Origin of the sequence: Natranaerobius trueperi (genome assembly GCF_002216005.1) — a bacterium.
Classification (GTDB): Bacteria; Bacillota; Natranaerobiia; order Natranaerobiales; family Natranaerobiaceae; genus Natranaerobius_A; species Natranaerobius_A trueperi.
The window spans coordinates 57,672-115,342 of record NZ_NIQC01000003.1 but is presented as its reverse complement, the minus strand read 5'-3'; the positions used below and the strand labels follow the sequence as shown (position 1 = coordinate 115,342).

The following is a 57,671-nucleotide window of genomic DNA, read 5'->3' as shown; positions in this document are numbered from 1 at the left end:
ACTCTTCCATAACCATATAAGCTGTTCTTCCTCTATGGTCTTCTAAATTATCTACTTCTTTACCATTTAAATAGATATCAAAGTTATCATAGGATTCACGTAATCTATTGTTAATTTGATGCCACTTACCATTTCTAAATACCTCTAAGTTAACTAGATTTACTCTGCTACCAAAATTTCTAGCTATCCCGATCTCCCCTCGGTATAAATCGGTAACTTTAGCCCCATGGCCTTGAACATTTATTTCACTGATGACATTATCATTAATACTATCAAAATGAAGTCTTAACCGGTCTCCAACATAAATATCATTCATTTCTCCTACTCTACCACTAATATTTACTGTTGTATTAAAAGAAGTAAAATACGTTTTAGTTTCTCCTATATCATTAATTATTTCAATCTCATCTCCGTCAATATCAACAACAGTACCAAATTCTACTCTACTACCAGGGGGGATATATCCCGGATCTTCTGTAGAATATCCTTCTAGTTCACTAATATAGTTATCTACACCTACAGAAGCAGTGATCTCCATACCGTTATTAAACTCTTGTCTTTCTACATGATAACCATCTATTAGAAAATTTGTATCATTATCATATGAAAAACTATATTCTTCTCCTTCATAGGTTTCGATTACTAATTCTTCATCATCTAACTGTTGTAAATAACCTTCTATAGTGTTTCCAAAATAACTATCAACTGCGTAGGTTTGTCCAATTACTACAGTCATTAAAAATAATAAAGTAAACAAAAACATTAACCTTTTATTCATTAAAATCCTCCCCCCCTAGAGCCAATTACAGAGTATGTGCCTAACCTGTCAATTCTTATTTCTATATCACTTGTATATCTATCACTATCTAAAGTCTTCCATTCATCATTTTGTTTATCATATTTCTTTAGCTTATAGTCATCTAATCCTCTAAAGTTTGCTTTCTGTTGATCTACTTCTAATGATAAATCCATATCGTTAGATAAATAATCTATAGAGTTAGTTTCACTTCCTAAAAACTCTTTAGCTTTTAGATCATAGCCATTTAATATATCACTATCATTAGAATCAGTTTCTGTTATTTCAAATTTGATACCGACATCTTCTCTCATTCTATTTCTGTGTAATCTATGACTTCTAAAAACACTAGGGTCTAATGACATATAGAAATCTTGTCCTATAATATCTATCTCTACTGGGTCAACACGTGAAAGTAATTTAGCCGGTAAGCTAAGTTCTACCTCTTCACTTCCTGCTAGGTTTCCTCTAGTAAGGTCTATAGTAAGATCATCTCTTTCTCTAAGCCCTACATGTACTTTAGCTGTATTACCTGATCGATCTTTTGTAGTTTTATCAACAACCCTACCTTCATCAACTTTATCTAACCTACTTCCGGTACTAACTTCATCTGTTTCCATAGAGGGTTTTGACTCACCATATTCTCCTACTGCTTTAACTTCGAACGAATAATTTTTTCTTGGTTCAATAGCACTAAAATAAAAACTTTCAAGTTCTGTTGAGCCAATAAATTCTCTAGGCCCTCCATCTTCTTTAGCATAAATTATATATTCAGTTGCATCAGAGACCTCATCCCAGCTAATTCTAATAAACCTATTGTCAACTAAGAAAGCCTCTACACCTTTAGGTGTTTTAATTTCCGGTAGGCCAAAGGTTAGATCTTCATAAATGGCACTTGCACCACCATCAGGATTAACAACTATCACACCACTAGTATCACGCTTTCCTTCTGGAGTGGTAACAACTAACCTTTTAGAGTCAATATATTCTACATTAGCTGCTTCATTACCATCTTCTAAATAATAAGTCTCTTCTTTGATATATAGTTCTTCACCATTTTCTTCTTCTGTTAGAGCAGGGTCAAAAAAGACTTGTGTCCCCTCTTCAAAATTATCACCCTGTAGTTTTATTTCTTCGTCACCTTCCATACTAATAGTGTTTATACGATCATTAGTATTGTCAGGATCTACTATTGACATAATATCTGGTGCACTAATATAGGTAAAGACTCCTCTAGGATCTGAAAACGCTCCATCTGGGTTTTCAATTGAGATTATAGTCTCACCAGTGTCACCAGGTGGAGTAGTAACTTCTATCGTTTGATCATCTATATAATCTACATTGTCAACTGAAACTTTCTCTTCATCAAAGAATACTCTTAGACCTTCTAAAAACTCTTCACCATAAATTGTTATATGAGTTCCACCAAATACAGGACCTAAATCTGGTTCTACTTCAAATATTCCTGGATTAGAATCTGGACTTAAAACTTCTATATAGATAGAAGGAGCTGCATCTACAGAAGAAGCATGTCCTCCGTCCTCATTTATAACCCTTAATTCATGTAAACCTTCTTCATCCATAACTTCTGGCATTTCAAAAGTTAAGCTATCTGGTGCATCATAGTCTATATCTTCAGGTTGAATTTTTGCTATATTAGAAATTTCTACAGTAGCACCTTCTCTTAGGTCCTCTCCTTCAACACTTATAATATGACCTCCAGACTCATCAACTTTAACTACTTCAATTACTTCATCATCCCGTTCACTGATCTCTGGATCTTCACCTTGACTAGTAATATTATCAATAACTGGATTACTATCTGGTCTTAAGTATTCAAACTCAATTGAATCCATACCACCATCAGGATTAATATACTGAAGTAACGCTTCTTCTGCTGTATGATATGAAGGGATATAAATATCTACTTCTCCGTCTCCTACAATTTCAGTTTCAGGTGCATATCCTCGTTCAACAAATAAACGTCTATCTTGAACTTCAACTCTTATTAATTCAAAACCATCATAGTTATTTGAATTTTGTAAAAGGTCTACTGGAATATATTTATCCCCTCCACTATAAGGAAATGTTTTTTCATAAGTATTATCATCTTCAATACTCAAAGTGAGTTCTTCACTTTCTGCATTGTATTCGACTCTTAGACCACCCTTTAGCTCCACTGTGGTTCTTCTACCTTCAATCCTTCCACTATTATCTTCACCAATTGGAATATCTCTATTAGTTATATCACCAAAGCGTACCATCGGCATCTCTTTAGTTTCAACTTCTAGATCTTCATTATAAATATCCATTTCAGTTGGATAAAAGTTTTCACCAAATAATGTTATCCGGTCTCTTCCATCAATGTGTCCAACTGATGGAAGAAGGTCCTCTATAGTTGGATCTGATTCTTCAAATATAAAGAAGTCAGGATCTGTAATACCTCCATCATTATTTAATACTTGTACCCGAACCTCTTCTGCAGGATGGTCTGGAGTTTCAACCTGTAAATACCCTCCTTCAAAATCTATAATCTCTGCAGACTCTCTACCAAAAAACACTTGAGGTAGAACTGGTTTTACTAGTTCATCAAATTTTTTAGTTGTAATATCTTCAGTTACTTCATCTGGTAATTCATCTTCTATATCTTTATCTATATTCTCTTTTGCTTCATTTAATAGCTCTTTTTGAGTAATTTCATCGCCCTGAGCTCCGTCTTTGTCTTCTAGGATATCTAGCCATTCAGTAATTGTATAGTCTCTATATTCTCGATCTTCTGACTCTACTTCTTTCATGTAATTATAATAAATTAAATAGTCTTCAAACTTGTTAACTAAATTCTTTTCTGTTTCTTTTACTATATCTTGATATTTAACTTCATCTAGGTCTTTCCATTCATTAGTAGTATAATCTTTCGTGTATTTATCCTCATCAATATCATCTTCATCAAGATGATCGATGTAAAATTGATGTATTAAGTAGTTATCTAATTGATTAAGTGAAAAATCTCTGAAATCATCCCATCTACCGCTATTATTTAGATCACTAAACTCTTCACCTTCTGACCATGTACCTGTTCTATCTTCATCTTCAAAAGGTTCATAAAATCTAAAATCAGATCCTATAATTTCTACTATCTCTCCACCTGCTGCGTTTCCACTTCCAGGTGCTATATCTAAGATTTGTGGGTTACTTCTAGGGATTATATACGTAAATCCATCTTTTTTATAATCACTTCCACCAATTTCTGTATTAGAAACAATCACAGATACAGAAAGCCTTGTAACGCCATAATCTCCAACTAAGTCCCCAGGAAATGGAGGTACATCAACATTTATTTCTGTTTCATTAGGGTTAATATCAATATTTTCAGAAGGTACCTTGGTTCCATAGATGTAAACTTCAGTTCCATATTGAAAATCTTCACCTTCAATAACAATATCATAACCACCATCTACAGATCCTTCAGAAGGTACTATATTATGAATTACTGGGTTAGCACCCGGATCATAAATATATTCAAACCCATCTTCTACAATGTATTGACTAGTATCAGGATTTTCTACACCTACATCATAATAGCCTGGTTGTTCTTCTGATACATTAAATGAAATCTGTCCTTGATGATTAACATAGACTCTATCCCCAATAATCTCACCATCTTCAGTTTTATAAGGGGTTTTTACATCAAGTTCTGTTATATAATCATCATTATCATTTAGTATTAGCACCCTATCTTTAGAACTAGACTCTTCTAAAGCAATTCTTACTTCTCCATGTATAGCTGAACTTACATTAAACTTCTTTAGATAATCGTCAGATTCTATATGTTCTTCTATTTCATAGCTATTCCCAGAACCGTCATGTAGGCTGATTGTACCATCTTGTTCACTTTCAAGTATATAAAAATTATTTTCATTATCTTGTAACACTACACTTTGATAATAATCAGCTAGCTGGATCCTACCATTTTCATCTTGATAGAGTAACTTAGTAAGATCTTCATTTGCTTTATATGGTTCTAGTTCAATATTTCCTCGTCCATCACGATTGTAATCATTAATATCTTCTCCATCAAAGGTAACTCTAGTTCCTAGTAAATAGTTAATACTACTTCTACCTTCTCCCCCACTCATCGGAACAGGTGATAAGAAGTTTTCACCTTTCATTACTACTAAATCACCTTGACTTCCCTTTTTTGGGGATATATCTGTTATTTGAGGTTCAGTATATGTTTCTACATACATAAAAGACTCAGTATCTATTCCACCATCAGGGTTCATAACCTGTATTTGAGTTTCACCATCCCTATTAGGTGGTGCTGTAAAGGTAATCTCATTACCTGCCCCTGATAGTTCAATGTTGTTCATTTCTTCTCCATCTAGAAAGACCCTAACGCCTGGTTGAAAGTGTCGTCCTTCTATAGTAATTTCACTTCCACCTTCTGTTGTTATTACATCTGGTTCAACATTTGTTATACTTGGTTCTTGATCATCATCTATATCACGAATGAAGTTTATAATATCTCGTGCTGTGGTACTTCTTGGGTAAAAACTAGTACCTTCTTCAGGGTTATAAATAGTCATATCTTGATGATTTTCATCACCAGCAATACCAACAGCTGATTCTGAAATAGTATACTCAATATCTTCAGTATCTTCTATCCAAACTAAGATTTTACAACCTAGTTCATTTCCATCTGTTCCGTCAACTACTTCTCCATCATCATTTAATACTTCAAAATGTAAATCTGTATTTGATTTATTAACTATTTTCTCTATTGTAGATTCATTGACATCTGTTTCATCTCCATTGTCACCGTCATCTACTTCAATATCTTCAGTATTGGGGTTTAAAATAAATTCTTCATCTTCTGTAGAAAGTTGAATAACTGGATACCTTGTCACAGTATTACCTTCGTCATCAGAAAAACGAGTTACAAAAAAGTCTTCACCATGTACAGAAAATAATAGCTCATCTTCTGTTGGAGTATATGTACCCACTTCTTCTGTCTCTTCAACTTGGATCCTATCAGGATATATTTCGTAAATCTCAGGATAAAAAGTAGCCGGTTCAATAGTATAAGCATCTTCCTTTGTTACAACCTCGTGAAGTTCTACTTCTTCTTTGTCTCCTTCATCATCTTCTAGAGTAATTATAGTCTCAAAATCTAATCTAAAGTTCACAGTGGTTTCTTCTTCAACAAGATAATACGGAATTCTAACATCTAAATTTCCTGTTCCATATTCCGCACCATTAAACCTTAATCTATCTGTACTCTTACTTTCAAACCCTTCTTCATTGATATTACCAGAAATTACTCTTTTAACTTTTTTAACTTCTTTCCCACGATAATAGGTATCTTCAAAGTCTTCGAAATTTAGTACTAGCTCAGTACTATCTTCTATATTAACTTCAGGTTCTCCACTATCAAAAAATGGATCATCAGGATGTAGGTTTATAAGGTGATTTCCTTGAAGGGTAACATCCTGCCCAGTGTGTGGCCCACTATCATCCTCAACTCTATCAATTACACCAAGATGTCTTTCTTCTAAAATCAAAAAGTTTTCATCAAGGTCAATACTTTCAAATATCTCACCAGATGGATCACCTTCTTCACCTACTTCATTTGTGATAATCACATCATAATAGTTACCTGTCTCTAAATTTGGTACTTCGAAGATCAAAAAGTATTTCTCTTCATCTTCGTCATAACCATGGTCTAATATTTCAGCTCTATTATCCTGAGAAAACTCTGGAATATCAGCATCTTCTCTTTGTAAAAATACACTATGTCCTGAAAGAGAATCCTCTGAAGTAGCTCTTACAAAAGTTTCTGTTGTTCCTATATTAGGAGTTATATTTACATCTTCTAATTCTAAATCGTCGTGAATTTGAAATGCATTTGAATACTCAGATTCTATTTTAAAATCAACACTATTGTTATCAAAACCATCTATATCATTTTCATCTTTTTTTAAATTAATTTCAAAACTATTACTTCCTTTAGTATCAAAATCATAAAGTTCAATATCATAATCATCAATATTTGATCTGATTTCAGCATCAACATCTATATTATCTTCTGGCTTTTCTTGATCTAACATATCAAAGTTGTTTATATCAATTTTTAGGTCATCATCTTGAGCTAGTATTTCTGAAGGAGATGGGTTCATAGTGTTAATAGTAGGCATATCTGTCTCTATCTCAGCTAACCTTTCTCCTTCAGAGTAGATAATAACACTATCATTTATATCTTCTTTACTTAACTTATATCTTGAAAATGGATCATTAGGCCTTGTATCATCTATCTCTACATCATCAGAATCATAAACTCGTATCGACCCTTCTATCCCTTCTATTCTTAAGATATATTCATGCCCATCAGTATCTAAATGTGAATCTGCATTCTTTTGTAGTTTTATCTCGATTTTATCATCTGCATATACAGAGCTAGATTCACTAAATGATACTGTCATTACTAGAATTAATATTACAGTTAATATAAGATACTTTTTCATTATTGATTCCTCCCTTCAGATACAACCACAAAAGTTCCCAATTCATCAGCTATTATTTTTACTAGTTGATCTCTTTTGTGAATTTGTGGAAAATAGATACCATCTTCAGTCCATTGTCTATTATCTTCATCAAACCTTAGTACCTTTAATTCATCACTTTCATAACTTTCGAAAGGTATTTCTAAAGTTACAAAATCTATTAGTAAGTTCTCTTTGGATAACTCATAAAAATCAGATTTTATAACATAATCATTTAACCTGTTTTTTAAATAAGATTTTCTATGGGAACCAACTTTCTCGATAGTTAACTGAACATCATCACGTTTATAATCACTATCTAGGTCTAGTCCAATAAAAGAGTATTCAAATCCTTGATATATTAAATCTATCAAATCTAATCTATCATCTTCCCTTTTAATCCAAGATAGAACACGTTCCCTAGTATTTGGAGACATAAAATCATCAAGATTAAAATTCAATGAATGCCAATTACTATAGTATCTACTAACTTCAAGGGTTTTCTTGCTTTTTCCTACTTCCTCTACAATCTTACCCTGGCGAACACGATCAGTAACTCTTGTATCTTCCTTAGGAATAAAATCATTATGTTTCGATTCTATGATACTTACAGCTCCATATATTTTTGTCTTATGATCATCTGAATTTTTTATTAAAACATCATATATCCCGGGCTCTAATCGATTATATCGAGGTAACAAAACCTCTAAATAACGGTTATCATCGTCATCTGTATCAACTTCAACTTCATGGGCTTTTCTATTATTAAAGTAAACATCAACATCTTGTCCTAAAATCTTATCTGCATCTATCCTTAGCCTCTCAGAATAGCTATAGTCTTCAGAAAAATTACGCTTTGAAAAGTCTTCAGTTGTCACTCTAGGGTAATGAATAGTTTCAAACTCCCATTTGATTTCCTCATTTGTAACATTTTCTAAAGAATTCATAACTACACCACTAGGAAAGATAACCTCATAGGTAGTATCAGGGACTAAGTTAGTAACAGGAATCTTTATATGTAATTTATCATCTGAACTATCTTTAACTACAAATTTTTCTTCTAATTTATCTGGATCATTTAATAACTCTAAATCAACACGATTCGATCCAATTGTTTCAGGTATAACTTGTACATCTCGTAAATCAGCTATACCTAAAAACTCTAAATTTTCCTTTTCATCATCAAAAGTAATTTTAATATAGTCAATATTATCTTCATTATAGTACTCATCCCCATACGGCCATCTATCAACTACTTCTGGTCTTTTTTCTTCAACTGCAAACAAGATATTAGAAGTACCTAATAATAAAAAACTAATAACTATAATTATTGCCTTATTCATCCATATCACCCCGATTATTCCTGTTTGATATTATTATACCATCCAACTTATATTTGTACATGATTCTATGGTGAAAAGACAGACAATTTGACAAGGTTAGACAATAGTTCTTTGGTCCTACCTAATGGAATTGTCTTTAGATCTGTTTATTTATTCACGATTTCATGATTTACATATAAAAAAAGGTGCCTTAAGCACTTTAATAAACATTATTTTTGTTTTTAAATTTATACATACTGAAATAAACTATTGCTATTACACCTACAGCTAAAATAATTAATAATAAAATGATATTATTAAGGTTCCACACTTCATACTCTACTTCTATGTGATTCTACAGAGTCAGGAAGATCTAATATAAAATCAACCATCTGTAAAAACATCATCTCCCCAAATTCAGTACTCGGTGAATCAATATTATCTATTTATAAATTTATTGGTTAAAAACCTTCTTAATAAATTATTTTACTTTAATGTATTAAATTTTTAAATTTGTAGTCTAGTTTACAGAATTAATTTTTAAACATTGGTAATATAACGTTAGAAAAAAGTATAAGGAGGGATTTTTGTGATCAGGTTGATTGGAGTACTAATTATAGTTTTAGGGTTTTATTTTAGACTAGACATTTTAGGAGTAGTCTTAACAGCTGGAATAGTAACAGGACTGGTAGCCGGCATTGAAATTAGTGAAGTTTTAATTATCCTAGGTGAAGCTTTTGTAGAAAATAGGTATATGTCAGTATTTTTAGTTACATTACCGGCAATTGGAATCTTAGAGAGGTATGGTCTTAGACAACGCGCAGCATATCTCATAGGTAGAATCAAAGGAATTACTACAGGTAAGGTCTTAGCTATTTATACTGTATTTAGAACTTTAGCATCTGCTTTTTCCGTTAGAGTAGGAGGACACCCACAATTTATACGACCTCTTATCTTACCAATGGCAGAAGGGGCAGCCCGTGAAAAGTATCCTAATTTAAGTAATGCTAGCCTTCAAGAAATTAAAGGATTAAGTGGAGCAGTAGAGAATTATGGTAACTTTTATGGTCAAAATGTTTTTGTAGCCTCTGGTGGTACTTTATTAATTGTTGGAACACTTCAAGACTTAGGATATGATGTTAGTGCAATAGAAATTGCTATGGCCTCAATTCCTATCGCAATAATAGCTACTATAATTGGTGTTATACAGTGCTTTATGTTAGATAGAAAATTGCAAAAAAACGAACGGGGGGATAGCTAATGGAAGACATTTTATTAGAAGTTTTGTACTTTTTATGTGGATTAGTTGCATTAATTACTGCATTTATGTCACTGCAGGATAAAAACAATCAGGCTCGTGTTGGTACCGGAATATTTTGGGTAATAGTTGCTATAACTTTTATGTTTGGAAAGGTTCTTCCTCCGATGATCGTTGGGTTATTAGTAGTAATGCTTGGAATATTAACTGTAACTAAACAAGTTAGTTTTTCAAGTTTAGCTGAATCATCTGAAAAGTTTAAAGAACAAAAATCACAAGAAATAGGTAGTATTTTGTTTGTACCTGCTGTTTCAATAGCACTACTTGCATTTGGTATAGCACAGTTTACTGGTTTAAATGGGTTAATAGGACTTGGAATCGGAGCAATTGTAGCTACTTTAATGGGTGTTTTTTTAACTAAGGCAAAACCAAGCGAACTTAGCCATGAAGGGAGTAGACTATTACAGTTAATAGGTGCTGTTAGTATCTTACCTCAATTATTAGCAGCACTTGGGTCTCTTTTCAATGAAGCACAAGTTGGAAAAGTGATTTCACAGGGAATTTACACAGTTGTACCTGAAGGTAATTTATTATTCGGTGTTATCGCATACTGTATAGGAATGGCTGTCTTTACTATGATTATGGGAAATGCTTTTGCAGCTTTTGCTGTTATAACAGCTGGAATTGGAGTACCTTTTGTACTTGAACTTGGTGCAGATCCTATAGTTGTTGGAGCACTTGGTATGACAGCTGGTTTTTGTGGTACTCTTTTAACACCTATGGCTGCAAACTTTAACATTGTACCTGTAGCTATTTTAGAGATGGATGATAAAAATAAAGTAATAAAAACTCAAATGGCAGTAGCTTTTATATTACTAGCAATTCATATAGCATTAATGATGTTTTGGGCTTTTTAATTTTACATTAGGAGGAATCAAATATGAAAAAGGTATTATTAACAGGATTTGACCCTTTTGGAGAGGATAGTATCAACCCTTCTTGGGAGGCAGTTAAAGAACTCCCTGATAAAATTAGTAATGGCACTATTAAGATTTGTCAAGTACCTACAGTATTTGACAAATCTATAGAAGAAGTAACTAAAATGATTGATAAGTGGGATCCAGATATTATTATTTGTATAGGACAAGCTGGGGGAAGATTTGATATAACTATAGAAAGAGTAGCTATCAATATTGACGATGCTAGAATTGCAGACAATGAAGGCAAACAACCAATAGATCGAACAATTAAAAAAGATGGTGAACCAGCTTATTTTTCTAATTTACCTATAAAAGCTATGTCAAAAAATATTAAAGATAATGGTCTCCCGGCTTCTGTCTCAAATACTGCTGGTACTTTTGTTTGTAACCATATAATGTATGGAGTGCTTCACTATATAAAGCAAACTAATTCAACTAAAAAAGGTGGATTTATCCATGTACCATTCATCCCCTCACAAGTTGTTACAAAACCAAATAAGCCAAGTATGTCTTTAAAAGATATCACAGACGCACTTTACTACGCAATAGAAGCTTGTATAAAGAACGAAGATGATATTAAAACAACAGAAGGTAAAATATTCTAATCAATCGAATAGTCGGTAGATAATTAATTTATCTACCGACCTCACACACCACTCAAGCGTATCGTTCGGTACTTGGCGGTTCAATGATTTGAGTGCAATGCCTCGTATCTTTTGGATATGTCATCATATCCAACTGATGCGAGGTATTTATTTGTTAATGACCTTGATAATATCCAGCTATTGGCTATTCGCCAACACCCTTTCCGAGTGTTCGCCCCTTCCCAGGCTTTACCTTTAGTTATTCCAAGTCGTCTGAGGTTCTTAAACCTCGCACTTATTTTCTTCCACTGCTTCCACAAGTACATTCGAATTCTACGCCTAATCCATTCGTTAAGAGCAGTAATTCTTTTCTTCATATCTGCAATGGCAAAATAACCTAACCAGCCTGTAATGAACATTACTAAGTAATGGGGACAGGTTTCCACCTTGCGGAGTGCCTTTGGTAGTAGGACATCTGCTAACAGTTCCTACCACCAAGCCTGTAACGGACTTTCACCGCCTAGCTGCGGCTCATGCAGGGCAAACGCTTAATAACCCGCCTTTAGACTTGAGGCGGGTTATTTTCATGACTATTACGTATGTCATTTAGTCTATCTAAATCTTTAATTATAATCTTTTTCTTTTTTATTTCAATAATTCCTTCCTTGCAAAAATCATTTAACCCTCTTGTAACTGTAACTCTAGAGCATCCGATCAAATTAGCTAATTGTTGATGAGTTAAATGAATTGCTATTTCCCACTCTCCTGATCTGTTTTTTCCTTGTTGTGTTTTAAGGCGATAGAGGGTATCAGCTAACTGTTCAACAGCTGTATTAAAAGTCATATTTGACATTTGATACATCAAAATCCTAAATTTTCTAATAATGCTATGGAACACAAAACTATATCCCTCTGGGTCATTAACTAACATGGATTCTAAGTATTCTTTTTCTATAAAAGATACTCTACAGTTTTCTAGGCAAACAGTGTTAAGATAATCTTCTCCTTTTCCAAAATATGTTATTTCACCAAAAATTTCACCGGGTTGTAAGATATACAATATTTTTTCTTCACCATTTTGTCCATAAATAGATTCTTTAACCCTTCCATCAACTACTATCCCAAAAGTAGTACCTGAAGGTATATCAATATAGTTTCCTCTTTTAAAGCTTTTATTGGTACCTTTAGTACTTAAATCTAAAAAAAAGTTTCTCATAAGGTCCTGTCTCGTTTCATCAAACGATGATTTATAGTTATACACCACAGTTAGCCCCCCAATGTCCTTAACATGGGAGGATATTAAAATACCCCTTTTCTATTATATCTGACACATATCTTTAAGGGAAGAGTCAATAAATACTAATCTTGAACCCAATCCATAGTTCTATAAACAGCTTTTTTCCAGCCTTGATATTTATGTTCACGTTGTTCATTATTCATTTGTGGTCTAAATATTGCATCAATCTTTTGTAACTTTTCTATATCATCTCTTGTCCAAAAATCTACAGCTAGCCCGGCTAGAAAAGCAACCCCTCTTGCAGTAGATTCAATATTCTCTGGACGTTCAACATTGCTCCCTAATATATCTGATTGAAACTGCATCACTAAGTCATTTTTAGAGGCACCACCATCAACACGCAAAGATTTTAATTCTAACCCTGAATCTTTTTTCATTGCATCAACCACATCACGAGTCTGATAACCTAAAGATTCTAAGGTTGCACGAACAATTTCTGCTTTACCTACTTTACTAGTTAAGCCAAATATTCCACCCCTCGCATACATATCCCAATATGGTGCACCTAACCCTTGAAAAGCAGGGACCACATATACTCCTTCGCTATCTTCACTTTTTTTAGCAAAGTACTCAGAATCACAAGAAGAGTCTATTAATCTTAGATTATCCCTCAACCACTGCACAGCAGCACCAGCTATAAAAATACTACCTTCTAAAGCATAATAAACCCTTCCATTAATACCCCATGCAATAGTAGTTAATAACCCATTATCTGACACTACCGGTTGTCTACCTGTATTCATTAATAAAAAGCAACCAGTACCATAAGTGTTTTTTACCATTCCACGTTCTAAACATGATTGACCAAATAAAGCTGCTTGTTGGTCACCTGCAATACCCGAAATTGGTATTTCTGCTCCTCCTAGGGTATGTTCCTCTGTATATGCATAAATTTCACTTGATTGCTTTACTTCTGGGAGCATTTTTCTTGGAATATCCAGTGCATTTAGTAACTTATCATCCCAATCCAAAGTATATATATTAAACATCATAGTTCTAGAAGCATTAGAATAGTCAGTAACATGAACTTTACCACGAGTAAGGTTCCAAATAATCCAACTATCAATAGTACCAAATAGTAAGTCTCCATTTTCCGCTCTTTCTTTCGCGCCTTGTACATTATCTAGAATCCATTTCACCTTAGTAGCAGAAAAATATGAATCTATTACGAGCCCTGTATTTTCTCTGATATATTCTTCTAGACCCAGATCCTTAAGTTCTTCACATATATAAGCTGTTCTTCTATCTTGCCAAACTATTGCATTATAAATTGGTTTCCCTGTTTCTCTCTCCCAAACTACAGTAGTTTCTCTTTGATTTGCAATTCCAATAGCCTCTACCTGATTAGGTCTTATTCCTGCTGTTTCTAATACTTCCCTCAAAACACCACTTTGTGTTCCCCATATTTCACTCGCATCATGTTCAACCCAACCAGACTTAGGATAAAATTGTGAGAACTCTTTTTGTGCAATTTGTACCAATGTTCCATTTCTATCATATAAAATTGCTCTAGAACTAGTAGTCCCTTGATCTAATGAAAGAATATACTTGTTTGACATTAATAACTACTCTCCTTATAGTTTTATCTTCTAAGACGTTTTTTTATTAATCTTCTTTTTCTCCTCCTTCTTCTTTTAAAAGAGGGCTTTTCGTTCAGTTTTCGATACAATTGATATATTATGAAAATAAGATAAGTCCCTATAGGAGTAAATACTAAAGTTGCTACTATTATTGAAACTGATCCTACAATATTAACAATTATACTTGCAACAATTGTTAATAACCAAATAATAAGTAAATGTAATAGTACAACCCATAAATATCTTTTTACAGTTTTAAATGAAGTTACTATAGCTTTAATTGGTGGTAAATTATCATCAACAATTGCGTAAGGAGTAAATACCAATAAGATTGTTAAAATTAAAATCACTAATAAGATAAGTAACATAAATAGACCAAAACCTAAAACAAAGGACAAAATACTAGTAAAGTTTAATACATCAAAAAAACTTATAGATGTAAAAATTAAGATAATCATAAAAAGAATACCTAATAAAATAACACCAGTTAACATTAACTGATATTTTAATATATTCCAAAAATGAAGTTTAGCATTAACAGTAAATCTATTAAAGCTAGCTTTAGGAGCATTATTAAAACCATCTTTAATTGTTCCTAGAAATCCCGCTTTAACTAGTGAAGTAGCAACAAAACCTAATAGAATAAAAAATATCACAACAATAATAATTATAGCTCCAGATAATATAAACGAATCAAACATGTTCAGGTTATACTCACCCAAATTAAAATTAGTTATTTCATTTACAGAAAAGTTAATATCCATTACATCTGTTATTGAAGGTGGTATTGATACACTTGTAAATATCTTGAAATTAAAGGGATCCTTACCTATATCAATGTCCCTAACACCTTTAAATATTAGCGGTAAGTAAATAATCATTAGTAGTAATATATCAATTATGAGAGGTATAGCTATAACTTTATAGTTTTTTTGTAACTGTTTTAACGCATCTTTTAAAACCAAATTACTCTCCCCTTGTAATCCTGTTATTCTTACATTATTCTTAATATATTAAATAATTACCTGCAAACCATTGAACAAAAACTTTCAAATCCAATATGGATTTAAATAGAAAGTGAAAAAAACTAATGGTGTAAGATCATGAGAAGCTGACTATCATGGGTTCGTTTAAACAATGATTGAAACTTTTAGAAGGTTAGAGAAATCCCCTCCTAGTACTGTAGGAGGGGATTTCTCTGTTAATATTGAGATAAGTTTTTTAAAGTTTGAGTAAGAACATTAACTCCTTTTTCAAGATCTTCCCATCTACTCCACTCAAAAGGTGAATGACTAATACCATCAACACTGGGTACAAAAATCATAGCGGTTTTAACTTTTTTCGCAATATTTTGGGCGTCATGAGCTGCTCCACTACTCATTCTTCTAGTCTGAATGTTTAGTGTTTCTGAAGCCTTATAGATAGCTTCTACCACCTCTTTTGAACATGGACTTGGTGGTTTGTGAAAAAGAGTTTCTACTTGAGTCTTTACTTGATATTTTGATTCTAATCCATCTATAGTTTTAATAATATCATTTCGAATAAGCTTTATATTTTCATCCACCTTATCCCTGATATCTATACCTAACTCTACTTCTCCTGGTATAATATTTGTTGCTGATGGATATACCTCAAACTTACCAACAGTAGCAACTGTTTGCCCACCTTTTTTAGATAATAATTCCTTAACACGTTCATCAGTAAAAGATACTACATCAGAGGCAGCAACTAATGGATCCTTTCTAGAGTTCATAGGTGTTGTTCCTGAATGGTTTTCTTGACCATAAATAACTGCTTTCACCCATGTTATACCGGTAATTTCTTCTACAATACCGATGGGAGTGTTTTCATTATAGAGTACTGGTCCTTGTTCAGGGTGCAGTTCAATGAAGTACTCAACACTATTTATGTCAAATTCATAATCACTTCTATAATCTTTTAAAACTTCTTTTAAGGGTTTACCTTCATCGTTTTTTATCTTCTCAACTTCATCATATGTTTTATCTCCAACTAACACTTCACTACCAATTAATCCTTGATAAAAAGCTGAACCTTCTTCACCAACAAAAATGCTAAGTTCAATTGGTCGCTCGTTTTGAAAGCCTTCTTCGTTCATAATTCTTATAGCCTCTAATACACTTATAACTCCTAGTGGACCATCAAACTGACCACCATTTTTTACAGAGTCCAAATGAGAGCCAGACATGACAGCTCTTTTATTAGGGTCAGTCCCAACCTTTCTACCAAAAATGTTTCCTACACGATCAAACCTAACTTCTAAACCAGCTTCTTTCATTTTTGATATAATAAAGTCTTTAGAAACTTTGCTTTGTTCATTTCCCTCAAGTCGCCATAAACCTTTATCCATATCTAAATCTTCATAATTTCTAGTTTCTACTTGGTTTTTTCGACCAAGTCTACCTAGTTCAATTAAGTCTTCCTTTAAACGATTGATACTCATACAATCATCCGCTCAGAAGTATCAAATTGGATTCTTCTTAACATATCCTCTGCAGGGTCAAATATTTTAATTGTTGTCCTTTTAGTAAGTTCTTTTTTTATATAAGGAAAATGGGTACAACCTAATATCAATGTATCTACTTTAGATTTTTCATAAAACTTAAGTAGAGAAGCTATGCCTGTATCTTCTATTATTTGTACTGGTTTTTCCTTCTTTTCTATGGCCTTTACTAATTTTAAAGTTCCTGTACCTACAACATGTGCACCTTGGTTTACTTTTTTAATAATTTCTTCTATACCTTTAACCGCCTGACAGTTCGCTCCTAAAACACCAATATTATTATATCTAGTTGCGATATCATGATATGATCCGAGAGGAGTAACAATATTAAGCCGAGTCTTACTTGAGATAGTGTTACTATTTATAGCTGTACTTAAAGAATTAAAAAAGATGCAAATTGACTGGATTTTTTTTTGTTCTTTTAGGGTTTCAATTCTTTCTACAACCTTTTGTTCTAGTTGTTCTTGGTGTAAAACCTGTAAGGTAGTTGCTTCTTCTGGAGTTGTTGCAATTTCTTTACCTATAGTATTAACACCATGATTTTTGAAAAACTCATTCCCCATTTGTGTATCTATAGGGGTTCCCGCTATGATACCAATTGTTAGCTCCTCGTTTTTCATATCATGACACTCCTTTAAAATGTTGGAAGCACATTGCGCTCATATTCTTCTTCAATAAAGTCTCTAATTTCTTCAGAGTTTAATACACTAAATAACTTTTGTAGGTCTTCTCTATCTTCTTCATCTTCTCTAATTGCAACTATATTTCCATACGGACTATCTTCATCTTCAACGTACAGTCCATCTTCTGCTGGTGACAAGCCAGCTTCAAGAGCATAGTTAGTATTAATTAGAGCGAGCTCTACATCATCAAGTGCTCTTGGAATTTGGGCTGCATTTAGTTCAGTTATTTCAAAATCACTATTAACTACATCACTAATAGTTGCTTCAGTTTCTACACCCTCTTCTAACTCTAATAGTCCTGCATCTTCTAGTAACAGTAATGCTCTTCCACCATTAGTTGGATCATCAGGAATTGCTATTTCTTCATCACCTTCTAATTGGTGTAAATCATCAATTTTATCTGAGTAAATAGCCATTGGTTCTATGTGTACTACAATTTCATTTCTTAAATCTAGATCATTTTCTTCTATGAAATTTTCAAAATATGGAGCATGTTGAAAGAAGTTAGCATCAGCCTCACCTTGTGCAAGTGAGTTATTTGGAGTTACATAATCATCAACCACAACTATCTCTAAATTAATTCCTTTATCTTCTAGTAATAGTTTAGCTTCTTCTAATATCTCTGCATGCGGCATTGGAGTTGCTATAACCTCTAAAGTATCTTCATTATCAGAGTTTTGACATCCGACTAAACTAATAGAAACAATTAAAATTGTTAATATTATCAATCTTTTTTTCATTTTAAAAACCCCCTAATTTTATTTGTTAACTCTTTTATCTACCTTTTTAGCAGTAAAGTTTCCTATAGCTTGAATACCTTGAACTAGAATTATCAACACTACTACTGTTGCAATCATTACATCTGTTTGAAACCGATAATAACCGTAGTTTATAGCTAGAGTACCTATTCCACCTCCTCCCACAACACCTGCCATGGCAGAGTAACTAATTAAGTTAATAATGGTTATAGTTCCACCTAATATCAATCCAGGTAAAGCTTCTGGTATTAAAACTTTTAATATAATCTGCCAGGGACTTGCACCCATGGCTATAGCTGACTCTATTACACCTGAATCTATCTCTTTTAAAGAGCTTTCTACCATCCTAGCTGCAAAAGGTATACTAGCTACTGTTAATGGTACTATTGCTGCAGTTGTACCAATTGAACGACCGACTATTAATACTGTGAAAGGAATAATAGCTACCATCAAAATTATAAATGGTGTTGATCTAAAAATATTAACTATTGTTCCTGATATTTTTTGAACAGATTGACACTCAAGAATATGGCCTTTTTCAGTTACAACTAGAGTTATTCCTAACGGTAGACCTAAAAGATACGTTATAGTTATTGATACTCCAACCATATAAAAGGTTTCATATAAAGCTGGTAGTAATAAGTCTAGAAGTTCGTTAAGCTGTTGAAAAATGTCTACCATTTTTTAATACCTCCAAACCTAAATCTTTTTCAGTAAGATACTCCTTAGCTTTATTAATATCTGAATCACTTCCTATTAGTTCTAAGACAAGTGTTCCAAAGGGTGTTCCTTTGATATGGTCAATATTGCCGCTTATTATATTAGTATCTACATTAAAATTCTTAATAAGTGATGAAATAATGGGGTCTTTGGCTTTATTTCCTATAAAGGAAACTTTAACTATTTGAGTATCATATCCTGAATAGTCAATACTCGGTAGCTCTTTTTCAGTGACACTTTTTACAAAGTTTTTCGTAACATCTTCCTTTGGTTTAGTAAAAATATCTAAAGCTTTTCCTGATTCAATAACTTTCCCTGATTCCATGATAGCTACAGAATCACATATCTCTTTAATAACTTTTATTTCATGTGTGATGATTAAAATAGTTAAATTATATTTTTCATTAATATCTTGTAACAGGTTTAATATTGACTTTGTTGTGTCTGGATCAAGGGCTGATGTCGCTTCATCACATAGTAGTATCTTCGGGTCATTAGCAAGAGCCCTTGCAATCCCAACTCTTTGTTTTTGACCACCACTAAGCTGTGAAGGATAAGATTCAGCTTTATCTTCTAACCCCACCAGCTTTAATAATTCAGTCACTTTTTTATTAATTTCTCCTTTATCTACACCAGCAATTTCTAGTGGCAATGCAATATTTTCATAAGCTGTTCTTGAAGATAATAAATTAAAATGCTGAAATATCATTCCAATTTTCTGCCTAGTCTTTCTTAACTCTTTTCCAGTTAAGTTCGAGACCTCAATTCCATCAATTGTTACAGAACCTGATGTTGGTCTTTCAATTAAATTTACACACCTTATTAGAGTACTTTTACCTGCACCACTATAACCAGCTATCCCAAAGATTTCGCCTTTTTCTATATTTAAATTGACATTTTTCAATGCTTGAACCTTATTACTTTTATTTTTGTATAGCTTGGTTAGATTAGTAATTTTTATCAAGAAAACAACCCCCTTTATCATGATAATTAAATAAAACATTAAAATATAAAAAAGCCCCTTCTGACAAATGTAGAAGAGGCCTTAATAGCTAATAGCTATATTTAAGACATCTCCTTATCTGTCAGAAGCTTTAAGCTTCTGTTGGAATTGGCACCTTTGCAGCATTGCTGCCGGTTGCCGGGCTTCGTCGGGCCAGTCCCTCCACCTCTCTGGATAAGGAAATTCTATATTTTTTTATGTTATAACATATTCTATTATTAATAGTTTAAAGTGTCAATAGTTGATTTATCCATAACAACTTAATAAGTAAGTATTAAAACTGATGAAACTTGTTTCTTTTTGTTATAGACAACTAATAACAAAATAATAACCCTTTCTTGTTTATAATAATGACAGGTGAAGGTTGTCTAAAATCTGAAAGGAGGATCACCTGTGAAATTACATAATGATTCAAGTGATCTACTAATTTATACACTTGGAGGATTTACTGTTTATAAAAAAGGAGTTAACCTCACTCAAGAAAAGTCACAATCTATTAAGAGCTTTCAACTTTTAAAATATCTAATTGCCCATAGAGATAAAAGGCTAAAACCTGAGCAAATTGTATCACATCTATGGCCAGATAATAATTATTCAAACCCTAAAAGTACTATGTACTCACATATCTATCGTCTTAGAAATTTATTAGGTAAAGATAAATACAATAACCATTACATTCTTTCTGATAACGGTTTTTATAAATGGAATAAAAGTGCTAGTTACTGGTTAGACATTGAAGAATTAGAAAAATGTCTTAATATGGCAAAGCAAAAAATACCCACAAATCTTAACAAAGCAATTAAATACTATAGAACAGCTTCACATATTAACATCGGTAATTTCTTACCCGAAGACAAAAATGATTGGACAAGCTATGTAAGAAATTATTATTTAAATATGTATAAAAACACTACATTAGAACTAACTGACAGGTTACAGAATTTTAATAGAATAAAAGAAACAAAAGAATTCACCCAAAAAGCTATTGAAGTATTTCCTTTTGAAGAAAAGTTCTATTATCATCTAACGAAGTCACTAATTAAAGAAGGTAAGGTACAAAAAGCTAAGGATTATTTTGAAAATACTAAAAAATTTTTTGTAAACGAATTTGGAAGTCATCCATCGTTTAATTGGCATGAAATTGATAATAAATTTGAAGCTATTAACTAAACTATCCCTACCTACTTGGTAGGGATAGTTTATAAATCCAAAAAGCTCCCTTCCATATTAAATATAATTTATATTTAATGCACTACCGAGACATTTATAAAAAATGTGAGAATATAAAAAGAGGCTAAAACCTCAAAGTAACTCTTGGGTTTTAGCCTCTAATAAGTTTATAGAAAATTTTCTACATAATCTACTATACCATCTGAAATACCTTCTGCTGCATTTTGTCTAAACTGATCAGTTCTCATAAGTTCTTCTTCTTCGTAATTAGAGAGATAAGCTAACTCTACTAAAGCAGCTGGCATATGAGCATTTCTTAAAACAGAAAAGTTCCTATCAAAAATTCCTTTATCTTGTCGGTTTAAAGTATTTACCATTCCATCTTGTAAGCTTTGAGCTAGTTGATAATCATTAGGGTTTCTTAATGAAGAATAGTAAGTCTCAGTACCTTGAGCTTTTCTATTTAGTGCACCATTAGCATGAATACTTATAAATAGATCAGCACCCATTTGGTTAGCCATATTAGCCCGATTAAATAATGAGATGAATTCATCACCTTCTCTAGTTAAATGAACATCTGCACCAAGTTCCTCTAATTCCTCTTTAGTTCTATGACCTACATCAACAACTACTTCTTTTTCAGTTAATCCTGTAGGTCCCACAGCACCAGGGTCATGTCCACCATGACCAGGGTCTAGTACTATCTTAGCACCTTCAAGAGGAGTTTCTTGAACCTCTTTTGCTAGATTTCGTTGTTCTATTTCTTTTGTTTTGTTTTCTTGAGCTTTTTCCTCGTCTTTATCTAACTTATCTACCTCAGTCTCTTCATCATCTTCTATTTTATTAACAAAGTTAGCACTTACCCAGCCTTCCTTTTCAGTACTCTCAGAAAGACTAATCTTAACCCACTCACCATTATCATCATTGGTATGCTCGTCCACTACATAATAACTTTCTGATGCATTTACTTGATCAATTAACGAATGATCTATCCCTGGACCACTTCGTACATTTAGTGTATCAGCGAGTATTTCAGCTTTTTCTAAAGCTTGTGCACTATCCTCATCGTTAAACATTGGTCCACTAATCACAAGCAGTAGTGCGACAGCTACCAATGAAACTAATAACTTAATTTTTTTCATAAATAACTCCTTTCTAATTCTAAGTTTGGCTATTTTATGTCAACTAGAATTCCAACTACTATTATACTGTATTTATGAGAATATAAAAGTAGTTTCAGGAAAATACCTTTAATTACTACATATAGTAATTTGTTGTAAATTATTTTACTTTGTTTGTTGCTAAAAACAGTTTAACTTATGTAAATAAAATATCTATATTACAGTATTAGGGCAAAAAGCCCACGATTTCAATCGTGGGATGAAAGCCTATTTTTTTAATAAACTTAAGTTGTACTATAAATCAAAAACATATACAATTAAATCATATGAAACAAGAATACAGAAGAACAAAAACAACCGTATCTTTAATTAACTATCAGATGGATGAAAGACCAAGATCATAAAATTAGCCGTAAAGTGGTTGATTTTGCAATAGAAGGCTTGAAGTTCAATAGAAAAGTTGAAGTTGTTTTTTCAGAAAAAGATAAACAGATTTGAGCAAAACTTGCTTACCTGAATAATTTTCGATGTTTTTAAGTACGTTTTGTAGAGCGGATAGCTAAAGCAGAGGAAATTAATATTAGAAGTAATAGAGTTAAGAAGAATGACAGCAATTTATTAACAAGTTTTCAAGTATCTCTGTGGATAAAGTATGATTTAATTAACACTCTACACCGAAGCTAGCAAGTTATCTTTATTTACCAACTTTCTACACTCCGAGTCCGATTAATTAACAAAATTAAAAGATAAGAGGGAGGTTATGATGAATCACAAAGTTGAAGTTTTCATTACCGCTCTGTCAACAACAGGTTTTGATGCAATGACCATTTTTGCATAACTCGCCTATTCCTACAATGTATCAGTCTTAGAACTTTTAACAATTAGATTTATATTTGCATCATTATTATTTTATTATCGTTTGTTATTTTCAGATATGATTCTTATAAAATATCACTCTAGAATTTCCTGTTTATCAGACCGACCTTAATGCATCGTATTCTCCACAGGCGTTTATTCGGATAGTGCCTACCCTACATAATGTCCCTATCGTGATGGGTTCCACATTTATAGTAAAGTCCATTCTCTTATTATAAGTTTTTCAATTTCTGTATTCCAAACTAGAGCATAGTTGGCTTGATAAAAAGAACCTATCTATTTTGACATAAGTTCTAATACCAGTTAGCTTTATACTCTAATTGTCTTGAAAATTCTGACCAAGATACATCTAATATTGCTTTGGCTAGTTTATGGTTCTTTTTCATATCACTTACATTTAGGTCTTCACTGACTATAACTTGGTTTTCGTTTATAATTTGTGAAGACAATTTATGTAAAAAGTGTTTTCTGGCATCTAAGATCTTTTCGTGAAGTCAAGCAATTTAAATCCTCATTTTATTTCTGTTGTTTTAACTATACATCAACTAATTGGTAGAAGTTTAATACTACTAGCTATCATAATTCTTCAAAAAGCTAAAGAAAATAGAACTTCAATAAAAGATCCCACTTGGGAAAGTCAGGCATAAAAAAGAGCCCCACATATTGGGGCTCTTATCTTTATTCTAGTTCACTAGCAGCATTTTGTCCTGCAATTCTACCAAATACAGTAATATCAGTTAAAGCATTTCCACCAAGACGATTATTTCCATGAATGCCACCAGTACACTCACCAGCTGCATATAATCCTGGAATGATCTCACCGTCTTCACCAATTACTTGAGCTTCAGTATTAATATTTAATCCACCCATAGTATGGTGAGTAGCTGGAGTGATTTCAATTGCATAAAAACTTGCTTCATCAAGATTCATTGCCATATTTTCTCTTTCAAAGTCTGCATCATTTTCTTCTTCTACAAAAGAATTATATTTTTCAACTGTTTCCTCTAGCTCTTCTGCTGGAATTTCTAACTCGTTCGCTAGCTCTTCAATACTTTCACCTTTAGTTACAAGACCTTGATCAACATATCCTTCTATGGCTCCTAAAGAATCTCTCACTTTTTCATCAAAGAATAGAAAAGCACTTTCCCCTTCTTGGTTTAAGATAGCCTCAGAAACTACTGCTCGTGTTTCTAATTCATCAACAAATCTTTCTCCATCTTTATTAACTAAGATAGCTCCGTTACCTCGAACAGCTTCTGTGATCATGTTTCCGCCTTCTTCAACAACAGTTGGGTGAATTTGGATCATGTCCATATCAACTACATCAACACCAATTTCTTGTGCAATCTCAATTCCACTACCTGTAGCTCCCGGATGATTAGTAGTAGCATAACCTTCTAGTTCAGCATCATACTCAGTAATCATATCTTCGTTACCACCGAATCCACCAGTTGTAACTATTACACTCTCAGCATTTATTTCAAATGCGCCTTCTTCGTCTTCAACTTGTAACCCAGAAGCTTTTCCTTCATCATCAGTTAAAATCTCAGTAACTGTAGTTTCAAGTAAAACATCAACGCCTTGTTCCTCTGCAGCAGCATCTAAAGTTGTTACTACTTCTGGTCCTACCGGTTCACCACCAGCTGGTCTATGAGTTCTAGCATTACTTGCTCCACCCATACTTCCAACATCACTTAGATCAGCACCTAACTCAGTTAACCACTCTACAATAGAAGCAGAGTTTTCTGTCATCACTTCTACTAGTTCTGGATCATTTTCTTCTCCGCCACCTGTCATAGTATCTTCATAGAAAACATCTACACTATCTTCGATCCCCTCTTCATCTTGAAAAGTTGTTTCAGCAGCATTCAATCCACCTGTTGCTCTAAGGGTGTTTCCACCTAACATTGGCATTTTTTCAACAACTACTACTTCAGCACCCTCTTCAGCAGCTGAAACGGCTGCAGATAGGCCGGCTCCACCGCCTCCAACAACAGCTATATCATATTCTATTACTTCACCTGTATCTTGGACTTCTTCCCCTTCATCACAGGCAACCATTGAAACTAATAACATCCCTGAAAGTAAGGTCATGGTTAGTTTTTTAAACATTTTAATACCCCCTCAATATAATTTAAATTTACTCAATTATTTTTTTAATAAAAATCTTACGCTTACTATAAAAAAACCATCCCCCTCCTTATGTATGTTATTGATATAACATTTACCTAAATAATAGCACTAAGATACAGATTGCGCAATAATTCGACAAAGTTTCAGAAACTTTTAACAGAATTAACCTTTTTGAAGCTCAATTAACTATAATCTCGCCCTGGTCGTGTTAGGTAATTATATTCATAGTATATACCAGAACTTGCACCACTATCTAAAGCCATTGCTTCATTAAAGCCTAAATCTACACAAAACGCTGCTACATTAAAGTGTGTTACTCTGGGAAATCGTTCATTATCATCTTTAGTATAAGCATTAAAGTAGGTTCCGTTAACTGCTGAAATTCCACCTTGTCTATCAGTTACTAGCTAAAGATGAAACACTTCCCACAGATTCAAAAGTTGAAGTTAAATGATATGTACCATCTAATGTTATACGAAGTTTATTATTCCATCAAAAATTTTAGCTTGTACATCTATTTCATGGCTCGTACCATTCACTAATAATCTATTACTACCAACGAGTATTTCCACTACATCATCATCTATACCCGCGATAGGTTTTTATCACGAACAATACTTTTTAGCTGTCGGAAATGTTAAAATAAATTCTGTTTTAAATTTATTAGAATTTATTCTAATATGACCATGATAATTTCTAATGATTTTCTTTATATGTATAACCCATAACCCCTACCATTACCTTTTGTTGTATAACCAGATTCAAAAATCGCTTCTTTTTCTCTTTGTGTAATCATTGGACCATTATTTATAACATTAATCTGATTATGTCCATGTTCATTAACTAATAACTCAATACTCACATATTTTTCTCCATTATTTTTTAATACTGATTCAAACGAATTATTTAAAGGATTACCTACTATGGCGTTTAAATCCCATGATTTAAAGTACCATTCGTTTAGGTCATCTTTAATTCCAAAATTACAGTCAATCCCTTTTTCTTCAGCTATCTTTTTATGAGTATTTAAGGTTATATTCAAGGCAGGGTAATTATTCGATAAATCTGATGAACAATAACTGTAATAATTAAAGCATTACTTATAGTTAATGAAATTAAAGTTTTATCAGTTTTGTTCATCACTAAATTTTCCCTGCTCTTCTTTGCTATTAAAATATTTTATGCTATTAATATCAAATATATATAACCTGTTCTTTTTAAATAGCAGATAAATAAGTAACATCACACTTACAATCGCGATATTAAAAAGCATCAACAGACTTGGTGAGTCTAGTAATATATACATAACTAGTATATCATACTTTTATCGAATCTATCTTCCTTTTTAATTGGTTGTACATTTAGAGACCAGGTTAGAGATCAAATGAGGTGATTGTTTCTACTATGGAAATGGCCTTATTAAAAACTGAAGCTTTTGAAATTGGCTAAAATAATTCCCCTTAAGGGGAATTATTTTAGTTTTTCATTTGCAATTTTTGATAAAAACAGTCCTACTTCTTTATTGTTTTTCCACTCAACTTCCATGTAATCTAAATCTTGAGTATCTTCTCTACCTGTAAAAGGTACCAGCTCAAATATATATGCAGGTCTATCAAATTCTTGGATAAACCAATCATTAAAGTTAGCCCCTTTGTAATCTGAACGTGGGGGATACAATTGATATCCTGTCATTTCACTTAACTGCTCACCTATAGCTCTATCTCGTTCTAAATGTTTGTTATGATAATACCAAAATATCACTTGCCCCCTAGTATGATAAGATGCAGCTGTTAGGGGTTCTATTTGTTTAGTAAAATCATACATAGCCTGTGATTCAGGTTCTGATAAAGGCTCTTCTCCTTTATAGTTCATTGCATACCTAGTCCCGATACAGTCAGACTCTTCCCAGTCTGCTGGGTATTGTCTATTTAAATCAACTCCATTTATATTGGCCTTCCATAAATAAAAATCATCTTTTGCCCATCTTACATTATGTTCTTTAACTTGTTCACAATACTCTTCTGGAATTCCTTCTTTACCTTTTTGGTTTAATGTAACACCGTCTGGATTAACCATTGGTACAAACCATATCCCAACCTCATCTAAAATCTCACGTACATTATATTCACCAATTTTCTCACCTGTTACATAAGCATAGGCATACCGGTCAATTTTTGTCATGATTAGATTTGTTGAGAGCCATTCACGTCCATGATGACTACCTTCAATCAGTATATTATCCTCTTCATTTCCTAACCTAACTGCATATAACTCTTTTCCAGTAACAGACTCACCAATATTTTTTACTTCTAATAAGCCTTGATACTGTTTATCTAATTTTTTTAAATCTTTTTCTAAATCATCAAAAGAATAAGTTTGATAGGGATCAACTATTGTTTTTATCCTATCCGGATTAATTCGATCTAGAGGATCAGATTCAGGAGCTTTTTCAATGTCTTTTTCATTTGTTGGATTGTCACCTTGAAGAAAAGCAATACTAAATGCAAATACAAAAATAGCAATAAGTATAAGTAATGGCCGAAACTTCTCTGACACTAACTGATCACTCCCAACTAATTTAATTTCTCCTTCTTTCTAAGGATGAAAATCTTTCAATATAATTATACATATTTTTATTAAACTTTATTAAACAACTTTAAGCTAAAAGTAATATTAAATTAATATTAGGTAAAACTAACAATGAATAATTTTGGTTAGGAGGATTGGTAAATTGAATAGAACCTTACAATTAAATCAATACCAAATAACAGATCTGGTACTTGATAATAAAACAGAAATAAATGAGAATGAATTAAGTGTTAACAAAGAACTAGTAAAGGACTTAACAAATAAATATTCAGATTTACGCGATATCAAAGTCAGACTTATAACAAACGAAAATTTAGATACTGAAGTAAATACAATGATGGATGTAATACCAATTAGAACTAAAGATGAAAGCACCCTCGGAACTGGTACTACCTTAGAATTAGACGGTGTAGTAGTTCTTCTTACTGGTAAAGAATCTACTGGAAAACAAGTAGCCGAGTTTGGTAGTACGGCTGGTAAAGCATCTGAAAAGATAGCATTTAATCAACCCGGGTGCCCAGATGAGGATGATTTAATTTTAAATATTGATATGTCAATAGAAGAAGGTATCTCAATGACAAGAGATGGTCCAACAGCTTGTCATAGAGCTGTAGATGAATTTATACAGGATATCAGAAATGCTATGAAGCGTGATCTTTCTAATAAAAATCCAGATAATAGTTCTTTAATAAAAGAAGGAGAACAAGACCCAAATAAACCAAATGTCATACTCGTAAAAGAAATGATGGGACAGGGAGGAATGCATGATAATATCCTTTTACCTTTAGAACCTTGTGGTGTAACAGGGGGAAAAAGCGTAGTAGATTTAGGTAATATTCCAGTTGTTATGTCTCCAAACGAAATGAAAGATGGTGGTATTCATGCTATGACTTGTGTTGGGCCTTCTACCAAAGAAACCACCAGACATTACTCTAGAGATCCACTTTTGGACGTTTTGTATGAAGATCAAGATATATATTTAAGAGGAGTTGTAGCTGTTGGTTCTCCACAATCGAACCATGAAAAAGAGTATGTGGCTGAAAGAATAGGCATGATTATGGAAAACATCCAACCAGATGGCGTTATAGTTATGACAGAAGGGTTTGGTAATAACCATATTGACTTTGCAAAACACATTGAAGCTATTGGTAAGCGTGATTTTCCTGTTGTAGGTGTAACATATGCTGCTAAACAAGGAGCTTTAATAATTGGTAATAAATACATGGATGCATTAGTTGAGTTAAATAAAAGTGATAGCATGGTTGAAACAGAAGTCTTAGCACAAAATACTTTAGTGAAAGATGATGCAAGTAGAGCTCTTAACATGTTAAAAGATAAATTATTTAATCGCAGCTCGAATATCAAAACTGAAGTACCTGTACCAAAGGAACCAGAACCAGTTTTTATACCCCCAAATAAAGACTTGTCTGAATCTAATGTGGCACTAGTCTCTGCAGCCGGTATACACCTTAAAGACCAAGAACCCTTTGATGTAGCTGGCGATAATACATTTAGAAAAGTCCCAGCTGATGTTAGTTCAGATAAGTTAATGGTGACTCATGGGGGGTACGATCATAAGGATGTTAGAAAAGATATTAACTGTATGTTTCCTATAGATAGACTAAAGGACTTAAAAGAAAAAGGTATTATTAAAGGCACTAGTGACTACCATGTTGGTTTTATGGGTGGGGGCGGTGATTTTGATGTCTTAAATGATTCAGTTGGTCCTGAAATCGCTGAAGTTATTAAAAATGCTGGCGCTGATATAGCTGTACTAACTGCTGGATGAGGAACTTGTCACCGCTCTGCCGTGGTTGTGCAGAGAAAAATTGAAGAGGCTGGAATACCAACCATAATTATTGCAGCATTACATCCTGTTGCAAAACAACAAGGAGCGCCAAGAGCTGTCCATGCATTAGTACCGATGGGTGCTAATCTGGGACCTCCTAACGATGAAAAAGTACAAAGAGATATCTTACAAAGAGCTTTAGAAAAAGTCATGACTATTGAAAAACCCGGAGAATTTGTTAGGGTTCCGTATGAATATCAGGCTAAAATCTAAAGAATTAACCCGACCTTTATTGGTCGGGTTTTTTTAAAGGTCTTTTAAATATAATATTGAATATATTAATAAAAGATTATCTAGAAAAAAGCGAGGTGCAAAATTTGACTAGTCAAAATACAGTTAATTTCACATTACTATATACAACTGATGAACATTCTTCTTTAATACCACACACCCCTGCAATTGATTTTGATCCCAATCAAAAGGATGATACCATTGGTGGATTTGCAAGACTTCAAACAATTGTTTCAAAAATCAGAAACGAGAAACTGAAATCAAAAGAACCAGTGTTATTAGTTTCAGCCGGTGACTTTTTGAGTGGTAATCCTTATAGTTGGTTAGCTACGAAAGGAAAAACTCCTGAATTAAGCCTAATGAACAAGATTGGTTATGATGTTATAACACTCGGAAATCACGAGTATGATTTCGGTACAGATTTTATTAGTAACTATTTAAAATTAGCAGGTTATCCAAAGGATAATGGCCCTGTTTTATTAGGTACAAATACTGTCATTTATGATGATACTCCTTTAAAAGAGATAGGTCTTAATAAATACTTTATTAAAGAGCTAACTAATAATATTAAGGTTGGTTTTATTGGTATTATTGGAAAAGAGGCTCAGCATTATATTCGAAAAGCTAAAGACATCACATTTAACTCTCATCTTACATCAATTAAAAAATATGTTAAAACTTTAAAAGAAAATGGTGCTAATATTATTGTTGCCGTTAACCACTCAGGGGTTAATGAGAATATTAATATAGCTAGATATATTGATGATATAGACATTATAATTAGTGGTCATACCCATAAATTTTTAAAACATCCTACTATAACTAATAACACTTTCATAGTTCAACCAGGTAGTCACTTAAGACATCTAGGACAGCTAGATATAAGTTATAATATAGAAAGCAAAGAATTATCAATCTATCAAAAGAACATACCGATTGATGATATTATCAAAGAAGACCCAGAAATTGAAAGTGACATTTCAAATTACACAAACCTTTTAAATGAATGGCTAGAGGATTTAACTAATAAAAAAATTAATAATATCCTAGAACCTATAGCTATATCTAATGAAAATATCAAAAAAACCCCAACTTATTCAGAAACACCTCTTGGTAACTTGATAACAGACTCAATGAGGATATACGCTGAAGATACACTTGAAAAAACAGTAGATTTTGCCTTTCAAGTAAATGGACAAATTAGAGATGATATTCTTCCAGGTACTAGAGAAGATACAAAAGGTAAGATTTCATTCTATGATTTAGCACGTACAGCAGGAATGGGTAAAACTATTAACTCAACACCAGGATATCCAGTAGCAGAGGTTTATTTTACTAAAAGAGAAATTAAGATAATACTTGAATCCTTTATTTTCTTAAGTAAAGTTATGGGAAACCCCCTTTTTTTACAAGTATCTGGTATGAGATATAGTTATGATCCTGATAATGTTATTTTATCTGATTTACCTATTAAAAATTGGGCTATACCCAGCTTTCGAGCTATTAATAGTATTGAAAAATATGTAGGTGAAGGTGTTCAAACAGATAATAACAAAGATTTTATTGAACTAAAAAAAGATAAAAAAAAATTATATCGAGTGGCTATAGACCTTTATGTGTTAGAGTTTTTTCCTAAAAAAAGGTTAGTTTCACGTTTATTCGTAGTACCAAAAGATGAACATGGTAATCCAATAGAAGACTTTAAAAAAAGTATAATTAAGGAGAACTATAGACCACTTACAGTATGGAAAGCATTGGTAGGTTTTTCAAAGAATCGAGATTTAACCAGCTATAGCGAAGATAACAAAAGAATTATCACAAAAAATAGAAATTAACCTGTGATAATTCCTGTTATATTAATTACATTTTTGACACTCTATACACATGAATGCGTGGGATTTTCGGGTAGCTATGCGTCCTCACTTCATTTCTGCTTTAGACAGCTCCCCAAGCTAAGGGTATACCAGTACCCTTCTTCCCATACCAGTGCATATAGCAGTATAAGCTGATAGACTTTTGCTTACCCTACTCCATCTATCATAGGTGCATGGATGATGTTCATTCCTGCTACCCGATCTCGGTGGGTTTTAATACCTCGTAGTTTTGCTTTGCACTCAATAAATAATGCTAACCGGTAAAATGACCATGTATGTAGGTTCTTTTCGTTTTTACGGCTTGTTCTTGCCGTGTTTCGGGTATTTGACAGTTTTTAGATACCAAAGTATTGATAGTCTCAAAAAGTAAAGTTAATCGATTTTTAATTTCATTTATTGCAATTTTTCAAGGGATAACAAGGTCGTTTGTAGAAAATAACTAGACAATACATAAATTGCAACAGTCGTATTCTAGTTATTGAATTTATGTGAGATACACCTGCTATCAGAAATATGATCATAAAAGGTAAAGAACATCAATTTTATCCTACCATTCAGACAAGTAGTTAATCATGAATACAGACTATGAATCAAGAACTAAAAAATAACAAAAAAGCGACTCTCGATAATTGCATTGAATGATAAGAATTGAAAGACTTTTGAGTAATTTATAAGTGTAAAGTAATGAAGACATCAACAATTTTTACAAGAGAAGGTGATGGCAATAATTAAACTTAATCATTCAAATAACCCGAAGAACCCACGGAATATGGCTTCTAATAATATCAATAAAAGAACAATTATTTTAATATCAATTTTGTTATTACTAATAGTTATAGCTTTTGTTGTGAATTTTATCATCATGCCGGAATCACAGCCCTCTGAAGAGGTTGAAGTGCCAGTTTCGCAAGGTAATACACACAGAAAAGAGATTGACATGGAAGATATGGAGTTTGCAAGAAAAATAATGGAGAATATGGAATGGCGTGAAGAGACTGAACTGTATAGAGATCCATTCTTTGGTCCGATAGAATTATCAGGAGTTCTAGAAATTGCTATTGATGAAGGCGGGGAATTAGCTTTTCTAGAGAATCCGCCAGTAATACAAGATGGTCGTACTCTAGTTCCGTTACAGGAGATTATGGAAAATTTAGAGGATAGTGTACATTGGAATCCAAAAACAAAAGAGATCATTATTAAAAGAGAAGCAAACGTACTGCTTTATTTGGGAGAATATGAAGCTGAGATAAATGGCGAAATTTTCAAATTAGATGTACCACCACAGATCATTGATGACAAAATAATGGTACCACTACGATTTATATCTGAAAAATTAGGCTTAATTGTAAATTACGACGATGATGGTAGAAAGATTACTATTTCAGTTAATTAGTTTTACAGTTTTAATTACATTATGAATATAAATAAAATAAGAAAGGTTAGGAGGTGTAAGCCATAACAAGGATTTTTTACAAATTTCCTGTTATGGAATGCTTATGGCCTTATACAAATATGAAGCTGTTGATTTTTCTGGAAATCCTTATTCAGGTCAGATAAATGAAAATAGTGAACAATTAGCAGCCAAAAAATTAAATGATAGAGGATACATAGTAACAGATATAAAAGACGTGAACGATTTTAATTTTAAAAAGTTTTTAAATCTCGACCAAAAAGTTAAATTGGGGGATTTAAGTCTCTTTTCGCGCCAATTATCGTCCATGCTAGACGCAGGGATACCTTTAACCAGGTCCTTATTTACTTTAAGTGAACAAGTGACAAATCCAGTATTGAAAAAGGCCATTGGTAATATTGCTGAAAATGTAGAGGGTGGAATGAGTTTTTCTGAAGCTTTAAGTCAGCATTCAGAGGTTTTTTCTAACTTATACATTAGTATGGTTGAAGTGGGAGAAGAAAGTGGAAATCTTGGTGTTTCTTTAGCTAGACTATCTGATCAATTAGAAAAAGACAAAGCATTAAGAGATAATATCCAATCCGCTACTTTTTATCCTAGTTTAGTAACTTTATTTGCAATTGTAATACTCACTGTGATGATGATATTTATTGTTCCTGTTTTTGTCGATATGTTTCCTCGAGAGACTACGATTCCATTACCGACTCAAATAATTATTTCTTTTTCCGATTCTATCAGAAACTACTGGTATTTATGGGTATTGGCGAAATTAGCTGTCATAACTGGAATTAAGTATTATTTGAATACAGAAACAGGTGAAAAAAAGTGGAGTCAAATAAAACTATCACTTCCAATTTTTGGACCATTAGTGAAAAAAGCTGTAGTAGGAAGATTTGCAAGAACGCTTGCTACATTATTGTCAAGTGGTATATCAGTTCTCAATGCGTTAGAAAAAGCTGGGAACACATCTGGTAATAAAGTTATAGAGGAAGCTGCAATGAATGCTGTAGAAAAGACTCAAGAAGGCTCTAGTATAGCAGAAACACTTAAAGAGAACGACGCTTTCCCTCCTATGACAATTCAAATGATTTCCGTAGGAGAAGAAACCGGATCTCTGTCGGAGTTATTAGACCGGATTGCCGGTTTCTATGAAGAAGAAGTGGAGACTATGAGTAAAGGGCTAACTTCTATTATAGAACCGGTAATGTTAGTTATTGTTGGATTGATTATTGGTTTTATTGTGATTTCAATGTATCTTCCAATTTTTATTGGAATTACCGAAATGTCCTAAATTTTTAGTTTATTATCCTAATTGAAGAAAGGGGATTACTTGATGAATAAAAATGATTCCCCAAAAATAAGGCAATCTAGTTTGGATCAAGTTATACAAAATTATCTTGATAACCCGACAGAGACTAATTTAAAACTTGTGGTAGAAAGCTCAAAAGGATTAGTCTATCACTTTAGTAAATTATATTCTCATGATTGTGAACTAGATAATGATTTAGTACAAGCTGGTTATGAAGGTATCTCAAAAGCAATTAAAAAGTTTGATACTAGTTATAAAAATAGTTTTAGTACTTTCGCTTCTTATTACATCAAGGGTGAAATTCAAAAAGAACTTACAAGTAGAACACGGTTCAAATGTGGCGGTAGATGGATGACAATGTTGAAACAACAAGTTTCTAAAGCGAGAGAAGAGCTAAGAAATAACCTGGGAAAAGAACCTTCCATTGAAGACATATCTAAAAAGATAAATATAGATGAAGAAGCTGTAAAAATAGCTATCATTGCTGAAATAGTGCCTATGGAACAAATAGATTTAAATAAAATAAAAAACAGACATTATGAAAATTTTCAATTAGCCATTGAGGACAAAATTGCCTTACAAGATGCCCTCAATCAATTGTCTGAACTGCAACAAAAAGTTGTATATTACCTGTTTTATCTTGATCTATCGCAGACAAAAGCCAGTAAATTGCTGGGCATAAATCAGAGAAAGGTTTCGCGCATAAAAGACAAAGCGCTCAAAGCTATTTCTTCAAATTTGAGATCGTAATAATTCTAATACTGCAATTTACGATATTTATTTTTCTGTAGAAACTCACTTTGAAATTAAATAAAAGTAGGTGATATCATGGGAATTTTAGGCTCTACTAAATCTATGGGTTTAGAATTAAAAGACGACAAGATGAGAGCAGTAGAATTGCATAAAAAAAGAAATACAATTAATATTGTTAATGTCAGAGAGCGAGATCTCGCTGCAGGAATTATTGAAAATGGTAAAATACAAGATTGTAATAAATTAGTTAAAGAACTTGAGAATTTCTGGTCTAATAGCGGTTTTAGTAGTAAAGATGTAAATTTGGGCATTTCAAATCAGGATATCATTGTGAGGTTTGCTTCATTTCCTAAAATTAGTGAAAAAAAATTGGATAATGCAGTGAAATTCCAAGCACAAAACATGCTCCCAATTAATATAAATCAATTAGTATTGGATTACACTGTTATAGGAGAAACACACAATGAAGACGAGAATCCAATTTGGGAAGTGTTAATGGTAGGCGGAAAAATTGACATGATTTATGATTATATTTACTGCCTTGAAAAAGCTGAGTTGTTTATTAATGACATTGAGATCTTACCTTTATCTATGGGAAGATTATTAGAAAAAGAACAGCAGGAACGAGTAGTAATAATAATAGATTCTACTGGTGGAGTTATTAATCTTTCTGTTTTTGAACACGGCAACCCGAAGCTCGCTAGGATGATTACACCTTCCGATACTACTACAGAAATGAGCTCTCCCTATGATGAAATTGCTGCATCTATTGACATTAATCCAGGGGGAAGGAATGACGAACTGTTGGGAGAGGCCCAAATTAATCAGGTTGTAACTAATACTAGAACACTGATTGATTACTATCAAACTCAAAATACGGCAAAATATGTAGATGCAATTCTAATTTGCGGTGGTGCTAAAAATTATCAAATGCTTATGGACCGGTTGGAAAATTTTCTGGGATTACCGGTATATTTCAGCAATCCACAAACAGCATTAGGTGTAGAGGCAACTGATTTATCTTTAGAAGAAATAAAATACTACTCTCAAGTAATCAGCCTTGCTTACAAAGGAATGGAGGAGAATTAAATGCACTCTATCAGTTTACTTCCATCTGAAATTAAGCAAACAAGAGAAAAGAATAAGAAATACTTTACTATAGGAACTATTATTTTTATTATAGCATTACTTTGCTCTGGTTTATTGTTTTTTTTATTTTTACATGTAGATAATGTCAAAAACCAGGTAGATAGCACAAAACAGAACATAACTATAGTTGAGAGTGAAATAGAAGAATTGCAGAAGTACAGGAACTCCTACAAACAGATCACAGAAATAACCGAAGTTATGGAAAAGACCCATGGAGAGGTACCTAATTGGCAAAAAACAATGATTCAAATAGGAGAAACTATCCCTATGAAAACTTGGTTGAACGTGTTGTCGATGCAATATGATGATAGCGTTGATAATCCCTTGGGGATTTTAACAATAGAGGCTTATACCTTTGACTACAAAGAACTTACTACCTGGCTTAAGAGCTTAAATAATACAGATGAAATAAATAATATTGAATATGAATTTTTGAAGAAAATTTATGATGAGGATATGGATTTTGCAATTTACACTTATGAAATCAAGGCTAAAGTTGATACAGAAGACTTTACCCAACGCTATTTAGAAGAGGGGGAGTCAGCAGATGACTAATAAATTGAAACAGTCGAAAATATTTGTATCAGTTGCAGCTTTTTTTCTGGTAATTGTTATAGCAACAGGATGCTACTATTTTTTAAAACTTTCTTCTGCTCAGGAAGAATTGGAACAACAGAAACAGCGGCTAAATTCAAAGAAATCAACTTTAGCTTCATTAGAACAAATTAAAGAACAAGGGAATCTTGAAGAGCAACTTACCTTGTTTAGAGAAGTGATACCAAATTCTCCTAAAAAAGATGATTTTATAGATTTATTATATAGTTCTGCTCCCCCAGATGGTGATATACATCAACTCAAAATAGATAGGGTTATAGAGCATGACGATTATGGTGCTGTTCCTGTAAATTTCACTTACATTGGACGTTATGGTGAAGTGATACAGCTAATAAATAATTTAAATGAAGATAATAGGATGGTTACGATATTTGATATTGACATTGCTGAAGGTGAAGAAGGATACCCTCAGGTAAATGCCAGTATCTATGCGAAAATATATTTCTCTAAGGGTGATAATTTATGAAAATACGGACTTTATTAGGTGAATATTTAATAAAAGCTGGTATAATAACTGAAACACAACTAGAAAAAGCTTTAAATGAACAGAAATCAATGAGTACTAAAAAACCTTTAGGGAAATTGTTAGTTGAAAATGGATATGTCACAGAAGAAGAAATTGCAAAAGCAATAGCCGATCAAACTGGTGTCCCTTATATTTCTATGGATGATTTTGAAGTAGACGAATCTGCTATGTATTTATTGGACAGTAATAAAGTTGAGCAATATAATGCTCTGCCCATTGGATTCGAAAATGATAAACTGATTACTGTTATGTCTAGACCTAAAGATGTGATGATAATTGATGATTTGAGGCTGCTAACTGGGTTTGATATAAAACCAGTAATTGTTACCGATAGTGTCCTAGAATACATGATCAATAGATACTTGAATGATGATATAGATGTAGAACAAACAGATGATTCAAAAACTGAAAGAGCTGAAGAAGAACAGGGTCTCATTACTACGGGTGATAGTTTACAAGAAAAGCCCGCTGTTATGCTTGCTAACACCATATTTCATAGAGCTGTAAGAGGAGGGGCTAGTGATATTCACTTAGAACCACTAGAAAATGGTTTTAGGGTGAGGTTTAGAATTGATGGTGTTTTACACCAGGTCATGAACCCTCCTAAAAGTATGCATCCTCCCCTGGTATCTAGAATTAAAGTTATGGCTAATATGGATATAGCTATGAAAAGAGTACCTCAGGACGGCCGGATCACCTTAAAGGTACAAGACAAAACAGTAGATGTGAGAGTTGCTTCTCTGCCTACACCTTACGGTGAAAAATTAACTTTACGTATTTTAGACAGAGAAGCTCATCTATTTACTTTAGCAGATCTTGGTCTTCCAGATAAAGAGTCAGAACAGCTAAATACGTTGATAGATGTACCATATGGTTTTATTCTAGTAACAGGTCCTACAGGTAGTGGCAAAAGTACTACACTGTACGCTATTTTAAATTATCTTAATACAGTTGATAAACATATTATTACATTAGAAGACCCAGTTGAAAGACGTATAAATGGCATCAATCAAGTACAAGTTCATTCACAGGCAGGGATGACATTTTCTTCAGGCTTGAGATCAATACTGAGAAATGATCCTGATATAGCTATGGTAGGAGAGATCAGAGATTATGAAACTGCCCGAATTGCCATTGAAACCTCTCTTACTGGCCACTTAGTGTTTTCAACCCTTCATACAAATAATGCTGCAGGAGCTCTTTCTAGGTTGACTGATATGGGTATAGAGCCGTACTTGACAACGTCTTCTTTGGTTTTTGTCTTGGCCCAAAGATTAGTTCGTAATTTATGTAATAACTGCAAAAAGCAGTATCAAATGAGTAAAGAAGAACTGCTTGAAAGTATACCTAATTTTCCTATTTCAGAAGATGAAAGTGAATGTATCACTCTTTATAAACCTGGTTCTTGCGCAAAATGTGGAGAAACAGGGTATACTGGAAGGACTGGTATTTATGAGCTGCTACCCGTAACTGAGAGTATAGCGCAAATGGTCTTAGAACGACGTTCCACTAGAGAAATAGATAATGCGGCAAAGGAAGAAGGTATGAAATCCCTCAGAAAAAGTGGGTTAGAAAAAGTTAAATCAGGACTAACATCTTTAGAGGAGGTGCTGAGAGTAGCTAAGTAAGTATTTCTGGTCTGATTGGAGGTTATTTTATGAAAATCCTTACTAAGTTCCAAGCTATTAAGTTATTGGATCAACAAGGTTTTACCATGGTTGAAGTGCTCATATCCATGGCCATTATAGCTTTACTTGCCATGACCTTTATCCCTCTTTTCAGTACCAGTTTTATCAATATCTTTGCTTTTGGAGAAAGGGATAGGGCAATGTCTGCAGCCTCTGATGTCATGGAGCATTTGTATGCAGCACAGCCCTTTGAAGATAGAGATAGTATAGAAACAAAGTTAAATGGTTTGCTGACTAGTGCTGAAAGGAATTTTTCAGAGTTTATATTAAAAGAGCTAGATACAGAAGAACACTATCAAATTGAACCATCAAATGACCCAAAAGAAATTGACAGTGTGAAAGGATATCGTGTTTCCCTAGATGCTTATTATCAAAGTGGAGGGCGCCGTGTCACACTAACTTCTTTTATAAGAGTGAACTGAGAGGAGTAGATCTGCTATGGGGAAGTTATATCAGCTTAAAAGTCAAAAAGGTATCACACTAGTTGAAGTGTTAATAGTGGTAGCATTGTTTATGATAGTTTTAGGACTGGGATATACAGTGATCCATTATAGTAGAACCACCTTTGATACTGGTACTACTAGGGCCGATACTCAACAAGCAGCTAGATTGGTGAAAAACTATATCACTGACGAACTCAGAAATGCTATGGAAATAACTACAGATCACAGCGGCAACGGTTACGGTGTTTTAGAGTTAGATGCTGGTTCTCTGATAATTAATGAAGATACTGTGAAAATAGACAAGCAAATAGAGAAAATAGAATTAGAAGTAATTGAGGAAAATAACACAGGAAGCGCTATTTTAAAAATGATTATAAATGTTGAAGGAGATTACGAATATGAAAATGAAATTCTGTTAAACAACTTAAGTATAGATCAATTGGATATCGATGACTCTGTAGACCTAGCAGATGAAAAGTTATATTACAGCAATCCATAAAAACTGAAAGGAAATTTAAGAACTGATCATATAGGGGGTGAATGTTGTGTTAAGAGATGAGCGAGGAGCCACTATGGTGGTGGTACTTATTGCAATGGTACTGGTGATAGTCATGGGCGCGTCATTTAGCTTGTCAGCCAATACAGAAACTAACCTATCTAGTCAAAATGTCAATGCCAATCAAGCTTTTCATACAGCAAGAAATGGTGTAGATCTAACTGCAGAGTACATTATTAGAAATAAAACTACTGATATAGATGAGGAAGATCTGAAAGATAAATTAAACAATTTATTTAATTCTAATAATAGTAGTGATCCATCTTCAATTACTGATTTAAGTATTAAGAGCACAAACGGTAAAATTGAAGTCACTAGTACCGCTAATTATAGAGATGTAAAAAGGACAGCGACTTTAGAATTAGAGCCCAAAACCGTCTTCGACTATGCGGTTTTTACCACTAGTGAGGGTGAAGATATGACAATACATAATAAGTTTAGTGTTGAAGAAATAATAGGTACAAACGCTTCAAAAGTAGATTTTAAGGGTAATTCAGAAGATAATGTAGATGTGGAATATGAAGTCGGTATATATAGAGAAAATTTAACTAACATAATCGATGAAATTTTCCCAAGTAGCAATTCCAATAATCACTACTACCATTTTGAAGAATTTGATGACATTAAAGACGAAGATTTTGTAGAACATGATGGGAGAGGACAAGGTGTATTAGAATTTGAGATTAATTCAAATGAAGATTTATATATCAGACTAGAGGGTGAATTAGATAATGTTGGTAATATAGTAACGTCAGGTTCAGGTGATGGAGTACTGCATTTATTAGTAAATCATGACCTTAAACTTACAAAGCCTAATGACACAGTACAGTCAAAAATTATCATATATTCAAAAGAAGAGATAGATATAAAAATCCCTGGTGCTTCAGAAGTGGATGCTTACATTTTTGCCCCTAACGCGAAATTTAACTCAACAGGGGGATCTACAGAAATTACAGCAGGAATGATTATAAAAGAATTTGATTCACCTAATACTAGTATGGAATATGATGATTTCTATAAAGAATATTTCAGCGAATTTTTTGATGACGAAGAGTTCGCAGCTACTTATACACGAGGTCTGTGGAAATAATGTGTATAACCAGTGAGGTTCTGACCCTTGAAACCTGGTCTGAGTAATGCGAGCTAGGGAAGTAAAATCCTAGCCTGGTCTATGCCTGGTTATCTTTGTTTGCTCTAACCCTACTGCAAGCTTCTTCTAAGTTGTATATAGAACAAATTTTCTCTATTAAACTGTTTGTCGATGCACCATCGGTTACTGTGTGCCTCTCTATTCTTTTACGTTGGTTTCTTTAATGATCAGAATACGCTCTACACCACACCCTTCAGATTACATTTACATACTTCCCTTTCAGGGATTATGCACAACTACCACTTAATGTAATATCCTTTCGGTTTTATCCTCTAGTCTGTTACCAGGTTTTTTATAAAAAATCCTTATCTCTAAACAAAAGGATCTGACCTAACTAAACTATTTATAGTTTTTTCATAATTATATCTACTTACTAATGCTTTGTTTGGTGAATTAACAAAACAAACTTCGTAACATCTATGAGAGATATTTTGGATTTTAGTTGTTTTCGTTACATTAATAATGTATGACCTATGACTTCTTACAAAATCATCATCTAACCTTCTCTGAATCTCTTTTAGACTCTTAGATACTTCGTGAACTTTTCCATCATCAAGATAGATTCGTACTTTCTTTTCTCCCTTTGTTTTTTCAATAAATAAAATTTTATCTATAGGGATTTGTAGTATCGCTTTAGGTTGTTCAAAAACTAATTTAGAGCTTGTACCAAAATGATTTTGCCCTTTCATCTTGTCTATAAGTTCATTTATTGAACTTTTTAATCGTCCTTGACTAATCGGCTTTACTAGATAATCAAAAGGGTGTACTTCAAAAGATTTTAGTGCATATTCAGAATACGCAGTTACAAAAATAAATTCCATATCTGGTTTTACTTTTTTCATGGCTTTTGCTACAGTTAACCCATTTATTTTCTGGCCTAGTAATTCAATATCTATTATTCCAATATGTGGAGAGTACTCTTTAACTAATCTAAGTGCATTGTCACCATCTTCTGTATCAATCACTTTAGAAACAGCACAATTACCAGAAATGAAGCTCTTCAAAAATCTTCTTGTAAATTTTTCGTCCTCTAATATTAGTATCTTAACATTTTTCATATTATCACCACTAACTTTATCAATTTACATTTTTAGTAAATTAAGACCATTCAGAGTCAAATATCGGCTATTCACGTAACTAGATAGGAAAAATTATAGTAGATATACAAATATTTATCGAATAGGCATAGTAAACTATATATTTAATACATATATATTTGGGGGGATTATTATTAAAGAAAAAGAAAAATTAATTAATGCCTTAACATACATTGATAATTTTATAGTAGCTGAAAAACAGCGACTTAAAAAAGGTCAGTCGTCTACCAATCAAAGTGAAGAAAAATTAAAACAAAGCATAGCTCAACTCAGAGATTTTATTCAAGATTTAAAACAAAAACAACCGCTTTAGTTATATAATTAGTTCATTATACTGGTTAAGTAGGTTATCAAGTTGCTGACTTTTTTCTAATATTATTCCATCACTAAAGTCATGCTCTTTTTGCCCCAATTCTCCTAATTCAGTTCTTAACTGTTCTATTTTGTCTAAAAGATGTCCTTTTTCTACATTTATCAAAAGTAAACACCCTTTCACATATATATTTGGCAATAGAATTATATAACAACTATTTATTTTTGTCAATTTATGGTACAAAATCCCCTGAAATTAGACATAAGGGGATTTTATTTGCCAAAAAATTTATCAAGCTTATATTAATTTCTTTATATTAATTTCATGACCTCAACTATTTTTTCTATACTTTCAGATTTTAACCTTTCTGCTTCTTTTATCAGTTTGTATAAAGCATCGTTTTGATTAATTTTTTGTAATGACTCCAAACATGTATTATAAAGTAAAAGTCTGTCATATTCTTCTCTTCCAAGTAAAAAATCAACAGAGGTATTAAAATAATCAGCTATTTTTACTAATATAGTTAAATCTGGTGTCCTTTCACCATTTTCATATTTAGCTAAGGATGAATAACTAATTCCAATTTCTCTAGCAAGGATTTGGCGGTTAATATTTCCTGTTTCTCTTAAACTTTTTAATCTTTTACCTAATTCCATTAATATTCCTCCTCCATTGACGTTGTACATATTGTCTTATATAATAATGTTAGTTTTATAAAATTATACCTAGTGTCTAACAAGAGACTAACCTCAATACTATTATTATAACGATTTTTATTATCTTGTCGATATATAATATCCACTTTTAAGGTAGGTGTATCTAATGAGTAACTTCAGAGAGCAATGTGAAACCGATGACATAACTGATAATACTAAAAAATACATATTCCTAGATTATTTAAATAAGCTTATTTATGAGCAACTTCACGAAACAAGGGAACACACTTTTAGAATAGAAAAACTCGCACTATCGATAGGCAAATTCTTAAATTTAAACACTGATGAGCTTAATACCTTAAGTCATGTAGCTAGATTTCATGATATAGGGAAGATAGTGTTACCAAAAGATTTACTGCAAAAAACAGATTATTTAACTACAGATGAATCGAAACTATTAAAGCGCCATCCCATTTACGGTTATCATATAGTCAATAAAATTCCAGGGTTTCAAGATATCGCTCGTGGGATATTATACCATCACGAAAGATGGGATGGAAATGGATTTCCTTATAAACTAAAAGGTGAAGAGATACCAATCAGTTCACGGATAGTAAATATAGTAAATTTTTTTGATGTATTAACTCATTACCGATCTTATAAGCTTTCCCCGGATCAGGCAATTGATGAACTAATATTTGGATCTAGATATCAGTTCGATCCAGATATAGTTACTAAGTTAATTAACACTAACTTTATTCATAAGATTGTTTGTGAAAATTTGGAGACATAATTAAGATAGGGGGCGGTGACTAACCGCCGTCCCTCTTACACCACCGAACATACGGATCCGAATACGGCGGTTCCACATTATGTCTGACGTAAGAATTCATATCTAGACACAAGACTTTTAAGCCCTAGACCAATCCAATAGGTTCAGTCTAGGGTTCTTTGTAGTATTGGACTTTTAGCTATACGCCAATAAGCTTTCCGGTTGGTTAACTGCATTGTGCGCCCTTTTTCCAGGACGGAAACCATAGCTATGTTCCGAGAATGTTCCGAGAACGTTCCGTCGAGTAGAAGAGATAGTTGTTGGGCTATTGCTTGTTGGAAGAAACGATCTGTTACTGTAGGAATACCTAACTCCCTAGTACCTCCATCTAACTTTGGGATTTCGACTCGGCGGACGGGTTCTGGTTGATAGGTACCCGACAGAATCTGTTCACTTATTTCAGTCCAATTTTGATTAAGATGCACTCGTAGGGATTTGACGGTATCTTGTCAACACCATGACTACCCTTATTCTTTTCTACCCTCTTTAGAGCTTCGTTTAGATTCTGCCGTAACATGATCAATTTCAACATTAGATATGACCTCCTACGTGAACCACTCATACGATTGTGTCATCTGTTCTCTCCACCCTCCTCAAGTCCCCCGTGGGAATCACCACTTCCTTCTCAAGGTAGGAACTTTGTTTTCTGCTTCTTTGAGACAAATGAACGCCTGGTAATGATTCTCCATAATTAGTTCGGTCCTTCCCTGATATCTTAAGCTACCAAGTACTATGACCTCTGCTGACGTCTGCTGTTCAACATAGCCTCTCGACCATGCTTACCACTTATCTGTGGCGTTCGAGCAGATTCTCCCCGGGTAAGGGCATAAACTTTCTTTCCATATCCCCGCCTCATTTACTCGGTAACACCTTCGGTAGTAAGGACTTTGTCTTGATGTGCAGACTAATCCAGTGTTGCCTAGCCTTGTATGAGATTCGTGTCCCTCGAGGCGAAAATTTGCCGCTGACTTCCTTCAGATGATAGAGTCACCTCCACCACCCTTGTCTTGAGCTACAGCTACTACTACCTTCGCTGTTCGGGACTTTCACCTTATAGCTTATACCCATACCGGGCACACACAAATGAGAAGCAGGCGCTTTAAGCGCCTGCTTCTTTACGAAATCCAATCTTGTACTGTATCTTGATTTTCTTCTATCCATTCTAAAGCAGAACCCATTGGATCATCAGATTCCTCAATCATCGCCATTAATTTACTAAGTTGTTCATCATCAACATAGAAGTTTTCTATAAACTCAGCAACTTCAGCATTCTCTTCCGAAAAACCTTTTCTAGTTACAGCGTCAACTCGCTCAGCATCACCGTAAATATTATCAGGATCTTCTAAAAATTTAAGATCCCAATCTGCAAATTTCCAGTGGGGGGTCCAACCAGTTACTACTACCCATTCTTCATTATCAATAGCATCTCGAAGTTCTGCTATCATTGAAGCTTCACTACTAGTTAGTAACTCATATTCAGCTAAACTATCATACTCTTCAAGAGCGTCATTAGTATTTTGCATGATACCAGCACCCTCTTCTATACCAACTATTTTCTCTTGGAATTTATCTCTATGCTCATCCATTTCATCAATACTATCGATATCAATATAGTCAGGAACCACTAAACCAATTCTAGCATTATCATAGACTGTCCCTAAATTTTCTAAATCATCACTATGTTCATCCATATAACTCTCATGAGTAACAGGTAGCCAAGTTGCAATATATATATCTTGTTCTCCATTTGCAACATCGCTAAATACCATGCCTAGATCTGCCATTGTTATTTCAACATCAAAACCCATCTCTTCTTCGATAACCCCAGCTGCTAAATATGTTTTCGCAGTGGCACAGGTCCAATTACCATGAGCAAGTTCAATTGTCTCAGCCTCAGCACCACCAGTATCTTCACACCCTATAAATACAGCTGTGCCCAAAATCATGACTAATACGATCCCAACAAAAACTGACTTTCTCATAAAATTAAAAATACCTCCTTTATTATTAGCTAGTTATTTCTAAATTGCTTTTTATTATATGCTTTTTGGTAATTAATATCAAATACTGTAATACTTTCTAATAGATACTGAGTAGTCTTCTAATAGTCTAATTGATAATAGTATCCAGTTTTCGCAGATAACTAGAAATATCCTCTAAATTAAATGGACATATCATTATACCACTCATAAAAGTAGCAGCTTCTTTAATTGATAAATACAAAGTTGTTCACTTTTCCTTGTATAGTATAGTAAAATAAAGTTACTTACAATGTATAAATAACTTTGATGAAATTTGAGGCTGCCTATAATCCTCCCTAATGATAAAAGGAATATTTATATTCGTTCTAGTAGTGAGTTAGTTAGAGGTCATGAAGAACTTTTTGACTACCGAACCCTTCGAATTCGTAGACATTAAGATTTAATTATTAGGTCTTCATCAGAAATTTCAATAAAGTATTTAGACTCCGGGTCTAAATACTTTTTGTCTTTTCGAGTAATTATCTCTGATGCCCCAGTTAACCATAGGTGATTTCCCATAGAATAAAAATATCTATCATCACTTTCCCACTTAATTTGGATTTGAGGAGAAAGAAAAGCTCTACCGTATCTAGGTGCCTTTTCTAAGCTTTTTAAAATTGTCTTTTTAGAAAGGTTACTCTCAAAATTATTTGCATCCTCTCCTGTCACATCATAAATTTGTAAATACTCGTGTTTAGTTTTAAAAAGTTTTTCACTGAAAGTATAATTGTAATCATACTTTTTTAAGTTACTTTCTAATATCAATAAATCCCTATAAGTAATCTTCTCCTTAAAATTCGTTAGTAGGATGATAACCATAATACAAGTCACCATAAGAGTTGATTTAGTACTCTTTTGTGTTATTTAATGCTGTTAAAGTCTCATTTATCAGGTCTTCATATTCCCTTGGTAAAATACCATAATTCTTTAAATGAAACTTGTATTCAAATTATGTATTGCATGGTTTAAAGAAACTACAGCAACAGAGTTTGTATCTTGTTTTTCATGGTAATAATCAGGGAATAATATACCTCCTGCCACCTCATGAATAACTCCTTTTTTTTAAGTTACTAAAATAATTTAGATACTCCTTCCCTCTTTTAATAATATTTTCATTATTATACTCTTTTCCTACATCTACTAAAAAAATAGAAGCATCGGCTGACATTCTAGTATCTATAAAGTTTTCTTTAATTCCATAAGCATTATTTAAATAATCTGCTTGTACTTCAGTCCTAAAAAAAACATCTTCGTTTTGTCTGTTCATAAGTGTATAAGCGCTATTTATTAAAAAAGGGCGAAATAAATTATCGCCTGTTATTTTAGTAAAGTCCATCAATAAGTTTGGTGTACTTGCTTGTAAGTTATTAAAATAGAGATTTTTGTCTATATTTTCACTATCTATATAACTTGCTGGTACGTATCAATAACTCCCTTCTGGTGTATACCACCACAGATTCCCGTGATAACCTTTCCCAGAAGTATTAAAGGTTTCTCGAGCTAATTCCCAGTTTGATGTACTAACATATTCACTAAAAACTACCCAATAGGGATGAGTGCTTCTCTTTATTTAAAGTTAGCGTTAAAGTCACCTGCTGACAAAAAAGAAAGTCTTTCGATACTTGATAAGTAACTGTTTCTTTCGGATTAGGTTGTGTTTTTAGTAAAGGGAAGTAAGAAGATTCTTGTAAGTCTAATAATCTACCTGTAAAAAACAACCTATTTATATCTAGACTTTCTTCTGCGTGGATATTTGAATTAAAAAATAAGGTTATAATAGAAATCATGCTATAACAAATATTAATCCAGGACATTTTTTCATAAATAACACCTCAACTATTTATTTAATATTTATATAACTTCTAGAAAAAATTCATCTTCCTGTCATTTTTAACTTTAATAGATTTATGAAACCAAAAAAGTCTAAATGTATGAGCTATTTTCTAATACCTAATTCTCATATTAGATAAGATGGGTATGCAAAAAAAATAAAATGTCTTATAATAGTAAATTACATATATGAGGAAGGAAGATTACCATGCGAAAATTAGATCAATTAAAAAATATTTATAGACAAAATGAAGATGGCGCATATATCATAGAGGTCTTCTTAGATCGGTATATTCATGCTTTTAATGAATGGGATAGCGCATATCTAGAGGTTCGCGACTTAAGTCCAGGCTTAATACACTTTCTTGAAAGATGTTCTCACGATATACCATTTAAATACGATATCGAAATATTATTTACTGTCGCTGAAGAAGAGACTATTGAAACAGAAAAGTTAATAATACGAGGAGTCAAGTCTTATTTTTCCTATAAAATTCTAAAGGAAAAAGAAAACTTGACAAATATGATTAGAAAAATTCTCAAATACTTTGGTATATCGGTGTTTTTCTTAATCATGTCATTTTCTTTAGAACCAATACTTCCTGATACCCTTATGGGTAACACTGCGCGAGAAGGACTAATGATTGGTGGGTGGGTATTTTTATGGCAAGCTATCTCTTTGTTCGCTTTTAATGTTAGCGAAATTAAACAAAAAATTAATGAATATAAACGCTTTTTAAAAGCAAACATTAAATTTAGATATGACCCGGAATAGTCCATACATAAATGAAAGCGGCTCAGATGGAGCCGCTTATACCTCTATTAAATTTACTTGGTTTTTTTCAATATACTTATCTAAAGCTTCTTTCGTCTCCTTTTTAGAAGAAAAGAACAGTACCTGCCAACCGGATTGACATACTTCCATTAATAACTTAATTTGGTTACATAACCGATTGTAATCTGCTTTGATAAAGGGATCATCAAAAATAAAAAAACCTTTTTGAGGAAGAACTTTTTCACCAAAGGCTAACCTAATTGATAAATATAATTGATCATAAGCTCCTCCCGAAAGATTATTGATATTTAACAACTTACCATCATGTCTTCTTGTATAAAAAGTCTTCTTGTTTTGATCAAAGCTAACTTGATCATACATACCAGAAGTGATTTTATTAAAATAGTCAGCCACTCTGGTTTCTTTATTAAATAGGTTTTGTACCTTTTTTTCTTCTTTTGTTCGTATTTTTTCTAAAATCCTAATAGCCATTCCAGCTAACCCTTTTTCTTTTCTTTTATTTTCTTGAAAACTTTTCACTATATTCTCTATAGCAACTAAACCTTCTAAAGTTTGGGGGGACTTAAGTAACTGTTTATCCTCTTCATTAGAAGGTAAAACTATCTCAAAAGATTTTTTACCAAATTCTTTTAGTTGATACAAAAAAGTCTCCATTTTGTTTCTTTTTTCATCTCTCATGTTTTCTAATTGTACTTTTTTTTCATTTAATCTCTTTTTCTCTAGTTCGACCATCTTTCTAATTGCTAAATAGTTTTCGTCCTTTAAATCAAATTTTCTACGTAATAGATCTGCTTTTTCAAACATGTTAGGTTCTATAAACTTGTCATCATGTAAACTTGTGTATTTTGTTTCTAGATCATAGAATGCTTCAAGTAATCTATTCTTTAAATCTTCTAAATAATAACTTTCATCTCCAAAAATATTACTTAGCTTTTGGTGGCTTTTCTCTATATTCTTTTCACATTCAACTTTTAATTGAAGTTTAGTTTGATAGTCATTTTTATCGTTTAGAAAAGACTTTCTTCGTATTTTTTCAATTTCTTTATCATACTCATTAATCTTCTGCTTATTCTTTTCTTTCTGATTTAGCAATGTGTCAATTTCTAAATCTAGTTTTCGTTTGATATCTTTCGCTTCAAAAAAATCATTTTCTATTTTAGAATACTCCTCATAAAAGGCTTGTACTTTATTTTTTAACTCTGGTAATTCTCGTGAATGTAAAGAGTATTTTGCTAAGGTTGCATTTAAGTTTTCTAATTCATAGTTAAATTTCCCTTTTTTGATTGCTAAAATAATACTTGGACGGAGAAAAAGTCCTGTTGCTACAAAAAGTAGTGTGGTCATAGATATAAACCAAAAGTTTTGAAAAAAGTATGTACCTAAAAATGAAATTAAAAAGGCAATTATAGTTAAAATCGATACCGGTTTAAGTGAATTAACAGTAGTTGTTAATCTACTTAAATCTTTATATAAAGTTTCTACTACTGTAAAGTCTAATCTATCTATTTGATCTTTGTTTTCTTTTAATAACTTTAATTGTTCACCATTTTTATTAAGGTCATTATAAACTTGCTCTTTTTTTCTAGTCTTATCTGATATTTCTTTATCTAAATTGTCAATTTCTCTTGTAAGTTCTTTAATATTAACTTCAGCATAATGCCATTTATCTAAATCCGCTTTATTAATAGTAGAGAGTTTTTCTAGATTATCTAAATTATTTTCTAAGTCTTTAATTTCATCTTTCACGAATTTATATCTATAGATCTCTTCTAAAAGATCTAGCTCTCTTAATGCTTGAATAAGATCATCTCTCTCGCCTTCTATGTTAGCTAATTCTATTTCAATAGAATCTAGCCTTTGTTCATAAACTTGTTTTTTAAATTCATCTATTCGTTCAAGTAAAGCTTTTGCATTTTCAATCCTGTCATTGAGATAATTATTCTGCCGAGTATTTTTGTATTTTATTTCTTGAATTTTTTCTATATCTTGTTTTATATTATTAGTGAATAATAATTCTTTTTTATTGATTTGTGTTACTCCTTCTATATTTTTTATAGAATGATCTATCTCCATATTTTTCATACCTGTTAAATGAGAAATCATGCTTGAATAAAAATCAACTTTATTAGAACTGGTATTCATTTTTTGAGACAGATCACTATTTCTAATTATAAACAAGTTTCTAAAGGTCTGTTTAGGTAAGTCAAGATATTCAGGAAGATTATTGTCAGGTAAATAGAACTCATCACCTTTGTATAATAATTTAATTTTTCCCTGGGGCTGTTCTTCTACTCGTATAGGTATATCAGAAAACTCTCTTTTAATTGTAGCTCCTATTCCATATTTAAAACTTAACATTTTTATCATTGCATCTAAAAGCATTGTTTTCCCACGTTCATTCGGCCCAAAAAATAAGTTGAACCCATCAGTCAATTGATATTGTTGTTCTGAAAGAGGTCCAAATTTATCTATATAAATTTGTTTTATTTTCATTATTCCACCCCACTCATAGCCTGAAAAAAGATGTTTCTAAGAGCTTTCTTCTTTTCTTCTTTCGTCATACTTTTTAAATAGATGTTACTATTAACTAGTTCATCCTCTTCTAATTCTTGAATGAATTTTTGAAATAGTTCATTTTCTATAATTTCTTTCATATCTTTAATCTGAAAATTTACTTGATAGTCAACAATATTACTCTTACTTTTACTATCTTCTAATGTTTTACACAATCTCTCATATAGCTGTTCTTCAGATACTTCTAGTTCACTTTGATTAAAATACCCTGATATATTAAGTGTTAAGTCTGCGTTATAATGTGTATTGTCTAATATATTATGTAATTTCGAAAAAACAGTCTCTAGCGATGTGTCTGACACAGGATCTAGTTCTAGATCCACCTCTTTTTTATGATAGCTATCAAGATATAACTGTTTTGGTTGTTCACCTAAGACCACAAGATTAATTGATCTTTGTCCTTTTTCTTTAGAGGTAATAGATACAGGAGAACCCGAATATACAAAATATTTGTCTTGTTTTATATTTTTACAGTAAAAGTTAGTGTGAAAATGACCAGCTAATACATAGTCAAAGTTTAAGTTCCTAAAATATGATAATCTTACAGGCATATACCCTTCTTCTGTCATCTCTACTTCTTCACCATAGTCTGTAGTTCTTATAGATAGATCAAGTAGGTCACCATGATATAATAAAATTTGATGCTTATTTTTATCCTGAATAGAGTTATCAAATACCCGTAACCTTCGATATACTTCTTTTCTTTTTAAGGGTTCATAGGGGATTCCACATATTATTAGGTTTAGCCCTCCTGGTTCGTAAAAAGGTTTTTCTATGTCATTAATTACAGTCACATTTTCTCCAAAAAACATCCCCTCTTGAAAGGAATACCTATCATGATTTCCAGGTATAATTACAGTTTCAAAATCAAGATCACAAAAAACTTGTCGTAAATTACTTCGTAAACGATCTGCATATATATCACTCTCAAAAAGATCTCCAGTAATAACAAGTAAATCTATATCTTCTTTCTCTCCGGTATCAATAATTTGCTCTAGTGCTTTCCATCGTTCGTCATGTACTTTTTTTAAATGTAGATCTGCAGTATGTAAAATCTTTGTCATACTATCACTCCTATTAATTTCGATCTAGTTCGACTTTTATTTCCAGGGAAATCAATTTTCGATAGTTATTGTTCATAAGTCTTAAATTTAGCAATATAGTGTTTAGGAGAAGAATTCCTTTTTAAAGCTTTTTCACTCATATATCTTACTTTGCCAAAAACACGCCGTTCTTTAAAAGGGCGGTCATGTTTTCCAAAACACCATAAAATATTTGCATAACCATTAGGATCTCTTCCATCAAGCGCATATTTATCGTTAAAATAAATCAGTCGATTTAAAGCTTCTTCTGGGCTATTAGACCATTGTATGATTTTTTTACCCCAATACATCCTAAAATACCCATGTATCTTTCCACTTTTAAGTAACTCCATTTGACAAGCGTTAAAGTACTCATCATGAGTGTTAGGGAGTTCTAGTTCGCTTATAGAATATACTTGACGTTTATCTTCCCGATGTGCATTAAGAGTTTCTAGAGCCCAAGTTGGAAGTGAGTCAAGTGAATCATAATCCTGATTATAATAAACGAAGTTAAAGGAGAGTTCTCGTCTAACTATTAATTGTTCTAGAAAATCATGATAATAATCTTTTGTAAATTCATAGGTTTTTAAAGCTAAATATAAAGGAGAAACTTGTCCAAAGTGTAGATATGGACTTAAGTTAGAACAAGCTTCTTCTTTAGTATCATTACGTTTATCTAGATATTCTTTAAGTTTGTTTTCTAAAAAGTTCTCAAAGATTTCATGGGCTGCATTTTCTCCACCCACAAAACTTGAAACAGGGTTAACTGATTTATCTATATTTAAGTTCTTTAGAATGTCGTTAGTAGGCTGGTTTAAATCAATTTCAGGTCCTAACTCTTTTTGAATATTATCTAAAAACTCTTTACTTAAGGTTTTATTTAATTTAGTATTAGTGAATGTGTTAAGATATTCTGATAATTTGTTATGTATCTTTTTTCTTATAGTATGAGCTGCATATTCCTCTTTATTTGAAGCAGATGTGACTGGAATCACCACATCACTTTCAACTTGTAACATAGGACACTCCACTTGATCTGCCACCTGTTTTCTAAATACTTTCTCATGTTTTAAATACCCTTTGTCGGTGATTATTAATGCTGCGTTTTTGGCTAGTGAAAGCACCCCGTTAGCAGGATGTTCATTCGAAATTATAAATGGGATATTTCTTTTTGTTAAATTTTCCTTCACATCTTTTAACCCTTGTAACATAAAAGCAAAATGTCGTAAATTAGCACTTGGATATTGATCATATAAACCAAAATAGACTATTACTGAGAGATTATTTTCATTAGCACAATTAATGGCATATTCAAGACTGTGATTATAATGTGTCCTTTGACTTCTTTGCATCCAATACAATACATATTCTCCGCTCTTTCGTTTGTTTTTATGTGAATTTAATTTTTGTACTCTGTCAGCAAAAATCTTAATCACCGCCTTTTCATTATAATAACATTCTTTAAATATACAAGATTTCCTTCTAACTTATAAATAAACCTCCGCTCTTTGGCAAAGCAAAGAACGGAGGTTTATTAGACATATGGGAGTATTTCTTTAAAAGAAGAAAACTTAACGGCATCGATATTTTTATCAATCGCAATTTTATAAAGTTTATCTTTAGCAAATACTTTATCAACACAAGAAATAGCACACCTATCAGATGATCCATCACCAATATAAATAGTTTCATCTTGATTTGACGCTAATTTTCTTATTAGTTCTGTTTTACAAGTCCCACATAATTCACAATAATTAACTGAATGAGGTGTATTAATATAGAAATTCCCATTACCATTAATTTGTAGTTCGTTTGAATAATAAGGAAGATAAGATAACCCTTCTCTAGCTAAAATTTCTCTAATAAATAGGTCATATCCATCACTTAAAATATAAAGTTTATCACCCTGATTTTCTACCTTATCTACAAATTTTTTAAATTTAGGGTCTAACTTCACTTCGTTTACAAGATCCATAATATCTTGTAGGTTACAATCTAATAGATTAAAAGTTTTTTGTGCAGCATCTTTAGTAGATAATTCACCCTGTTCCCATTTTTCATTAATCTCTTGCCAACCATCTCTAGCACATCGTTCTATCATCAACATACATGTATCTTTTTCTGCGATAGTCCCATCAAAGTCGACAAAAAAAGTCCTATTCATAAAATTCACCCCAATACATTAATAACCATTACATTTTTATTAATGGCTTAATACTCTAGACCCCTCTCCAACAACGAAGCTATTTTTAATTGCTTTAGTAATATATTTTTTTGCTTTATCAACAGATGATATCAGTTCATATCCTTGACCTAAATAAGCACAAATAGCAGCTGACAAAGTACATCCTGTTCCATGTAAACTTCCAACTCCTATTCGAGTTGCTGTTAATTTAATCATCCCTTGATCATAGAATAAATAATCTACAGCTTCACCTTTACCATGACCACCTTTGATTAATACAGAACCCGCACCTTGACCACGTAACATCATCGCTGCTTTCTCAATATCATTATATCCATTTATCTTAATTCCTGTTAATATTTCTGTTTCTGGTAAGTTAGGAGTTATTATATCGCATTTGGGAACAAGTTGTTCCTTAACAGTTTCTAATGCTCTTTGTGTTAATAATACATCCCCACTAGTAGCAACTAACACTGGATCAATGACACACCAACTAAAATTATATTGTGTAATCTTTTTCGAAACTATATGAACATTTTCTTCATTTGCAAGCATCCCAGTCTTTAAAGCAGTTATATTCATATCGTTGGCTACTGCATCAATTTGTGAAGATACGAAATCACCTTCTAGACTCTTTACATCCATTACTCTACTAGTATTTTGTGCAGTAACTGCTGTTATAGCTGATGTTCCAAATACACCTAATGACTGAAAAGTTTTTAAATCAGCTTGAATACCTGCACCGCCACCAGAATCAGATCCCGCTACTGTTAGAACTACTTCTTTACTCATTATTTCCCCTCCCCGGTTACAGGGACAGCCGAATAATAACAAACAAAACCTTTACCCATCCAGGTAAAGGTTTACACACGTATCCACACTTCAAATGACTTCCCTACGCTGGCATTACCCAGATCAGGTTTGAGGGTCAGGACTTAATAGCCCACTCTCAGCCACATCGGCTCCCCTGTTACTTTTTATTAATTTAAGATCATTCTATCAACTAGTTACTCAAGTGTCAATTTTTATGTTTTATTAGAAACTAATTGGTAAATTAACGGTATTAAAAACAGAGTTAAAAAAGTAGCGCTAATTAGTCCCCCTATTAACGAAAAGGCTAAAGAATTCTGTATTTCTGACCCAGGACCACCTGCTAAACTCATTGGTATTAATGCTAATAAAGTTGTTATAGTAGTCATTAGAATTGGTCTTAGTCTAAGACTCGCTCCTTCAATTGCGTCATCTCTACGTGTAATATAATCAAGAAGGACTATAGCATTATTTACTACTAATCCAGATAAAATGATAGCTCCCATAAGTGATGCGATATTTAAAGTATCATTTAATAAAGCTAACATTAAAATTACTCCTACAAACGAAAAAGGAATACTACCCATTATGATCAATGGATATTTTAGAGATTCAAACTGACCTGCCATCACCATATATACAAGTAAAAGTGATAGAAAAAGAGCAGTTCCAAGCTCCCTGTAAGAAGACCACATATCTTCATAGGCACCCGTATAAGCAATTCTATAGCCATCTGGAAGATCAAGCTCTGCTATTTGATTTTGTACTTCACTGACAGCACCTCGAACATCACGTTGTTCAGTATCTGCTGTTATGGTAACATATCTTTCTCCGTCTTGTCTGTTAATAACTGAAGGTCCCGGACCTTCTTCTAGTTTCGCTACTCCTTGTAAAAGTTGTTCTTCCTGTTTACTTGGGTCCATAGGTGCACTAACCTGAGTATCTTTGTTTTTTGGTAGGTTGAGATTTCTTAATTCATCAACACTTTCCGGACCATCAGTAAAATATCCAACATTAATTGGTATCTCTTCACCATCTTCTCGAAAATAAGTCGTTGTACTCCCCGTCAAGTTCATTTCAATATATTTTGATAATGCTAAAGGAGATAACCCTTTTTTCATTGACAATTCCCTGTCTGGCCTGACTTGGACTTCGGGTCGTGGTGTTCTTATGTTTCTACTGATATTTGATAAACTGTCAATTTCACCAATTTCACTCGCGATCTTTGATGATTGCTCTTTCAAAACATCTAAATCAGGACCTGAAAGTTGAACCTCAATAGAGCTCCCTCCCATTTCAAGGTCACCATCTATATCTTGAACACTAACAGACGCTGTTTCATGATCTGAAAACTCATTTTCTATTTTCTCTGTTAACTCCTCTTGAATATCTTCAGACAAAATAACCATAAGTTCACCTCTATGTGGTTCTCGCCGAGTATACCCTGCTCCTTCTCTTTCTCTTGCTCTCTCACCTATTGTAGAGTAAACTGAATCCACTTCAGAAAATCTATCAAGGTACTCTTCAACGTCAGAGACCACTTCTTCTGTAGTATCAATATGTGTTCCTGGTGGTAACTTAACATTAACAGTAAATTCAGTACGACTAATGGGTGGTAAAAATTCACCACCTAGCGAAGGAACTAATAAACCAGCTAATACCATTAAAACTAGAGCAGAGGTTATGATAATTTTAGATTTTATTTTTAATAATGCTAAGCTTTTTTTATAGGTTTCTTTTAAACCTTCCATGGTAGGAACTTTTGTTACATCACCTACTATTAAATAGGTTGCTAGAACTGGTACAATAGTCAGTGCAGTTAAAAGAGATAGTAATAAAGAAAAAATCACCATAAAGGATAACTCCCTAAAAATCCGCCCAGCTAAATCCTCTAATAATAAAACCGGGAAAAATACAGCTATTGTTGTTAAAGTGGATGCTATAATAGGTGCTGCAACTTCTTCTGTCCCTTTTATAGCAGACTGTTTAAC

Annotated in this window: 49 protein-coding genes, 3 pseudogenes and 2 riboswitches (2 of these 54 cut by a window edge); of the genes and pseudogenes, 20 read left to right on the top strand and 32 right to left on the bottom strand. The window is 32.7% G+C overall.

Annotation, left to right across the window (positions count from 1 at the left end):
* The 3 genes in view from CDO51_RS02580 to CDO51_RS02570 are tightly spaced (each overlapping or abutting the next) and all read right to left on the bottom strand, a layout consistent with a single transcriptional unit that may run on beyond the window.
* On the bottom strand, positions 1 to 778 hold the beginning of the coding sequence (locus CDO51_RS02580) for a hypothetical protein (RefSeq protein ID WP_089022736.1). It extends 830 nt beyond the left edge of the window; the window shows 778 of its 1,608 coding nt (coding positions 1–778); the start codon lies at positions 776 to 778; the stop codon falls past the left edge of the window.
* The gene (locus CDO51_RS02575; RefSeq protein WP_089022735.1) at positions 778 to 7,317 is read right to left on the bottom strand and encodes an IPT/TIG domain-containing protein; all 6,540 of its coding nucleotides are present in this window, start codon (positions 7,315 to 7,317) and stop codon (positions 778 to 780) included. Before CDO51_RS02575 ends, CDO51_RS02580 begins: the two co-directional genes overlap by 1 nt.
* Positions 7,317 to 8,678: a hypothetical protein gene (locus tag CDO51_RS02570; RefSeq protein WP_089022734.1), complete on the bottom strand. Its 1,362-nt coding sequence runs from the start codon at positions 8,676 to 8,678 to the stop codon at positions 7,317 to 7,319. Before CDO51_RS02570 ends, CDO51_RS02575 begins: the two co-directional genes overlap by 1 nt.
* 568 nt (positions 8,679 to 9,246) lie before the next feature.
* Between CDO51_RS02570 and CDO51_RS02565 the strand changes: the two genes are divergently transcribed.
* Genes CDO51_RS02565 through pcp form a run of 3 tightly spaced genes read left to right on the top strand, consistent with a single transcriptional unit; the run spans position 9,247 to position 11,500 of the window.
* Positions 9,247 to 9,918, top strand: coding sequence for a DUF969 domain-containing protein (locus CDO51_RS02565; RefSeq protein WP_089022733.1), 672 nt, complete (start codon positions 9,247 to 9,249; stop codon positions 9,916 to 9,918).
* Positions 9,918 to 10,832 (top strand): DUF979 domain-containing protein, encoded by a 915-nt coding sequence (locus CDO51_RS02560; protein ID WP_089022732.1) that lies wholly within the window; start codon positions 9,918 to 9,920, stop codon positions 10,830 to 10,832. Before CDO51_RS02565 ends, CDO51_RS02560 begins: the two co-directional genes overlap by 1 nt.
* A 23-nt stretch (positions 10,833 to 10,855) precedes the next feature.
* Entirely contained in the window at positions 10,856 to 11,500 is a 645-nt protein-coding gene (gene pcp / locus CDO51_RS02555; protein WP_089022731.1) for a pyroglutamyl-peptidase I, read from the top strand.
* A gap of 80 nt (positions 11,501 to 11,580) precedes the next feature.
* Here pcp and CDO51_RS02550 read toward each other — a convergent pair whose 3' ends face one another.
* From CDO51_RS02550 to CDO51_RS02510, 9 genes are all read right to left on the bottom strand, one after another.
* The gene (locus tag CDO51_RS02550) at positions 11,581 to 11,898 is read right to left on the bottom strand and encodes a group II intron maturase-specific domain-containing protein (RefSeq protein WP_089022730.1); all 318 of its coding nucleotides are present in this window, start codon (positions 11,896 to 11,898) and stop codon (positions 11,581 to 11,583) included.
* Between the two features lie 143 nt (positions 11,899 to 12,041).
* A complete protein-coding gene (locus CDO51_RS02545; protein WP_089022729.1) occupies positions 12,042 to 12,743 on the bottom strand; it encodes a Crp/Fnr family transcriptional regulator in 702 nt (233 codons plus the stop codon).
* Positions 12,744 to 12,838: 95 nt separating this feature from the next.
* Positions 12,839 to 14,335 carry a glycerol kinase GlpK gene (glpK, locus tag CDO51_RS02540; protein ID WP_089022728.1) on the bottom strand — a complete coding sequence of 499 codons (1,497 nt, stop codon included), beginning with the start codon at positions 14,333 to 14,335 and terminating at the stop codon, positions 12,839 to 12,841.
* 23 nt (positions 14,336 to 14,358) lie between these two features.
* Positions 14,359 to 15,321, bottom strand: a complete 963-nt coding sequence (locus tag CDO51_RS02535; RefSeq protein ID WP_089022727.1) for a DUF7847 domain-containing protein — start codon at positions 15,319 to 15,321, stop codon at positions 14,359 to 14,361.
* A 236-nt stretch (positions 15,322 to 15,557) separates the two neighbouring features.
* A complete protein-coding gene (locus CDO51_RS02530; protein ID WP_089022726.1) occupies positions 15,558 to 16,817 on the bottom strand; it encodes a M20 family metallo-hydrolase in 1,260 nt (419 codons plus the stop codon).
* Positions 16,814 to 17,497: an aspartate/glutamate racemase family protein gene (locus CDO51_RS02525; RefSeq protein WP_089022725.1), complete on the bottom strand. Its 684-nt coding sequence runs from the start codon at positions 17,495 to 17,497 to the stop codon at positions 16,814 to 16,816. Before CDO51_RS02525 ends, CDO51_RS02530 begins: the two co-directional genes overlap by 4 nt.
* Before the next feature lie 14 nt (positions 17,498 to 17,511).
* A complete protein-coding gene (locus CDO51_RS02520) occupies positions 17,512 to 18,300 on the bottom strand; it encodes a MetQ/NlpA family ABC transporter substrate-binding protein (protein ID WP_089022724.1) in 789 nt (262 codons plus the stop codon).
* Positions 18,301 to 18,318: 18 nt separating this feature from the next.
* Positions 18,319 to 18,999: a methionine ABC transporter permease gene (locus CDO51_RS02515; RefSeq protein ID WP_089022723.1), complete on the bottom strand. Its 681-nt coding sequence runs from the start codon at positions 18,997 to 18,999 to the stop codon at positions 18,319 to 18,321.
* The gene (locus tag CDO51_RS02510) at positions 18,974 to 20,002 is read right to left on the bottom strand and encodes a methionine ABC transporter ATP-binding protein (protein ID WP_089022722.1); all 1,029 of its coding nucleotides are present in this window, start codon (positions 20,000 to 20,002) and stop codon (positions 18,974 to 18,976) included. The genes CDO51_RS02515 and CDO51_RS02510 overlap by 26 nt, the downstream gene beginning before the upstream one ends.
* 111 nt (positions 20,003 to 20,113) lie before the next feature.
* A riboswitch (SAM riboswitch) is annotated at positions 20,114 to 20,222 on the bottom strand.
* 212 nt (positions 20,223 to 20,434) lie between these two features.
* On the opposite strand from CDO51_RS02510, the gene CDO51_RS02505 reads away from it, so the two are divergent.
* A complete protein-coding gene (locus CDO51_RS02505; protein ID WP_158212285.1) occupies positions 20,435 to 21,211 on the top strand; it encodes a winged helix-turn-helix domain-containing protein in 777 nt (258 codons plus the stop codon).
* Between the two features lie 167 nt (positions 21,212 to 21,378).
* On the opposite strand, the gene CDO51_RS02500 is transcribed toward CDO51_RS02505, so the two are convergent.
* Both CDO51_RS02500 and CDO51_RS15295 read right to left on the bottom strand, forming a co-directional pair.
* Complete coding sequence (locus tag CDO51_RS02500) at positions 21,379 to 22,353, bottom strand: N-acetylmuramoyl-L-alanine amidase family protein (protein ID WP_089022720.1); 975 nt, start codon at positions 22,351 to 22,353, stop codon at positions 21,379 to 21,381.
* Positions 22,354 to 23,363: 1,010 nt separating this feature from the next.
* A pseudogene (locus CDO51_RS15295) lies at positions 23,364 to 23,702 on the bottom strand (RNA-guided endonuclease TnpB family protein); the annotation flags it as partial.
* On the opposite strand from CDO51_RS15295, the gene CDO51_RS13700 reads away from it, so the two are divergent.
* On the top strand, positions 23,697 to 23,855 hold the full coding sequence (locus CDO51_RS13700; RefSeq protein ID WP_158212283.1) for a hypothetical protein: 159 nt from the start codon (positions 23,697 to 23,699) through the stop codon (positions 23,853 to 23,855). The pseudogene CDO51_RS15295 and the gene CDO51_RS13700 sit on opposite strands and share 6 nt — an antisense overlap.
* A 31-nt stretch (positions 23,856 to 23,886) precedes the next feature.
* Here the strand turns inward: CDO51_RS13700 and CDO51_RS02490 are convergent, their stop codons facing one another.
* The 3 genes from CDO51_RS02490 to CDO51_RS02480 all read right to left on the bottom strand — a co-directional run bounded on the left by CDO51_RS02490 (position 23,887) and on the right by CDO51_RS02480 (position 27,897).
* On the bottom strand, positions 23,887 to 25,320 hold the full coding sequence (locus CDO51_RS02490; protein ID WP_089022718.1) for a flavocytochrome c: 1,434 nt from the start codon (positions 25,318 to 25,320) through the stop codon (positions 23,887 to 23,889).
* A gap of 730 nt (positions 25,321 to 26,050) precedes the next feature.
* Positions 26,051 to 26,383: an ATP-binding protein gene (locus CDO51_RS02485; RefSeq protein WP_089022717.1), complete on the bottom strand. Its 333-nt coding sequence runs from the start codon at positions 26,381 to 26,383 to the stop codon at positions 26,051 to 26,053.
* 428 nt (positions 26,384 to 26,811) lie between these two features.
* Positions 26,812 to 27,897: a M14 family metallopeptidase gene (locus CDO51_RS02480; protein WP_158212282.1), complete on the bottom strand. Its 1,086-nt coding sequence runs from the start codon at positions 27,895 to 27,897 to the stop codon at positions 26,812 to 26,814.
* Between the two features lie 154 nt (positions 27,898 to 28,051).
* On the opposite strand from CDO51_RS02480, the pseudogene CDO51_RS13435 reads away from it, so the two are divergent.
* The 3 genes and pseudogenes from CDO51_RS13435 to CDO51_RS02470 form a co-directional block, all read left to right on the top strand.
* Positions 28,052 to 29,182 (top strand): annotated as a pseudogene (locus tag CDO51_RS13435) (glycine/sarcosine/betaine reductase component B subunit); the annotation flags it as partial.
* Between the two features lie 6 nt (positions 29,183 to 29,188).
* A complete protein-coding gene (gene prdB, locus CDO51_RS15170; protein ID WP_143824665.1) occupies positions 29,189 to 29,992 on the top strand; it encodes a D-proline reductase (dithiol) protein PrdB in 804 nt (267 codons plus the stop codon).
* A gap of 104 nt (positions 29,993 to 30,096) precedes the next feature.
* Positions 30,097 to 31,845, top strand: coding sequence for a bifunctional metallophosphatase/5'-nucleotidase (locus CDO51_RS02470; RefSeq protein ID WP_143824662.1), 1,749 nt, complete (start codon positions 30,097 to 30,099; stop codon positions 31,843 to 31,845).
* Between the two features lie 185 nt (positions 31,846 to 32,030).
* Here CDO51_RS02470 and CDO51_RS15290 read toward each other — a convergent pair.
* Positions 32,031 to 32,219 (bottom strand): annotated as a pseudogene (locus CDO51_RS15290) (RNA-guided endonuclease TnpB family protein); the annotation flags it as partial.
* Between the two features lie 383 nt (positions 32,220 to 32,602).
* On the opposite strand from CDO51_RS15290, the gene CDO51_RS02460 reads away from it, so the two are divergent.
* The 10 genes from CDO51_RS02460 (at position 32,603) to CDO51_RS02415 (ending at position 41,424) form a co-directional block, all read left to right on the top strand.
* Complete coding sequence (locus CDO51_RS02460) at positions 32,603 to 33,277, top strand: copper amine oxidase N-terminal domain-containing protein (RefSeq protein WP_089022713.1); 675 nt, start codon at positions 32,603 to 32,605, stop codon at positions 33,275 to 33,277.
* A 103-nt stretch (positions 33,278 to 33,380) separates the two neighbouring features.
* Positions 33,381 to 34,586 (top strand): type II secretion system F family protein, encoded by a 1,206-nt coding sequence (locus CDO51_RS02455; RefSeq protein WP_089022712.1) that lies wholly within the window; start codon positions 33,381 to 33,383, stop codon positions 34,584 to 34,586.
* Positions 34,587 to 34,628: 42 nt separating this feature from the next.
* Positions 34,629 to 35,354 (top strand): sigma-70 family RNA polymerase sigma factor, encoded by a 726-nt coding sequence (locus CDO51_RS02450; protein ID WP_089022711.1) that lies wholly within the window; start codon positions 34,629 to 34,631, stop codon positions 35,352 to 35,354.
* A 105-nt stretch (positions 35,355 to 35,459) separates the two neighbouring features.
* A complete protein-coding gene (gene pilM, locus CDO51_RS02445) occupies positions 35,460 to 36,446 on the top strand; it encodes a pilus assembly protein PilM (RefSeq protein ID WP_205842076.1) in 987 nt (328 codons plus the stop codon).
* Positions 36,447 to 37,061 carry a PilN domain-containing protein gene (locus CDO51_RS02440; RefSeq protein WP_089022709.1) on the top strand — a complete coding sequence of 205 codons (615 nt, stop codon included), beginning with the start codon at positions 36,447 to 36,449 and terminating at the stop codon, positions 37,059 to 37,061.
* Positions 37,054 to 37,587 carry a type IV pilus inner membrane component PilO gene (locus CDO51_RS02435; protein WP_089022708.1) on the top strand — a complete coding sequence of 178 codons (534 nt, stop codon included), beginning with the start codon at positions 37,054 to 37,056 and terminating at the stop codon, positions 37,585 to 37,587. The genes CDO51_RS02440 and CDO51_RS02435 overlap by 8 nt, the downstream gene beginning before the upstream one ends.
* A complete protein-coding gene (locus tag CDO51_RS02430; RefSeq protein ID WP_089022707.1) occupies positions 37,584 to 39,275 on the top strand; it encodes a GspE/PulE family protein in 1,692 nt (563 codons plus the stop codon). The genes CDO51_RS02435 and CDO51_RS02430 overlap by 4 nt, the downstream gene beginning before the upstream one ends.
* 29 nt (positions 39,276 to 39,304) lie before the next feature.
* On the top strand, positions 39,305 to 39,757 hold the full coding sequence (locus tag CDO51_RS02425; protein WP_089022706.1) for a type IV pilus modification PilV family protein: 453 nt from the start codon (positions 39,305 to 39,307) through the stop codon (positions 39,755 to 39,757).
* A gap of 16 nt (positions 39,758 to 39,773) precedes the next feature.
* Complete coding sequence (locus CDO51_RS02420) at positions 39,774 to 40,277, top strand: PilW family protein (RefSeq protein ID WP_089022705.1); 504 nt, start codon at positions 39,774 to 39,776, stop codon at positions 40,275 to 40,277.
* Between the two features lie 46 nt (positions 40,278 to 40,323).
* Positions 40,324 to 41,424: a hypothetical protein gene (locus tag CDO51_RS02415; protein WP_089022704.1), complete on the top strand. Its 1,101-nt coding sequence runs from the start codon at positions 40,324 to 40,326 to the stop codon at positions 41,422 to 41,424.
* 371 nt (positions 41,425 to 41,795) lie between these two features.
* Here the strand turns inward: CDO51_RS02415 and CDO51_RS02410 are convergent, their stop codons facing one another.
* The 3 genes from CDO51_RS02410 to CDO51_RS02400 form a co-directional block, all read right to left on the bottom strand.
* On the bottom strand, positions 41,796 to 42,542 hold the full coding sequence (locus CDO51_RS02410) for a LytR/AlgR family response regulator transcription factor (RefSeq protein WP_089022703.1): 747 nt from the start codon (positions 42,540 to 42,542) through the stop codon (positions 41,796 to 41,798).
* 352 nt (positions 42,543 to 42,894) lie between these two features.
* The gene (locus CDO51_RS02405; protein ID WP_205842075.1) at positions 42,895 to 43,059 is read right to left on the bottom strand and encodes an aspartyl-phosphate phosphatase Spo0E family protein; all 165 of its coding nucleotides are present in this window, start codon (positions 43,057 to 43,059) and stop codon (positions 42,895 to 42,897) included.
* A 146-nt stretch (positions 43,060 to 43,205) separates the two neighbouring features.
* The gene (locus CDO51_RS02400) at positions 43,206 to 43,550 is read right to left on the bottom strand and encodes a helix-turn-helix domain-containing protein (RefSeq protein ID WP_158212281.1); all 345 of its coding nucleotides are present in this window, start codon (positions 43,548 to 43,550) and stop codon (positions 43,206 to 43,208) included.
* Between the two features lie 166 nt (positions 43,551 to 43,716).
* Between CDO51_RS02400 and CDO51_RS02395 the strand changes: the two genes are divergently transcribed.
* The gene (locus CDO51_RS02395; protein WP_089022700.1) at positions 43,717 to 44,343 is read left to right on the top strand and encodes an HD-GYP domain-containing protein; all 627 of its coding nucleotides are present in this window, start codon (positions 43,717 to 43,719) and stop codon (positions 44,341 to 44,343) included.
* A gap of 433 nt (positions 44,344 to 44,776) precedes the next feature.
* Here the strand turns inward: CDO51_RS02395 and CDO51_RS13695 are convergent, their stop codons facing one another.
* The 5 genes from CDO51_RS13695 to CDO51_RS14135 all read right to left on the bottom strand — a co-directional run bounded on the left by CDO51_RS13695 (position 44,777) and on the right by CDO51_RS14135 (position 48,217).
* Complete coding sequence (locus tag CDO51_RS13695; protein WP_158212280.1) at positions 44,777 to 44,914, bottom strand: hypothetical protein; 138 nt, start codon at positions 44,912 to 44,914, stop codon at positions 44,777 to 44,779.
* Positions 44,915 to 45,497: 583 nt separating this feature from the next.
* On the bottom strand, positions 45,498 to 46,364 hold the full coding sequence (locus CDO51_RS02380) for a glycine betaine ABC transporter substrate-binding protein (protein WP_089022697.1): 867 nt from the start codon (positions 46,362 to 46,364) through the stop codon (positions 45,498 to 45,500).
* 432 nt (positions 46,365 to 46,796) lie between these two features.
* A complete protein-coding gene (locus CDO51_RS02375) occupies positions 46,797 to 47,168 on the bottom strand; it encodes a hypothetical protein (protein WP_089022696.1) in 372 nt (123 codons plus the stop codon).
* Between the two features lie 277 nt (positions 47,169 to 47,445).
* Positions 47,446 to 47,739 (bottom strand): hypothetical protein, encoded by a 294-nt coding sequence (locus CDO51_RS02370; protein WP_158212279.1) that lies wholly within the window; start codon positions 47,737 to 47,739, stop codon positions 47,446 to 47,448.
* A 196-nt stretch (positions 47,740 to 47,935) separates the two neighbouring features.
* Positions 47,936 to 48,217, bottom strand: coding sequence for a hypothetical protein (locus tag CDO51_RS14135; protein WP_089022694.1), 282 nt, complete (start codon positions 48,215 to 48,217; stop codon positions 47,936 to 47,938).
* 224 nt (positions 48,218 to 48,441) lie between these two features.
* On the opposite strand from CDO51_RS14135, the gene CDO51_RS02360 reads away from it, so the two are divergent.
* A complete protein-coding gene (locus CDO51_RS02360; RefSeq protein WP_089022693.1) occupies positions 48,442 to 49,008 on the top strand; it encodes a hypothetical protein in 567 nt (188 codons plus the stop codon).
* A gap of 36 nt (positions 49,009 to 49,044) precedes the next feature.
* Here CDO51_RS02360 and CDO51_RS02355 read toward each other — a convergent pair whose 3' ends face one another.
* The 6 genes from CDO51_RS02355 to CDO51_RS02330 form a co-directional block, all read right to left on the bottom strand.
* Positions 49,045 to 51,522: an ATP-binding protein gene (locus CDO51_RS02355; RefSeq protein ID WP_089022692.1), complete on the bottom strand. Its 2,478-nt coding sequence runs from the start codon at positions 51,520 to 51,522 to the stop codon at positions 49,045 to 49,047.
* Complete coding sequence (locus CDO51_RS02350) at positions 51,522 to 52,667, bottom strand: metallophosphoesterase family protein (protein ID WP_089022691.1); 1,146 nt, start codon at positions 52,665 to 52,667, stop codon at positions 51,522 to 51,524. Before CDO51_RS02350 ends, CDO51_RS02355 begins: the two co-directional genes overlap by 1 nt.
* 65 nt (positions 52,668 to 52,732) lie before the next feature.
* The gene (locus CDO51_RS02345) at positions 52,733 to 54,037 is read right to left on the bottom strand and encodes a deoxyribodipyrimidine photo-lyase (protein WP_089022754.1); all 1,305 of its coding nucleotides are present in this window, start codon (positions 54,035 to 54,037) and stop codon (positions 52,733 to 52,735) included.
* A gap of 182 nt (positions 54,038 to 54,219) precedes the next feature.
* Positions 54,220 to 54,849, bottom strand: coding sequence for an MtnX-like HAD-IB family phosphatase (locus CDO51_RS02340; protein ID WP_089022690.1), 630 nt, complete (start codon positions 54,847 to 54,849; stop codon positions 54,220 to 54,222).
* Between the two features lie 39 nt (positions 54,850 to 54,888).
* Positions 54,889 to 55,662, bottom strand: coding sequence for a bifunctional hydroxymethylpyrimidine kinase/phosphomethylpyrimidine kinase (gene thiD / locus CDO51_RS02335; RefSeq protein WP_089022689.1), 774 nt, complete (start codon positions 55,660 to 55,662; stop codon positions 54,889 to 54,891).
* An 82-nt stretch (positions 55,663 to 55,744) separates the two neighbouring features.
* Positions 55,745 to 55,849: riboswitch (TPP riboswitch) on the bottom strand.
* Between the two features lie 46 nt (positions 55,850 to 55,895).
* Positions 55,896 to 57,671: the 3' portion of an efflux RND transporter permease subunit gene (locus tag CDO51_RS02330; protein WP_158212278.1), read on the bottom strand. The gene runs 1,317 nt beyond the window's last position; only the last 1,776 of its 3,093 coding nucleotides appear in the window; its start codon lies beyond the right edge, outside the window — the gene reads right to left on this strand; it ends in the stop codon at positions 55,896 to 55,898.

Excerpts from the sequence above, each read along its gene's own strand:
- CDO51_RS02575 (WP_089022735.1), bottom strand. The coding sequence starts at position 7,317 with ATGAAAAAGTATCTTATATTAACTGTAATATTAATTCTAGTAATGACA.
- CDO51_RS02570 (WP_089022734.1), bottom strand. The coding sequence starts at position 8,678 with ATGAATAAGGCAATAATTATAGTTATTAGTTTTTTATTATTAGGTACT.
- CDO51_RS02560 (WP_089022732.1), top strand. The coding sequence starts at position 9,918 with ATGGAAGACATTTTATTAGAAGTTTTGTACTTTTTATGTGGATTAGTT.
- pcp (WP_089022731.1), top strand. The coding sequence starts at position 10,856 with ATGAAAAAGGTATTATTAACAGGATTTGACCCTTTTGGAGAGGATAGT.
- CDO51_RS02550 (WP_089022730.1), bottom strand. The coding sequence starts at position 11,898 with ATGTTCATTACAGGCTGGTTAGGTTATTTTGCCATTGCAGATATGAAG.
- glpK (WP_089022728.1), bottom strand. The coding sequence starts at position 14,335 with ATGTCAAACAAGTATATTCTTTCATTAGATCAAGGGACTACTAGTTCT.
- CDO51_RS02530 (WP_089022726.1), bottom strand. The coding sequence starts at position 16,817 with ATGAGTATCAATCGTTTAAAGGAAGACTTAATTGAACTAGGTAGACTT.
- CDO51_RS02525 (WP_089022725.1), bottom strand. The coding sequence starts at position 17,497 with ATGAAAAACGAGGAGCTAACAATTGGTATCATAGCGGGAACCCCTATA.
- CDO51_RS02520 (WP_089022724.1), bottom strand. The coding sequence starts at position 18,300 with ATGAAAAAAAGATTGATAATATTAACAATTTTAATTGTTTCTATTAGT.
- CDO51_RS02515 (WP_089022723.1), bottom strand. The coding sequence starts at position 18,999 with ATGGTAGACATTTTTCAACAGCTTAACGAACTTCTAGACTTATTACTA.
- CDO51_RS02500 (WP_089022720.1), bottom strand. The coding sequence starts at position 22,353 with ATGAAAAAAATTAAGTTATTAGTTTCATTGGTAGCTGTCGCACTACTG.
- CDO51_RS02490 (WP_089022718.1), bottom strand. The coding sequence starts at position 25,320 with ATGTTTAAAAAACTAACCATGACCTTACTTTCAGGGATGTTATTAGTT.
- CDO51_RS02460 (WP_089022713.1), top strand. The coding sequence starts at position 32,603 with ATGGCAATAATTAAACTTAATCATTCAAATAACCCGAAGAACCCACGG.
- CDO51_RS02455 (WP_089022712.1), top strand. The coding sequence starts at position 33,381 with ATGGCCTTATACAAATATGAAGCTGTTGATTTTTCTGGAAATCCTTAT.
- CDO51_RS02450 (WP_089022711.1), top strand. The coding sequence starts at position 34,629 with ATGAATAAAAATGATTCCCCAAAAATAAGGCAATCTAGTTTGGATCAA.
- pilM (WP_205842076.1), top strand. The coding sequence starts at position 35,460 with ATGGGTTTAGAATTAAAAGACGACAAGATGAGAGCAGTAGAATTGCAT.
- CDO51_RS02440 (WP_089022709.1), top strand. The coding sequence starts at position 36,447 with ATGCACTCTATCAGTTTACTTCCATCTGAAATTAAGCAAACAAGAGAA.
- CDO51_RS02435 (WP_089022708.1), top strand. The coding sequence starts at position 37,054 with ATGACTAATAAATTGAAACAGTCGAAAATATTTGTATCAGTTGCAGCT.
- CDO51_RS02430 (WP_089022707.1), top strand. The coding sequence starts at position 37,584 with ATGAAAATACGGACTTTATTAGGTGAATATTTAATAAAAGCTGGTATA.
- CDO51_RS02425 (WP_089022706.1), top strand. The coding sequence starts at position 39,305 with ATGAAAATCCTTACTAAGTTCCAAGCTATTAAGTTATTGGATCAACAA.
- CDO51_RS02420 (WP_089022705.1), top strand. The coding sequence starts at position 39,774 with ATGGGGAAGTTATATCAGCTTAAAAGTCAAAAAGGTATCACACTAGTT.
- CDO51_RS02410 (WP_089022703.1), bottom strand. The coding sequence starts at position 42,542 with ATGAAAAATGTTAAGATACTAATATTAGAGGACGAAAAATTTACAAGA.
- CDO51_RS02400 (WP_158212281.1), bottom strand. The coding sequence starts at position 43,550 with ATGGAATTAGGTAAAAGATTAAAAAGTTTAAGAGAAACAGGAAATATT.
- CDO51_RS02395 (WP_089022700.1), top strand. The coding sequence starts at position 43,717 with ATGAGTAACTTCAGAGAGCAATGTGAAACCGATGACATAACTGATAAT.
- CDO51_RS13695 (WP_158212280.1), bottom strand. The coding sequence starts at position 44,914 with ATGTTGAAATTGATCATGTTACGGCAGAATCTAAACGAAGCTCTAAAG.
- CDO51_RS02380 (WP_089022697.1), bottom strand. The coding sequence starts at position 46,364 with ATGAGAAAGTCAGTTTTTGTTGGGATCGTATTAGTCATGATTTTGGGC.
- CDO51_RS02370 (WP_158212279.1), bottom strand. The coding sequence starts at position 47,739 with ATGGACTTTACTAAAATAACAGGCGATAATTTATTTCGCCCTTTTTTA.
- CDO51_RS14135 (WP_089022694.1), bottom strand. The coding sequence starts at position 48,217 with ATGTCCTGGATTAATATTTGTTATAGCATGATTTCTATTATAACCTTA.
- CDO51_RS02360 (WP_089022693.1), top strand. The coding sequence starts at position 48,442 with ATGCGAAAATTAGATCAATTAAAAAATATTTATAGACAAAATGAAGAT.
- CDO51_RS02355 (WP_089022692.1), bottom strand. The coding sequence starts at position 51,522 with ATGAAAATAAAACAAATTTATATAGATAAATTTGGACCTCTTTCAGAA.
- CDO51_RS02350 (WP_089022691.1), bottom strand. The coding sequence starts at position 52,667 with ATGACAAAGATTTTACATACTGCAGATCTACATTTAAAAAAAGTACAT.
- CDO51_RS02345 (WP_089022754.1), bottom strand. The coding sequence starts at position 54,037 with ATGCAAAGAAGTCAAAGGACACATTATAATCACAGTCTTGAATATGCC.
- CDO51_RS02340 (WP_089022690.1), bottom strand. The coding sequence starts at position 54,849 with ATGAATAGGACTTTTTTTGTCGACTTTGATGGGACTATCGCAGAAAAA.
- thiD (WP_089022689.1), bottom strand. The coding sequence starts at position 55,662 with ATGAGTAAAGAAGTAGTTCTAACAGTAGCGGGATCTGATTCTGGTGGC.